Below are 55,790 nucleotides of genomic sequence, written 5' to 3' on the forward strand. Positions count from 1 at the left end.
GGCGGCACCGCACGGTCCGCGAGGCGGTCGGTGAGGTTGCCGGGTGCCCGAGAGCCGGGCGGCACCGCACGGTCCTCGAGGCTGCCGGGGGCCCAAGGGCCGACCGGCGCGACGCGGTCCGCCTCGGCGAGCAGTGCCCAGTCGTCCCGCAGCCGTGACTTCTCCGCGCCGCCGCAGATGGCCGTATCCGCGCCCTCAGCCGCGTCGAGCACGGCACGCAGCAGGAGCAGCCGCCGGGTGTCCTGGTCCCGGACGAGGAGCGCGAGCGTGTCGGCACCCCCCTCGGACCGCCCGAGTTCGGCGAGGACCCGCTCCCAGACCGCCGGAAGAATCACGGGGCGCCCCCTCGGGGTGAGGCCGGGACGGTGGCGGCGTTGGTGGCGGCGGGTACGGCACCGGATCCAGCTTCCGCGAGTCGGGTCGCCGCGTGGCGGATGAAGCGTTGTAGGTCGGCGCAGTACACGGAGGGGTTGCGGAAGCCGTGGCCGGTCCGGTAGCGGTGGGCGTAGTGGCCGGCGCCGCAGACCTGGAGGAGCGGGCAGGACCGGCACCGGTCGGCGAGGGACGCTGTGCCTGCCTGTCGGGCGGCCACCCCGGGATGCCGTAGCGCCTCGTCGAAGTCGTGTCGGAAGACGTCCAGGCCGGTGTGGGCCGCGCCCTGGTAGGCCGATTTCAGGGCGTCCACCTGTTCGATCGACCCGTCCGTCTCGACGACCACGGCGTCGAAGGGCGCCGGTCCCAGCGTCTCCGAGTTCGCCGGCAGCCCGAGCAGCAGCGCGACGCACTCCTCGAAGAGCCGTACCCGTGTCTCCCGCCGCCCGGCCTGCCACCAGCGGTCGAAGACGGCGCACAGCCAGTCGCCGTACACCGACGCCGTACGGTCCCAATGGGGCGGTGGGGCCGACCAGTTGCCGTGCGGCAGCAGCAGGTCCAGGGCCGGTGGGCGCAGGGCGAGCAGCGACTCGTACGTCCGTACCGGGTCCTGCGTGACGTCGACGACCGCCAGGATTCCGGCGTACGTCTGCGGGAAGCGGTCGGCGAGCATGCGTGCCCCGCGTGCGGCGGCCGGCCAGGACGGGCGTCCCGCGTGGTCGACGCGGCGCGCGTTGTGGGCGGGGAGACCGCCGTCGAGGCTGATGCCGACGCCGACCCGGTGCCGAGCCAGGGTCGCGAGGCGCTTCTCGGTGAGCAGGGTCGCGTTGGTCTGGACGACGGCGCGGACCGTGCAGCCGCCCGGGACCCGGTCGCGGACCAGCGTGGTGAACCGGCCGAGCGTGTCCGCCCCGGCCAGCAACGGTTCGCCGCCGTGCAGGATCAGCGAGAGCGCGGTCAGGCCATGGGCTCGGGCGTGCTCGGCGATGCGGTCGGCGGTGCGGTCCAGGACCTCGGGGGACGCGGCTGCGGGACGCCCTCGCCAGGTGTCGTCGGGACCCTCGTAGAGGTAGCAGTACGAGCAGGCGAGGTTGCAGCGGCCGTGCACCTTGACGATGAACTGCCGGAAGGGCACGTGCTGTTCGGACACATCAGCACCCCCCTGTCGGATCCCCGCGGCACGACCCCGCTCCCACGGGAACCGCTTGCCCGCCCCGGGGGACACCCCAAACCCGGACTGTTCGAGGCTGTCCGATTCGGTGGACGATACGACCGAAACCGATGTCAGAAGGAACTCCGGAAACGGCTTCAGAAGGAGCTGCTGAAGCCCCAGAGCACCTCGCTCGGGCGCTTGGCCCGCTCCCGCAGGTCCGCCAACACCTCCTGGAGCAGCGGGTGCCGGATCGACCCCAACTCGGCCAGCCCCAACGCCGTCAGGTCAAGCAGTTCTGATAGATCCGGCAGATCTCCCGTCACTTCTGTGTCCGCCGTCGGCTCCACGTGTGCGTCCATCCCGTTCGCCATCCCGTTCCCCTTCCCCTTCGCTCTCTCACCCCAGCTCGGCCAGCCGCTGCGCCGTCTGCTGTGCCGTCGGCTCGCCCGTGCTCAAGTAGTCGTCCGGCAGCCGTGACCACTCCGTGCGGGCCAGGCGGTACGCCTCCCGGGCGGCGCGCGGCCGGGCCGCCGCTTCATAGGACATACCCCGCCAGTGGTGCGCCTGCGCGCACAGTTCGACGGCCTCATGGCGCCGGTGTTCGGTCTCGGCCACCCCCTCCGCCTCCCGGGCGGCCTCCGTCGCGTCGCGGAACGCGTCGACGGCGAGGTCGAGGCGGGCCGGCCGGCGCAGGCTGCGGTAGGCCTCGAACTGGACCTGGCCGAGGTCCAGACGGCAGCGGGCGGCCAGCAGCGGATCGTCCTCCGCCTCGGCCGCCGCGAGGCCGAAGAGGTGCTCGGCCTCGCGCAGGTCGACGCGGTCCCCGCGGGCCCGGTAGCGCAGCATGAGCGCGCGGCCGAGCAGCAGCAGCCGGTGGGCGACCTGGCGGCTGCCCGCCGGGGTCTCCATCCGGCAGTCCCGCAGGACGCGGATCGCCCGGGACAGCGTGTCCCGCGCGCGCGGCCCGGACTGCAGCCCGGCCAGCCGCAGCAGCGCCTCGCCCCACTCGGCGAGGACGTCGGCGTGCGAGGGCGCGTCCCGGGACATGCGCTGGGCGGCCTGCGCGAAGCGGTCCGCGGCCGCCTCCAGTTCCGCCGGGTCGCCCGACTCGGCGTGGCGGGCGACGGCGATCCGGCCGGCCCGCGCCAGCAGCGCCGCCCGCCGGCCCTGTTCGCGCACCAGGGCGAGGGCCTCGTCGACCCGGGCCTGCGCGTCGTCCAGCGGGCCGCCCGCCTGGAGCAGCGCGTCGACCAGGTCGCCGAGGACGCGCACACGCGCGCGTGCCGACTCGGCGGTGTACGGCGGCTCGGCGGCGGTGTCCAGGGCGTTGCGCAGCGACTGCGCGCCCTGCTCGGCGTAGAGGCGGGCCTGTACGGGGTCGGCGGTGGCGCCGGAGAGGCGCAGCAGGATCCGGCCGTGTTCCAGGGGGAGTTCGGGCGGGCGCAGCCGCCGGTCGGGCCAGACGTCGGCGAAGGCCTCCAGCATGCCGACGGCGCCCTGGAGCAGCGCGCTGTCCCCGCCGAGCCGCCACTGCGCGTCCAGGGCGCGCACCCGTTCCAGGGTGAGTTTCAGCGCCTGGTTCTCGTCGAGGTCGGGGGCCGCGCAGGCGACGGCGTACTCGCGGTCGGCGCGGCGCAGCAGGTCCAGGGCGCCGGTCCGGTCGCCGCGCCGCCTGCGGTCGGTGGCCGCCGCGTGCAACACCCTGGCCAGGACGGCCCGTTCGCGCAGTCGGCGCGGGTGCGCGGTGGCACGTTCGGCGGCTGCCTCGGCCTCCTGGAGGAGGTCGTCGCCGCCCTGGACCTCCCACAGGCGCAGGGTGCAGTGCGCGTACTCGGCCCACAGTTCGGGGTCCGCACCGGCCGGGCGTTCGTGTGCGGTGGCGCCGCGCAGCAACTGCACGGCGTCGATGGCGTCCTGGATCATGCCCTCGCCGTCGAAGCGTTCGATCAGGGCGCGGGCCCGGCGGACCGCCTGGTGTGTCGGCCGGTCGGCGGTCTGCCCGGGGCCGGTGCGGCCGCCGGGGGTCTCGAACTGCTCGGGCAGCGGCATGAACCGGCGCAGCACCCGGGCGGCGACCTCGGCGAACGGCTGCGGAACGGGGGCTTCCCCGCCGCCCGCGCCGTTACCGCCGTGGTCCCCGTTGTAGCCGCTATCGCCGTTGTAGCCGTTGTCGCTGCTGTCGCCGTTGTCCGGGGTGGGGGTGGCGGGTGCGTAGGGGCGGCCCGCGCCGCCGTCGCCGAGCTGGGCCAGGGCGAGGGCCGGGAAGTTGGGGCCGCCCTTGCCGAAGCGCAGCTCGATGTACTCGGAGCAGTGCTTGAGCACGAGCATGGCCTCGTCGCGGCCGAGCCGGGACAACAGGGCGTCGCGGACGTCCGGTTCGATGCGGTACCACTGGGCGCCGTCGCCCGAGTACTCCTCCGAGGCGCGCGTGACGAGGCCGCCGACCAGCACCTCGGCGAGTTCGGCGGGCCCCGAGTCGGGCAGCATCGTGCGCTGCACGAGCTGCATCACGGGCAGGCACAGGGGGGCGGCGGCCAGATAGACGGCGAGGCGGCCGGCGGCCGACGAGGCGCTGGAGCTGAACCTGCTGACCCGCTCGAACGGCGTGCGCCGCCGGTCCGCGCGCGCGGCGGGCGCGGGCGGCTGGTCGGCGCGCACCCAGCCCACGGCGCCCGGTACGGGCCCGGCGCCGGCCCCGGACAGCAGCCTGGCCCAAGCGCCGAGGGCCACCGGCTCGGGCGGCAGCACCGGCACGGGCAGCGCGCCCCGGCGGGCCTCGGCGGGGGTGCCGGCCGGGGTGCGGACGCGCAGCGCGGCCGCTCCGCCGAGGGTCTCGCCGCGACTCAACTCGCAGAAGATCACGGGGAGTCGGGTGCGGTTCCACAGGCGTTGCGGGAGCGGCTGGAGCACGGCGACCGGGCCCTGCCGGGACAGGTGGTGCAGCAGGCGGTGCGCGTGGCCGCTGTGCCACAGGGGGCCCGCGCAGTCGCTGACGACCAGGACGATGCGGCGGCCGGTGGGGTCGCTGAGCCGGTCCGCGGAGTGCAGCGGCGCGGCGTACACGTCCGGGCTGCGGCTGACGGCCGGATCGCCGTCCGGGCCCTGGTGCAGATGGCTGACCTGGATGTCGGAGAACGCGCCCAACTGGCCGAAGACCTGCTGGAGTTCGACGAAGAGCCGGTCCCACACGCGCATCGACGACGAGGCGTCCAGGACCAGTTGCAGCCGGGCGTCGGCCCGGGTGACGGCCCGGTGGACGGGCAGGATCAGGCCGCCGGCCTGCGCGCTGCGCTCCGCCGTCGCCGTCTCGTCCAACTCGGTGCGCAGCGGCGGCGCGGGGCTGCGGTAGCGCTGCAACCGCCGTAATGCGCGCTGGAGTTCGAGCGGCGAGGGCAGTGCCGGGGCGGCGGGCACGCCCACCGGCAGCGCGGTCGCCCGGCCCGCGCCACGGGTTCGGGGCGTCCCGTCCTGCGGCACCGGGTACAGGCTGACCCGCCCGTCGGCCGCCACGTCCCGCGCGGGCGGCGCGGGCCGTTCGCTCTCGGGAGGCGCGACCCCGTTCTTGCCGTGCGAGCCGTCGAGCCGGGGCAGGGGGCGGTCGCCGGTTCCGGGTCCGGCGGGCGGGTCCTCGGGCACCGGGTCGTCCACCACCGGCCGGGTCCACCGCGCCAGCCACAACGCGTCGCACAACTGCGGTACGTCGGGGTCGAGTCCGACGTCACGCAACCGCGCGACGAGCTCGGCGAGCGGATCGCCGCCCCGCGCGCCGGAGTTCGGTGTCTCGGGACGGTGCCCGCCGGGCGGGACGGGACCGTGGCGGGCCGCTGCGTCGGGCATCAGGCCCTCACCTCGGGCGGTCGAGTCGCTGGATGAGCAGGTCGGCCAGCCGGTCGCGACTGGGCGGCGCGGCCGCGTCGGTGAGGTAGATCGCGTTCAACAACTGGTCCGCCGCGAGGAGTTCACTGCGCGACCGCTCCAGGAACCGGGTGATCAGATCGTCCCCGGCACGCGCCGCCTCGGCACCGAGATGCGCGCGGACGAAGGTGGCGAGCCGGTTGTGGTCGGGGCGCCCCAGCTCCAGGTGGATGCAGCGGCGCATCAGCGGGGCGGGGAAGTCGCGCTCCCCGTTGCTGGTGAGCACCACGAACGGGAAGGCGCGGCAGCGCACCCGGCCGTCGCGCACCCGGACCTTCACCCCGTCGGCGGTCAGCACCTCCGCCTCGCCGTCCGGCAGCCGGTCGGCGATCCGCTCCAGCTCGGGGATCGCGAACTCGCCCTCCTCCAGGACGTTCAGCAGGTCGTTGGGCAGGTCGATGTCGCTCTTGTCCAGCTCGTCGATGAGCAGCACGCGCGGGGTGTCGGAGGGCAGCAGCGCGGTGCCGAGCGGGCCCAGCCGGATGTAGCTGCCGATGCCCTCGACCGCGCCCGGCAGCCCCGCCGCCGCCCCGAACCCGCCCTGCGCGGCGATCTGCACGTCCTGAAGCCGGGCGATCGCGTCGTAGTGGTAGAGCCCGTCCTGAAGCGCGGAACGGCTCACGATCGACCAGCGCAGCACGCTGCCGAGGCCGAGTTCGTACGCCACCGAGTGCGCGAGCGTGCTCTTGCCCGCGCCGGGGCTGCCCGTGACGAGCAGGGGGCGGCGCAGATAGAGCGCCGCGTTGATCATCTCCAGTTCCTCGGCGCCCGGCCGGTGCAGTTCCGCAAGGTGCCGGTGCGCGCCGAGCCTGCGGTCCTGGGAGCCGTCGCCGGACCCGGCCGCGTCCCGGCTGGTGAAGTCCCGCCAGGGGGGCGGGGCGGGCAGCCGCTCCAGACCGTCGTGGGGTTCGCCGGCGCCTCGGTAGATGAGCCACTCACTGGATTCGGTCATGATCCGGTCCTCGTCACTCGTCCACCGCCGCGGCCGTCCGAACGTGCATCACGTTATCCATCCTGGGGTGCCTGGGTAAGGGGCCGAAAGCGCCGACAAGCCCTGCGCGCGGGTGAGTTCAAGGGGCCTCCAGGAGGTCCCCGGTACCGGGGAGGGGCTGGTGCGGATCGTCGTAGAGCAGGGCGACGCCGTCCGCCCAGAAGGACTCGGTGCGGCCCGCGCGCAGCCGCATCCGCAGATCGTGCACGGCCTCGGGGAGGTGGTGGGCGCTGGCCGGTTCGGCGATCTCGTCGATCGTGCCGCGGTGGAACTCCCCGCACACGACGTCGGGCCGGCCGCGCCGCCTGCGCCACAGCGCCACGCCGTAGCCGCCGAGCACGATCCGGGCGAGCGCCTCCGCGTCGTCCTCGTACCGCAGATCGCCGTACCGGCAGAGCACCGGGACGGTGCCGTGCGACAGCGCGCGCAACTGCTCCACGGTCGGCACGGGTTTACGCAACCCGTCGTCGCAGTCCAGGACTTCGGCTTTCGCACGGTGCGCATGCAGCCACCGCCAGCGAGCGCGCCGCTCGACGTCCAGATCGTCCAGATCGTCCAGATCACCATCACTGGCGTCGACGTCTTCGTCCTCTTCGCCCTCCTCGTCCTCGCTCTCGAACAGGCCGAATCGTGCCGTCGGGTCGTACGACGCGTCGAACGCCTCGTCGGACAGCCGGTCGCGGTCGGCGCAGCGCACGACGACCGGCCGCAGGGCGCCCAACTGCTCGGCGTCGGTGGGGAGTTGCCAGGTGTCCACCGCCAGGCCGAGGAGCGCGTGGGGCAGCGCCACCTGGAGGAGCGCGGGCCGGCCTGGCTCGTCGCACTGCCGGAAGGCCTCCGCGAGCGGGCCGGCGACGTGGGCGGACAGGTCGGCCAGGGGCGTGCGTTCGGCCTCGTGCAGCCGGACCGCCTCGCCGCCGGGCGCGGCCACGGAGACGGACCAGTCGCAACGGTCCGGCTCCCAGCCGCGCCGCACCAGTTCGAGCAGGGCGGACGGCCGGCCCGCACTGCCGACGGCACGGGCACGCGCACGTGCGTCGACCGCGGTACGGCGCTGCTGCCGCCGGTGCTGCTTGCGTCCGCCGGGTTTACCGGACGGCCCGAGGACGAGGTCGGGGACGTCGGCCTCGTCCCGCTGGCGCAGCCGTTCGACGCGCTGTTCGGCGAGGCCGGACCGGTAGCGGGCGCTGAGCCGCTGCGCGGCCTGCCACACCCACACCCACAGGGCCTTCTCCGCGTCCGGGGTGCTGGGCACGACGAACGGGCGCGGAGCCGACATCGCCAGCATCGCGTAGTCGAGTACGAGTTCCAGCGCGCCGTCGTCACTCGCGCTCTCGTACAGCGCCCCGAGGCCGTCGCGCCAGCCGCGTGGTGCGGGCAGCGGGGTGGGGGCCTGGAGGTCGGGGAGCGCGTCGAGGATGTCGAGCAGGCCGCGGGTGCTCTCGGGCGGCGGGAGTTCGGCGAGCCGGCCCAGCAGTTGGATCCGCTCGTCAGGGGTGAGGGTGCGGCCCGGGCGGGCGCCGAGCCTGGCCTGCACGTCGGTCCAGGTCTGACGCCGGGAGGCGGGGTGGCGCTGCCGGTCGCGGTGGTAGCGGTCGTGCGCGTGGAACACCGCCTGGTAGAGGTCGCTGTGCTCGGCCGGCACCGCCGCCGCGGGCACCCGCAGGGTGCGCAACTGCTCGATCCCGGTGGACGTGCCGCCGGGCCGGTGGTCCGAGCGGGCCTTCAGGACGCCGATCACCTCACCGCGCACGGGGTCGATCACGGGGCCGCCCGAGACGCCGTACGGCAGGTCGTTGTCGCCGAGCCGCATCTGCACGTCCGAGGACCAGCCACCGATGGTGCCCTGCACGGTGAGCGTCCCGTCGATGACCTGTAAACGCCCCTCGTTCTCGGTCCACCCGGCGTACAGCACCCGCCCCTCGCCGTAATAGGCGGCCGGCCGCTCGGAGACGTACACACACTCGTGGTCGTCGACGGGTTCGGTGAGCTGAACGAGCGCAAGATCCGGAGTAGGCCAGTTACCGGACGACACCGCCGCGGTCCGTCGCTCGGCCCACTCGGTGCGGTCGATCATCCCTGTGTGGTCGGTCATCCCTGTGTGGTCGGTCATCCCTGTGTGGTCGGGGAGTGTCGCCACCACCCTGCCGGGCGCGGTCGACGTGCCGCGCCCCGGCGCTGTCTCGTACACCACCGCGACCTCGCCCCCTTCCCCGCCGCAGGCCACATGTGCGCAGGTCAGAACCCAGTTCGGGGCGATGAAGAAGCCGCTCCCGAGGAACGTGCCGGGCTCCTCCAGGGCATACCCGACCACCGGGCGATGAATGCGTACGGTCGCCGCCACGACGAGTCCACGCAGCGCACGGCGGGCCGCATCGAACGCATTCGATGCGCCCGGGGCGTGCCCGCCCGTCACGCCCCACCCCCACCAACACGGCCCCCAACGCCCCCATGCACCGACGCGCCGGGAGACGCGCCCGCGCACCAACCGCGCCGCGCGGCGGACGTGTCGGACGTGGCGGACGTGGCGGACGTGGCGGACGGTGCTGCGCTGGGGGGTGGGGGGGTGTGGGGGATTGGGGGTGCGGTGGGGGCCGGTTGGGTACCGGGGGGTGGGGGTGCGGAGGGGGCTGGGGGTGTGTGGAGGGCGAGGGGTGCGGTGGAGGCCGGTTGGGCACCGGAGGCAGGGGGTGCGGAGAGGGCTGGGGGTGCGTGGAGGGTTACAGGCGCGGTGGGGGTTGGTGGTGGGGTGGGGTTCGGGGGTGCGTGGGGGGACAGGCGGGCGGTGGGGGCTGGGGGTGCGTCGGGGTTTAGGGATGTGTGCGGGGCCGGTGACGCTTCGGGGTTGAGGCGGGCGTGGGGTGCCCGTGGCGCTTCGGGAGCCAGGGGTGCGTGCGGGGCCAACCGTACGGGCGGGGCCGGTGACGCTTCGGGGGCCAGGCCTGCGGGCGGGGCCGGTAGCGCTTCGGGGGCCAGGTGGGCATGCCGGGCCAGTGGCGCATCGAGGTTCAGGGGTGCGTGCGGGGACAGGCCTGCTGCGTGCGGGGCCGGTGACGCATCGAGGTTCAGGCGGGCGTGGGGTGCCCGTGGCTCGGTGGGGTTCAGGGGCGCGTGCGGGGCCCGTGGCGCGGTGGGATCCAGCGGTGCGGGCGGGGCCAGGCGCGCATGCGGTGCCAGTGACGCGTCGGGTCCCGAAGGCAGGCCAAGATCCGGAGGCGCTTCGGGAGCCAGCGGCGCGAACGGGGCCAAGCACGCATGCAGAGCCGGTGGCACGTCGGGGGCCAGGCGGGCGTGTGTGGCTGATCGGGCGTTGGGGGCCGATGGTGCGCCAAGGTTCAGGCGGGCGCGGGAGGCCGGGCGCGCGTCAGGTGCCGAGGGCAGGCTGAGGTTCGAAAGCCCTTCGGGATCCGGTGGCGCACCGAGGGCCGGTGCCGCGCCGGGAGCTGGCGGTGCGAGCGGAGCCAAGCACGCAGGCGGCGCCGGTGGCACGTCGGGCGCCAGGCGCGCGAGCGGGGCTAAGCAGGCGTTGGGGGCCGATGCCGCGCTGGGGTTCAAGCATGCGCGGGAGGCCGGTAACGCGTCGGGCACCGAGGGCAGGCTGAGGTCCCGAGGCTCTCCGGGATCCGGTGGCGCACCGAGGTCCGGTGACGCGCCCGGAGCTGGCGGCGCAACGGGAGCCGGTGGCACGTCGGGAACTGGCGGCGCGTCGCGAGTCGGTGGCGTGGCTGGAGCCGGTGGCGTGGCTGGAGCCGGTGGCGTCTCTGGAGTTGGTGGCGTCTCTGGAGTTGGTGGTGTGGTGAGGTCTGGGGGGCCGCTGGTCCAGGTGAGGGTTACCGTGATGCCGGCCTTGGCCTCGCCGTCGGCCAGTAGGCCCACTACCTTTCCGGCCTTTGCGGTCAGCTCGATGCCGAACTCGACGCTCACCTCGTCGGGCCGCACCGCGCGCAGCGGTTCCGCCAGGGACCGCGCGACCCCGGTGACGAGCGCGTGCAGGCTCTCCACGCTCGCCTCCACCCGCTCGGCGAACCCGGTGTCGCTGTACGACAGCCGCCCCGACGGCGCGGCCAGCTCCCCGGCCCCCGAGATCCGCGCCCACACGGGCGTCCCGTCCGGCAGCGCGATGCGCGCCACGCGCGTCACGTCCTCACCACTCATGACACTCCCCCGTCGTCCCAGTCCCCCAGGCCCCAGTCCCTGAGCCCCGGTCTCCTCGGCCCTCTCGATCCCCTCGGTCCCGGCGGCCCACAGGGCGCCGTCCCCGTGCACCTATCCTTTTCCTGTCCCCTCCCTCACCGGAGAGCGGACCTCTCCCTCCCCTCGCAGGAACAAGGGTCCTTCCCCCGAGGCGGGATGCCTATCCCTGCGACCGACCCACGGAGCACGATCCATGTACTTCACCGATCGCGGAATCGAGGAACTCGAGAAGCGGCGCGGCGAGGAGGAGGTCACCTTCGAGTGGCTCGCCGAGCAGCTACGGACGTTCGTCGACCTCAACCCGGACTTCGAGGTGCCGGTGGAGCGCCTGGCGACCTGGCTCGCACGGCTGGACGACGACGAGGACGACGAGTAGGTCAGCCGGGGCGGATGCAGCAACGGCAGCAGCGACAGCGGCAACGGCAGCCACGGATCTGCGGCATCTGCGGCATCTGCGGATCCTGAAGGGGGCGTCCCTAGTGTGATGCGCCAGAAATCCTGAGGGTTATTTCTGCTCTGTTCTCGAACCGGTGGTTCCGACCTTGGTGAGGTAGTCGGCGAGGGAGTTGAGGATCTCGTCGGCCGTCTTGGTCCAGGTGAAGGGCCGCGGGTTCTCGTTCCACGTGTCGATCCACGCAGTGATGTCGTCCTCCAGTGCCTTCACGGAGGTGTGGACGCCACGGCGGATGAGCTTGTCGGTCAGCAGGCCGAACCACCGCTCCACCTGGTTCATCCAGGAGGAGCCAGTGGGGGTGAAATGGACGTGGAAGCGGGGGTGTTTGCCGAGCCACGTCCTGATCTCGGCGGTGTTGTGGGTGGCGTAGATGCCCCTATGTTTCGTCAAGTGGCGGGAGAGGGAGTTGGGGTGACTGTCTTCGGCTGGATGTGGCGGTAGATCTCGCGGGCGACGTAGCGTTTGAGGCAGCGGATGATCTCACGCTTCGACAGGCCCTGTTCGGTGCGTCGCTCCAGGTAGGAGCGGGTGCGCTCGTCCCAGCGGATGCGGGTCATGACGATGCGGTAGAGGGCTGCGTTGGCCTGCCGGTTGCCCCCGCGGTTGAGCCGTCGGCGCTGGGTCTTGCCGGAGGACTGTTCGACCGGGCTGACGCCGCACAGAGCGGCGAATGACGCCTCGGTGGCGATCCTGTCGGGGTTGTCGCCGGCTGCGATGAGGAGGGCTGCGGCGCTGTCGGGCCCGATGCCGACGATCTCCAGCAGCTGTGGGCGGTGTGCGCGGACGGCCTGGGTGACTCGGCGGGCGAGATCCTTAACCTCGCAGGTCAAGTGTTGGATGCGGCGGGCCAGGAGCCGGAGGGTGAATGCGGCCGCGTCGTCGCTGTCGGCGAGGCCGTCCGCGCACCGCGCGATCAGCGCCGGGTTCCTGAGTCCGGACAAGGACTCGCGCAGGACGGGGTCGATGCCCAGGAGTACGGCTTTGAGCTGGTTCATCGCCTGGGTGCGGGCCTTGACGGCCGATTCCTTGGCCAGTCTGAGGACGCGCAGGTCCGCGGCCGGGCCTTCACCCGTCTTCGGCGTGGTGGTGGCGCGTCCGGACAGAACGGCGCGGGCGGCGGCGTCCGCGTCGACGGCGTCGGTCTTGCCCCGCTTGCGCCGGGTGGCGCGGTCGGGTTGGTTGACCTCGATGACGTGGATGTTCTCCTGCCGCAGGAAGCGCGCCAGGGCGGCTCCGTAGGATCCGGTGCACTCCACTCCGGCACGGTGCAGGATGCCGAAGGAGCGGGCCCAGGCGAGGAGTTGGCGGTATCCGGCAGCGGTGGTCGGGAACTCCTGGTGAGCCAGCAGTGCACCGAGCACGGTGATCACTGCGGCGACGTGTACGTCCTTGTGGGTGTCAACCCCGAGGATCACGTCCTCTGCGGGCTGTGCTGCCCGCTGTGCGGGCAGGGTCGGCTGGGGCATGCTGGTGACGGTCACGCGGCTCCTTCATCGGCTGGGGCTGATGGCCGACGCCGGGCCGGGTGGGCGGTCAGAACTGTGATGGTGCCTTGTAGGGCAAGGCCCCTATCGGGACACGCCCGCCGGTCCGGCGGCAGCAAGCACCGCCCGGGGCCGGAGCCGACAGATCTACTCCAAGGCATCTGCGGCCAGTTGTCGCACGGGTCAGGCTCCGGCCCCCGGCGGCACCCCAGGAGTCTCACAGTTGTCGCAGACGAGGTGCACGTCGAGTCCGGCGGGCACGGCCTTGTCGATCCGGACCAGGAACTTCTTGAACTCGATCGCCCGGTGACGGCGGTGCAGTGCCGATATGACGGTGCCGTCGGCGATGTTGAAGGCGGCGAACAGGCTGGTGATGCCGTGCCGACAGTAGTCGTGGGTGCGGCGTTCGAGCATGCCCGGCATCATCGGGAGCACCGGCTGGGACCGGTCCAGTGCCTGGATCTGGCTCTTCTCGTCCACGCAGAGCACTACCGCCTTCTCGGGCGGGTGGTGGTAGAGGCCGACGACGTCGACGACCTTGGCGACGAACTGCGGGTCAGTGGACAGCTTGAAGGAGTCCTGCAGGTGGGGCTTGAGGTCGAACCGCTTCCAGATGCGCCCGATCGTCGACTTCGACAGGCCGGTGCGCTGGGCCATCGAGGCCCGTGACCAGTGCGTGTCCTGGCCCGGGAGCGACTCCAGGGTGGCCACGACGACCTCCTCGACCTGGTCGAGGAGGATCGAAGGCGGCCGGCCCGAGCGCGGCTCGTCCTGCAGACCATCGAGGCGTTTCGCGATGAACCGGGCCCGCCAGCGGTCCACGGTCGACCTGTCGATGCCGAGGTCGGCGGCGGCCAGCTGGTTCGTCCCGCCCTCCGCGCAGCGCAGCACGATCTTGGCTCGCAACGCGAGGAACTGGGCGGTCTTGGCCTGCCGCGCCCACTGCTGCAGCTGCCTGCGCTCAGCATCGTCGAGGATCAGGTCGGCCTTCGGCCGGCCGATCCAGCCGGCGTCCTCAAGCCCGGCCATCCGCTCTGCCGCGAAAGCCCGACGCCACTTGCCGACCGTCTTGGCCTGGACACCGACGAGCCGTGCGACAGCCGCGTTTGACATGCCATCAGCACACGTCAGGATGATGCGGGCCTTCTCGGCCGAGCGCCGGTGCGGCATTTCCGTCCGGCGCACCAACTCGGCACGCTCGGCCTCGGACAACGTGATCGCCACAGCAGCAGGCCCCGAATGCGACATGACAACAGGGTACTTACTAACCCTCAGGATTTCTGGCGCATCACACTAGGGGGACGCCCCCTTTCGTGTGTCTTGACTTTCCCCGACCGCGATATATCGTGTTTCAGGAAGACGCGATATGGCGTGTCGTGTCGTTGCCGTGGAGGAGGTCCGCACCATGTCCGAATGGTCCGTCGCCGAGCCGAGGAAGCTTTCCTTCGACGAGCCCGTGAGCGAACTGCACGTACGCATCGTCAACGGCACTGTGAACGTGGTGGGCACCGAGGAAGGTCCCGCCCGCCTGGAGGTCTCCCGCATCGAGGGCCCCCCTCTGGTGGTGAGCCATCTCGACGGAAGCCTGACGGTGGCGTACGAGGACCTGCCCTGGAAGGGCTTCCTCAAGTGGCTCGACCGCAAGGGCTGGCGCCGCAGCGCCGTCGTCTCGCTCGCCGTCCCCGCCGGCACCCGCGTGGAGGTGGGCGTGGTGAGCGCTGGCGCGGTCATCTCCGGCATCGACGGCCGCACCGAGGTGAAGGGGGTCAACGGCGACACGACCCTCGTGGGCCTCGCCGGCCCGGTCCGCGCGGACACCGTCTCCGGGAATCTGGAGGCCCAGGCCCTCACCGGCGACCTGCGCTTCAACTCCGTCTCCGGCGACCTGACCGTGGTCGAGGCGGGCTCCTGCGTGAAGGCCGACTCGGTGAGCGGGTCGATGATCGTCGACCTCGACCCGGCGAGCCGCCCCACGACCATCGACCTGACCAGCGTCTCGGGCGAGATCGCCATCCGCCTGCCCCACCCGGCGGACGCGCAGGTGGAGGCCAACACCGCCAGCGGCTCGGTCTCCAACGCGTTCGAGGATCTCCGGGTCAGCGGCCAGTGGGGCGCCAAGCGCATCACCGGCCGCCTGGGCGCGGGCAACGGCAAACTGAAGGCGACGACGATCTCCGGCTCGATAGCCCTCCTCCGCCGCCCCCCGGTGGACGACGAGGCGGGGGAGGATGCAGGTGAGGCAGGTCAGCCATGGGAGGCGCGTTCCGGGCAGCCCTCCGACTCGGGGGACAATGCCGTTTCCGGCCAGAGCGGCGAGAGGTCCTCCGCCGACCCTGCCGACAGCACGACGACGACCGACAAGAAGGTGCTCTGACATGCCTCCCGTCTTCGCCCACGGCCGTCTCCGCCTCTACCTGCTGAAGCTCCTGGACGAAGCGCCGCGCCACGGCTACGAGGTGATCCGCCTCCTCGAAGAACGCTTCCAGGGTCTCTACGCCCCGTCGGCGGGCACGGTGTACCCCCGGCTGGCCAAGCTGGAGGCGGAGGGCCTGGTCACCCACACCACCGAGGGCGGCCGCAAGGTCTACGCCATCACCGACGCCGGCCGGGCCGAACTGGCCGACCGCAGCGGCGAGCTGGTCGACCTGGAGCTGGAGATCCGCGAGTCGGTCGCCGAACTGGCCGCGGAGATCCGGGCCGACGTGCGCGGGGCGGCGGGCGATCTACGGCGCGAGATGCGGGCGGCGGCCTCACAGGCCCGCCAGGGCGGTCGGCCGGGCACCGCAGAACACGCCACGGACGGCCAGTCCGGCGAAGCCGAATACGGGGAGTACGGCGACAAGGAGGCGTGGCGCGCCGCCAAGGAGGAGATGCGTCGCGTCAGGCAGGAGTGGAAGGAGCAGGCGCGCCGCGCCAAGGACGAGAGCCGTCGCGCCCGCGAGGAGGCCCAGCGCGCCCGCCGCCAGGCCAGCGAGGCGCAGGAGCAGGCCCGGAGCCAGGCCCAGGAAGAGGTGCAGCGCATCGCGCGCCGGGTCCAGGAACAGGTCCAGGACCACTTCACGCGCGGCGACTGGCCGACCGGCGTCCGCGAGGGCCTGACGGAACTCGCCAAGGAATTCGGCGAGTTCGGCAAGGACTTCGGCAAGGAGCACGGCCGCGACTTCGGCTTCGGCCGCCCCCGCACGACGACCAACACGACAGCCGACACGACGGCCGACACAACAACCGACACGAGAACCGGCACCACGGCCACCCCGAAGTCCGCCCCCGCCTCCGCCTCTACCCCCACCCCCACCCCTGCCCCCGCCCCTGCCCCTGCCGCCGCCTCGCCCTCGGAGCCGGAGTACTCCCGCACCCCGGAGGACTTCCCCGCCGAGTACGAGCCGAGCTGGGCCCACGAGAAGTCCAGCGGCGACCCGACCCGCGACCTGGACCGCCTCCTCGACCGCTTCCGGGACGACATCCGCGACGCGGCCCGCGACAACGGCGTCACCGGCGACCAACTCCGGGAAGTCCGCAGCCACTTGTCGACGGCGGCGGCCCACATCGGGGTGATACTCCGAGCCCCGAAACCCTGACCCGGCAGGGGGTTGGGAAAGGGGGGACACGACCTCAGCCGGCCGTGCCCAGCACCCGGGTAACAGAGGTGTACGTAACCCCGTGGTCGGCGAGGATCTCCGAAGGGGCGCCGCGGCGGGCGGTCAGGGCGAGCAGGAGATGCTCGTCGCCGATGGACCGTTCATGGCGGCCCAGGGCGATGCGCAGGGTGTCGGTGAGCAGGTCCCTGGCCCCGCGATCGAAGGGCCTCCGCCCAAGAAAGCGCGAGCCGAACCTACCGCCACCCTCACCCTTCCCCCGCCCCTCGCCCTCACCCTCGCAGTCGCTACGGCCCCCACCCTCGGCCGCCAACGCGCCCTCCCCATGCGCCTCTTCGACCCGCGAGACGATCTCCGAGACGTCGATGCCCAGCCCCGAGAGGGCGTCCATGTCGGCGCGGGAGAGACCGCCCCGGCGGCGGACCTCGACCAGATCCCGGACGACCCCGTCACGCCCGCCCGACGGCAGCCCGAGCGAGGCGAGCGCGAACGAGCCGCGGCTGCCCTCACGGTCGAGCAGGGCGAGCAGCACATGCGTCTCCTCGACCCGCTCCGCCCCCGCCCGCTCGGCATGCGCCACCGCCGCCCGCACCACGGCCCGGGCGTCCTGGGTGAACCGCTCGAACATCACTGCCTCCCGTACTTCTTGTGCACGGCCTGCCTGCTGACGCCGAGTTCCGCGGCGATCTCCTGCCACGACCAGCCCTGATTGCGCGCACTGCGCACCTGCACCGCCTCCAACTGCTCCAGCAGCCGGCGCAGCGCGGCGACGGCGCGCAGGCCGACCCGTGGATCGCGGTCGCCGGCCCGCGCGGCGAGATCCGTTGCTTCGGTCATGATGTCAACGTACGTTGACACGCCGGACAACGTCAACCCTAGTTGACGACCACGTCACGGGTGACGTCAGCCGTTGGTGAGCACGATCTTGCCGAACTGGTCGCCGGACGCGAGCCGTTCGAAGCCCTCGCGGGCGCGGTCGAGCGGCAGCACCTCGTCGATGACGGGGCGGACACCGGTGGCGGCGCAGAAGGAGAGCAGGCCCGCCAACTCCTCCTTGGTGCCCATGGTGGAGCCGACGACCTTCAGCTCCAGGAAGAAGATCCGGGTGAGTTCGGCGTGCGAGGGCCGGTCACCGCTCGTGGCGCCGGAGATGACGAGCGTGCCGCCGGGCCGCAGCGACTTCACCGAGTGGGACCAGGTGGCCGCGCCGACGGTCTCGATGACGGCGTCCACCCGCTGCGACAGCCGCGCACCGGGCTCCACGGCCTCGACGGCGCCGAGTTCCAGGGCCCGCTGCCGCTTGGCCTCGTCCCGGCTGGTGGCGAAGACGCGCAGCCCGGCCGCCCGGCCCAGCACGATGGCCGCCGTGGCGACACCGCCGCCCGCGCCCTGGACGAGGACGGAGTCACCGGGCCGCACCCCCGCGTTGGTGAACAGCATCCGGTACGCCGTCAGCCACGCCGTGGGCAGACAGGCGGCCTCCTCGAAGGAGAGCTCCCTGGGCTTGGGCAGGATGTTCCAGGTCGGCACGGCGACCTGCTCGGCGAAGGTGCCCTGGTAGCGCTCGGTGAGGATGGAACGGGGTTCCCCGGGCCCGACCCCGTGCCCGGTCTGCCCGATCACGGAGTGCAGGACGACCTCGTTGCCGTCCGCGTCGATCCCGGCGGCGTCACAGCCGAGGATCATCGGCAGCCGGCCCTCCGGGAGCCCGACGCCGCGCAGCGACCAGAGGTCGTGATGGTTGAGGGAAGCGGCCCTGACCTGGACGGTGCTCCAGCCCGACCGGGCCTCAGGGGCCGGACGCTCCCCCAACTCCAGCCCGGAAAGCGGCTGGTCGGGAGAGATACGGGCGGCGTAGGCGGCGAACATAGACGCAACGATAGACGCCCACCCCGAGAGCCCGTCCGACGTTTGAGGACAAGACCGACGCCACCCCGAACCCCCCCACCCACCCGCAGGAGGCACCGGCCGGTGCAATTCAGCCCGTTGGGGGTGCCCCTCCGGGGGAGCTTGAGGACAAGGCCCATGCCATCCCAAACCCCCACCCACCCGCAGGGGCCACCGGTCGGTGCACTCCCCCACCCACCCGCAGGGAGCGCCGCCCCCAGCGCCGGCCGGTGTATTTCAGCCCGTCCGGCGTTTGAGGACGAGGCCCCTTCAGGGCCGACAGCGGGGGTCCGGGGGCGGCAGCCCCCGGGGAGGGCGCCCGGTCATCACCCGAACGGGCGGGTGGGTGGGCAAAGAAAGGGGAAGTGGCCCCGCCCCCGAGGGACAGGGCCACCACAAACACACCTCAGCGGCGGGCGACGCCCTCCGCGCGGGCAGCGGCAGCAACCGCCGCAGTCACCGCGGGAGCAACCCGCTCGTCGAACGGCGAGGGAATGACATAGTCGGCGGCAAGATCCTCACCGACGACCCCGGCCAGCGCCTCGGCCGCCGCCAGCTTCATCCCCTCGGTGATCCGAGAAGCCCGCACCTGAAGCGCACCGGCGAAGATGCCCGGGAACGCCAGCACGTTGTTGATCTGGTTCGGGAAGTCGGAGCGCCCGGTGGCGACGACCGCCGCGTACTTGTGGGCGACGTCCGGGTGCACCTCGGGGTTCGGGTTGGCCATCGCGAAGACGAACGCCCCCTTCGCCATCGAAGCGACCGCCGCCTCCGGGACCGTACCGCCGGAGACGCCGATGAAGACGTCGGCGCCGTCCAGCGCGTCCTCCAGCGACCCGCTCAGCCCGGCCTTGTTGGTGAGGGAGGCCAGCTCGCGCTTGACGTCGGTGAGATCCCCCCGGTCCGCCGAGACGACGCCCTTGCGGTCGGCGACCGCGACGTCCCCGATGCCGGCCTCGACCAGCATCTTGGCGATGGCGACCCCGGCCGCACCGGCGCCGGAGATGACGGCCCGCAGCTCACCGATGTCCCGCCCACTGAGCCGCGCCGCGTTGCGCAGCGCCGCCAGCGTCACGATCGCGGTGCCGTGCTGGTCGTCGTGGAAGACCGGGATGTCGAGCGCGTCCTGCAACCGGCGCTCGATCTCGAAGCACCGCGGCGCCGAGATGTCCTCCAGGTTCACTCCGCCGAACGAGGGCGCGAGCCGCACCACCGTCTCGACGATCTCGTCCACGCCGGTGCAGGCGAGCGCGATCGGCACCGCGTCCACCCCGCCGAACTGCTTGAACAGAATCGCCTTGCCTTCCATGACCGGAAGGGAGGCCTCGGGCCCGATGTCCCCGAGCCCGAGGACGGCCGTCCCGTCGGTCACGACGGCGACGACGGACGACTTCCAGGTGTAGTCGTTCACCAGCTCCGGCTGCTCCGCGATCGCGGTGCACACGCGCGCGACGCCGGGCGTGTAAGCGAGGGACAGGTCGTCCTTGTCGCGGACCGGGACGGTGGCCTGCACGGCCATCTTGCCGCCACGGTGCAGCGCGAACACCGGATCGAACGGATCGAGGGGTTCCGCACCACCCTCCGGGCCCGTTCGGTCGGCGCTCTCGCTGCGAGGATTGACGATCTCCGCTGCCACTGTGTCTTACCCCTTAGGTGTTCATGGTTTCGAGGGTGGCCACTCCTGATTGAGAAGTGGGCGGGCATCGCACAGGGCCCAGAGGTGATGCGTACGGGCCTGCGCGTCGGGCGCGCCGCACACGCGCCCTGAGCCCCGGATGAGGGGTGTTGAACAACCTTCTTACCGGACGGACACCACAGCCGACGAGTCCGATCCGTGCAAGGTCACATCCCTCGGCCTGTTGACCTCCGACAGAGATGATCACGAGTGACATGACTCATGCGCGAAGACGCGCCAAGCTGCCGGAGCCCCTTGACACGGACTTCCGACGCGGACTCGGGACGACGGCCGGGACGGAACCCAAACGATCACATGCCGAGATGAACCGAAGATCTTTCGGCCGGAACGGGAGAATCCCGCACATGGTCCGGCTCCGCCCGGTCGTGATGTACCGGACTGATGCGGTTCGGGGGTGGCCCGTTATCCGATTTTGACATGGCCGCGCCCCTGGTTGCAGTAGTCCGAATGGCAAGATGCCGTCATCACACGAGGTCGCGACACCCGAAGGTGTGTGTTCTCGTCGACCTCATCGGCATGTGCCGACCCATCGGCAACTCCATCCATCCGCCGGAGGAACCCACCATGACCGCAAGCTCCACCCGACGCCCGACCGCCGCCGCGCGCACCCGCCTGGCAGCGGTCGGATCCCTCGCGGTCGCGGGCGCCCTGCTGCTCACCGCCTGCGGAGACCAGACCAACGGCGGCGGCGGCACCTCCGAGTCGTCCGGCAGCGCGAACGCGGCGCCGCTCTTCTCCAAGCTCCCGGCGAACATCCAGAAGGCGGGGGTCATCAAGGTCGGCACGAACGCCGAGTACGCCCCGATGGAGTCCGTCGAGGGCGGCAAGATCGTGGGTGTCGACCCGGACATCGCGGCGGCGCTCGGCAAGCAGCTCGGCGTCGACTTCACGTTCACCTCCGGCTCCTTCGACGGCCTGATCACGGCGGTCAACACCGGCCGCTACGACATCGCCATGTCGTCGATCACGGACAACAAGCAGCGCCAGGAAGGCCTGGACGACAGCGGCAAGAAGCTGGGCACGGGCGTCGACTTCGTCGACTACTTCACCGCCGGCACCGCCATCTACGTCAAGAAGGGCAACCCGAAGGGCATCAAGTCCATCGAGGACCTGTGCGGCCAGACGGTGGCCGTGCAGCGCGGCACGACGTACGAAGAGGCCCTTCAGGCGCAGTCGAAGACCTGCACCGGCGGCGGCAAGAAGGCCCTCAAGATCGAGTCGTTCGACAACGACACCGAGGCCCAGACCCGCGTGAAGTCCGGCGGCGCCGTGGCCGGCGTCAACGACTACCCGGTCGCGGTGGACCTGGCCCGCAAGGCCGACGGCGGCAAGACCTTCGAGGTCGTCGGCGAGCAGTACGAGGCCGCCCCGTTCGGCATCGTCGTCGACAAGAAGAACACCCAACTGCGCGACGTCCTCAAGGAGGCCGTCGACGCGATCATCAAGGACGGCTCGTACCAGAAGGTGCTGGAGAAGTGGGGCGCCGAGAGCGGCGCGATCAAGGCTGCCGCGATCAACGGCGGCAAGTGATCCACCCGCACCTTTTGAAGCCTTTTGAAGGGCAGTCCCCATGACTGACAAGCTCGAGAAGTCCTCCGAGGGCCCCGGGGGCGCCGGGGGCGCACCACCCGAGGACACCCCGCCCGTCGCCAAGGAGGACGCGTTCTCCGGCCCGCCGGAGGCCATCAAGGCCATCCCGGTGCGCCACTGGGGCCGTTGGGTCAGCGCCGTGGTCGTCATCGCGCTCCTCGCGCTGCTCGTCAACGCGTTCGCGCACGGCGACATCCAGTGGCACGCGGTGTCCGACTCGCTGTTCGACTCGACGGTCGTCGCGGGCGCCGGCCGCACCCTGCTGATCAGCATCCTGGCGATGCTGCTCGGCGTGGTCCTGGGCGTCGTACTCGCCGTGATGCGGCTGTCGAAGAACCCGGTGACCAGCACGATCGCGTGGCTGTACATCTGGTTCTTCCGCGGCACCCCGGTCTACGTGCAGTTGCTGATGTGGTTCAACCTGGCGCTGATCTTCCCCGTCCTGAATCTCGGTCCGATCTACAAGGACGAGATGGTGGACGTCATGACGCCGTTCATGGCCGCCCTCCTGGGTCTCGGTCTGAACGAGGCCGCGTACATGGCCGAAATCTGCCGGGCCGGCCTGCTGGCCGTGGACGAGGGCCAGACGGAGGCGTCGCACGCGCTGGGCATGAGCCACGCCAAGACGCTGCGCCGGATCGTCATCCCGCAGGCGATGCGGGTGATCGTGCCGCCGACCGGCAACGAGTTCATCAACATGCTGAAGACGTCGTCGCTGGTGTACGTGGTGACGTACAACGAACTGCTGCGCTCCACCTCGGTGATCGGCTCCTCGTCGTACGCCGTGATGGAGCTGCTCTTCGTCGCGTCCATCTGGTACCTGGTCATGACGAGCGTCTTCAGCGTCTTCCAGTACTACCTGGAGCGTTACTACGCCCGCGGCAGCAGCCGCAGCCTCCCGCCCACGGTCTTCCAGAAGATCAGGGCGAACCTGTTCGGATCCTCGAGGAGCACGGCATGACCGCGATGGTGAAGGCCGAGGGCGTCCACAAGTCCTTCGGCCTGGTCCAGGTGCTCAAGGGCATCGACCTGGAGGTCAAGAACGGCGAGGTGTTCTGCCTCATCGGCCCGTCCGGCTCCGGCAAGTCGACCTTCCTCAGGTGCATCAACCACCTGGAGAAGATCAACGCCGGCCGCCTGTACGTCGACGGGGAGCTGGTCGGCTACCGCCAGAAGGGCGACAAGCTGTACGAGCTGAAGGACAGCGAGGTCGCGCTGAAGCGCCGGGACATCGGCATGGTGTTCCAGCGGTTCAACCTGTTCCCGCACATGACGGCGCTGGACAACGTCATGGAGGCCCCGGTCCAGGTCAAGGGCGTCAGCAGGACGGACGCCAGGGAGCGGGCCAACGAGCTGTTGGACCGCGTGGGCCTGGCCGACAAGGCCGGCAGCTACCCCTCGCAGCTCTCCGGCGGCCAGCAGCAGCGGGTGGCGATCGCCCGGGCGCTGGCCATGGACCCGAAGCTGATGCTCTTCGACGAGCCGACCTCGGCCCTCGACCCGGAGCTGGTCGGCGACGTCCTCGACGTCATGCGCGACCTCGCCGAGTCCGGCATGACGATGGTCGTCGTCACCCACGAGATGGGCTTCGCCCGCGAGGTCGGCGACAGCCTGGTCTTCATGGACGGCGGCGTGGTCGTCGAATCCGGCAACCCCCGCGACGTCCTGACCAACCCTCAGCACGAGCGGACCCAGGCCTTCCTGTCCAAGGTCCTGTAACACCACGGCAAGTGGAAAGGGGCGGTACGGAGTCTCCGTACCGCCCCTTTCCCAACCCAGCCCGTCCGAGGGGGAACCCTCTTACTTCAACGCCAGCAGCATCGTGTCCGACGGTGACGCCCACACCGCCCGAGCCTCGCCGAACCCCTTCTCCTTCAGCACGCGCGCGTGCCACGCCGGGGAGGGCATGTCGCCGTCGGCGTGTTCGCCGTAGATCTCGTAGCGGCGGGCGGTCGGCCCGGCCAGGACCGGGTCCTGGGCGGCGGCCTGCCACCACTCGGCCCAGTCCAGGACCCGTTCCGTGACCAGGTCCGAGTCCCCGCCCGCTTTGGCCTGATCCATACGGGTGTGGCGCTGCGCGCGCTCCGCCGCGTTGATCCGGGGCGTCGTCTCGTCGATCATGTGGTCCGCGTTCATGAAGACACCGCCGTCGCGGACGAGTTCCGCGACCTGACCGTAGAGGGCCGCGAGGGGTTCGCTGTGCAGCCAGTGCAGGGCCGTGGCGGTCAGGACGGCGTCGTAGGAGCCGTACGGCAGCCGGGCGGGCCACTGCGGGTCCTTGAGGTCGGCCGCTACGAAGGTGACGCGGTCGTCGCCCGCGAAGGTGCCCTCGGCGATGGCGAGGAGCGCCGGATCGAGGTCGAGGCCGGTACTGGTGGCCCCGGGGAGGCGGGCGAGCAGCCGGGCGGTGATGGTGCCGGTGCCGCAGGCGAGGTCGAGGACGCGCGGGGCGGGTCCGACGAGCGCCTCGACCATGTCCAGCATGATCCGGAAGCGTTCCTCGCGGTCGGGCATGTACCACTCCTGCTGGCGGTCCCAGCTCCGCTGCCAGCCGCTCCAGTCGGCACCGCCGGCCGTCGTGGTCGTCGTCCCCACGTCAGTCATCGCAACCCTCCACCACGTATGTCACGCATGTCACGTAATACCCTGGAAGCACGAACGGCCGTTACCCCGCCTGCACCCCGACCCTAGAGCAGCCCCCGTAAGGACTACAAGTGGAACTGGCCTATTACTCCGACTACGCCGTGCGCCTCGTCAACAGCGAGGAGCCGGCCCGGGGCAAGGACTCCCTGACCTCGGTCGAGGCCGTCCGCGCCCTCTTCGGCGGCAACCAGTCGGCGGGCCGCCGGGCCACCGACGCCGACGTCACCCGCTTCCGCTCGGTCCGGGGCCGGCTGCGCGCGGTCTTCGAGGCGGCCGACGGCGGCGACGAGACCCTCGCGGTGGACCTGCTGAACTCGCTCCTCCTGGAGTTCCCGGTGAGCCCGCAGATCTCCGGCCACGACGTCCGCGACGACGACGGCCGCCCGCTGTGGCACATGCACCTGGCCGACCACCCGTCGAACGCGACGGCGGGCTACGCGGCCATCGCCGCGATGGGCCTGGCCTTCCACCTCACCGAGTACGGCGTCGACCGCCTGGGCCTGTGCGAGGCGAGCCCCTGCCGCAACGCCTACCTCGACACGTCCACGAACCGCTCCCGGCGCTACTGCTCCGACCGCTGCGCGACCCGCGCCAACGTGGCCGCCTACCGCGCCCGCAAGCGCCTGGAGGCGGACCGCACGGAGCGCCTGGCCGCGGACCGCACGGCCGGCACGGGCCGCGCCGCCGACAGCGCCCAGCGCACCAGCGCCAGCGGCGAGCGCTGATCCGGCTTCAGCGGGCGGTAGCGCAGCCGCACCTTGCCGAGGACCAGTTCGTCGGGCACGGCCCCGTAGTCGGTGCTGTCCCCGCCGGCGTACGTGTTGTCCCCGCGCACCCACCACCCCCCGTCCCGCCGCTCGACGGCCCGTTTCACGACCAGCAGGTCCTGCTGGAAGGGATGCCGCAGCACGACGACGTCACCGGGTCGCACCCTGGCCCCGTACTGCACCACCAACTGGTCCCCGTGGCGGAGCGTGGGCACCATGGACGGCCCGGTCACCTCGGCCAGCCCGAAGGGCGCGACCGCCCTCCCCCGCTCGGTCTCCTGCGACAGCTCCGGCATGGCCGGCACCTCCCCGGTCCGTTCGTCCACCCGTCTCGGCAGTCTCAGTCTGACCCCGGACTTTTGTCCTAAGCCCATGGGGGCACCCGTCGAAAGCCGTCCCTCAGGGAGTAATGTCCCACCTGAGAAGACGATCACGAGGAAGGAATGCTCCATGCTTTCCCGCCTGTTTGCCCCCAAGGTCAAGGTCAGCGCACACTGCGACCTGCCCTGCGGTGTGTACGACCCGGCCCAGGCCCGCATCGAGGCGGAGTCGGTGAAGGCCGTCCAGGAAAAGATGGCCGCCAACGACGACCCGCACTTCCAGGCGCGCGCCACCGTCATCAAGGAGCAGCGCGCCGAGCTGGCGAAGCACCACGTCTCCGTGCTGTGGAGCGACTACTTCAAGCCCCCGCACTTCGAGAAGTACCCGGAGCTCCACGTCCTGGTCAACGACACCCTGAAGGCCCTCTCGGCCGCCAAGGCGTCGACGGACCCGAAGACCGGCGAGAAGGCCCTCGAGCTCATCGCCGAGATCGACAGGATCTTCTGGGAGACGAAGAAGGCCTGACACAAGCCTTCACCCGATCCGCGGTCAGCACACGACCGCGGCCCGGAGAGCCACGAGGGGCCGGTCCAGTACAGGGCCGGCCCCTTTCGGCGTCCGGTGTCGGAAACCTCACCCTCCGCCCGCCCCCTCGCACCCCCACCACGCCAACTCGCTCCCCGTCCAGCCGAGTTGGAGTGGTCGCTCGCTGCCGCCCTCTCCGGCGGCGGCAATATTTGGCCTGAGCATGACTGACGGTGTCTACACTCCGAATCATGGACGACCACTCTCCCTCCCCCGTGGCCCGTACCGCCGTCGACGCCATCGAGCGCGTCAGCGGCACGTACCCCGGGCACCGGCGCGTGCACGCCCGGGGTCTGTGTTTCGACGCCACCTTCACCCCTTCCGGCGAGGCCGCCGCCCTCACCACGGCGGCCCATCTGCAGTCGGAGCCGACGCCCGTCGTCGTGCGCTTCTCGAACTCCAACACCAACCCGACCGTGCCCGACGGGGTCCGGGCCGGCCGTGGTCTCGCGGCGCGCTTCCTGCTGTCGGACGGCACCGCCACCGACCTCGTCTCCGTGAACATCCCGGTGTTCTTCGCGGCCACCCCCGAGCAGTTCCTGGAACTCCTCGACGCCCTTAAGAAGGACCCCGGCACCGGAGCCCCCGACCCGGCCAAGGTCCAGGCGTACGTCGCCGCGCACCCCACGGCAGCCCTCGGCCTGCACGAGGCGGGCCGGATGCCGATCCCGGTCAGCTACGGCACCGCCCGCTACTGGGCCGTCCACGCCTTCGTCTGGGTCGACGCCCAGGGCGAGCGGCACCCGGTGCGCTACCGCTGGGAGCCCGACACCGGGCTGCGGGAACTGTCCGTGGAGCAGGCGGCGGACGAAGACCCCGAGTACCTCGCCGAGGAGCTGGTGCAGCGCCTCGCCGACGGCCCCGTCGGCTTCACGCTCCGCGTCCAGCTCGGCCAGGACGGCGACCCCACCGACGACCCGACCACCCCGTGGCCGGCCGACCGTCCCGAGATCGTCGCGGGCCACCTGCGCGTCACCGCCCCGGTCGCGGATCAGGAGCACTGGGCGGCCCAGGTCTACGACCCCACCCGGCTCACCCCCGGCATCGAACTCTCCGACGACCCGGTCCTCGCCTTCCGCAGCCAGGCCTACGCCGCCTCCTACGAACGCCGGGCAGCAGGCCGCTGACCCGTCCCCGTCTCCCACCTCCCTCTCGCCTCGGCCCCAGGAGACCCATGACCGCCGTACGGCTGCACGCGCCCGCCACACCTTCGGCTCCCGCGCTCCTGCTGCGCCCCTGGGACCCGGCGGACGCCGACGAGCTGGTGGAGCTGTACCAGGACGACGCCATGCGGCGCTGGACCGATGCGGACGTGGCGGACGTGGCGGGGGCGGCGCGTTGGGTGCGGGAGCGGCAGCGGGGGTGGGAGAGCGGGGACCGTCTCGGGTTCGCCGTCGTGGAGAGCGGGGCGGATGGTGGGCACGGTGAGCGGTTGGCGGGGCATGTCCTGCTCAAGCGTGCCGTGCCCGGCGGCCCGTCCGCCGAGGTCGGCTACTGGACCGCGGCACGCTCCCGTGGCCGGGCGGTCGCGCCCAGGGCGCTGGAGACGCTGACGGACTGGGCCTTCGCCGCCTTCGGCGACGACGGGCTGGAACGCCTTGAGCTCGTGCACCAGTTGGACAACACGGCATCCTGCCGCGTGGCACAGAAATGCCGGTACGAGCTCACCGGACGGCTGCCCGCGGCACCCCCCGCCTACCCGCTCGACGCGCACGTCCACACCCGGATGCGCGAGCCCGCCGTATGAGCACGGGAGGACCTGGGGGCGGCCTCCCCGGGATGCGCCGTCAGGTGCCGTCGGCCGTGTCGTCCTCCCCCGCCTCCAGCAGCCCCGCCGCCTCGCCCACGACGCGCGGGTCGGCGGCGGCGACGACCTCCTCGTCCTTGTCGGCGTAGTCGAAACGGGCGAGGACGCTGCGCATGGCCTCGACCCGGGCCCGCTTCTTGTCGTTGCTCTTGACCACCGTCCAGGGCGCGAACGCCGTGTCCGTCTCGCGGAACATGGCGACCTTGGCGGCGGTGTAGTCGTCCCAGCGGTCCAGCGAGGCGAGGTCCATCGGGCTGAGCTTCCACTGCCGTACGGGGTCGATCTGCCGGATCGTGAAACGGGTGCGCTGCTCGCCCTGCGACACCGAGAACCAGAACTTGATCAGGTCCACACCGTCGTCCACGAGCATCCGCTCGAACAGCGGCGCCTGGCGCACGAAGCGCTGGTACTCGTCGTCGGTGCAGAAGCCCATCACCCGCTCGACGCCCGCCCGGTTGTACCAGGACCGGTCGAAGAGGACTATCTCGCCCGCGGTCGGCAACTGCTCGACGTACCGCTGGAAGTACCACTGCCCGCGCTCGCGCTCGGTCGGCTTCTCCAGGGCCACCACCCGCGCGCCGCGCGGGTTGAGGTGCTCCGTGAACCGCTTGATGGTGCCGCCCTTGCCGGCCGCGTCACGGCCCTCGAAGACGATGACCAGCCGGCGTCCCGTCTCCTTGATCCAGCTCTGCAGCTTCAGCAGCTCGATCTGCTGGAGCCGCTTGTGCCAGTCGTACTCCTTGCGCTCCATGCGCTGCCCGTACGGGTAGTTCTCCCGCCAGGTGTCGACCAGGCTCCCGTCCGGCCGGACGAGCACGGGGTCGTCGTGGTCGCTGTAGTCGACCCGCAGGTCGGCCAGCTCGGACAGCAGCGGCGGCGTCGCCATCGTGTACTCCCCTTCCGATTCGGTTCAAGCCGGTTGAAAGCTGCTTCATCAGGTTCAAAGCGGCTTCATCAGGTTCAGTGGAACTGCGGCACGATCAGGTAGATCCCGTACGCCACCACGGCCGCGCACGTGAGGAAGCACAGCCCGGCCTGCGCCAGGCCGAGCGACGACGCCGCGCTGCTCCCCGTGTCGCGGGCCCCCTCCAGACGGGCGAGGCCGAGCACGCCGAAGGCGAAGACGACGACCACGGCGACCGTGACGCCGATGCTCACCGCTGTGACCTGGCCGAGTGCGGTCCAGTCCAGTTGCATCGAAACTCTCCCTGCCTCAGGCGGCCGTGCCGACGGCGGCCGGCGGCGCGGTGCGGACGGCGACCTCGTGGGTGTCGTTGACGTTGTCGGAGTGCACGGGGTTGCGGCGCGAGAGGACGACGATGCCCGCGGCGACGGCCGCGCCCACCAGGGCGACGACGACCGTGCCGAGGTTGCCGCCGTGTTTGACCACGCTCGCAGAAACACCGCCGACCAGCGCGGCGGCGGGCAGCGTGATCAGCCAGGCGGCGACCATCCGGCCCGCGACGCCCCAGCGGACCTCCGCCAGCCGCCGCCCGAGGCCCGCGCCGAGGATGCTGCCGGAGGCGACCTGGGTGGTGGACAGCGCGAAGCCGAGGTGGGCGGAGGTGAGGATGACGGTCGTGGAGGCCGTCTCGGCGGCGAAGCCCTGCGGCGACTGGATCTCCGTCAGGCCCTTGCCCATGGTGCGGATGATTCGCCAGCCGCCCAGGTAGGTGCCGAGGCCGATGGCGAGACCGGCCGAGGCGATCACCCACACCGGCGGTCCGGCGTCATGGCCGAGCGCGCCCGCCGAGATCAGGGTCAGGGTGATGACGCCCATGGTCTTCTGCGCGTCGTTCGTGCCGTGCGCGAGCGAGACCAGCGAGGCCGAGGCGATCTGGCCGAGCCGGAAGCCCTTGGTGACGGACTCCTTGCGGGCGCGGGCGGTGAGCTTGTACGCGAGGTAGGTCGCGAGCAGCGCGGCGACACCGGCCACCAGCGGCGAGGCCACGGCCGGGATCAGCACCTTCTGGGCCACCTTGTCGAAGTGCACGCCGTGCGAGCCCGCGCCGACCCACACCGCGCCGATCAGCCCGCCGAACAGCGCGTGCGACGAGCTGGACGGCAGCCCGACCAGCCAGGTCAGCAGGTTCCAGAGGATCGCCCCCACCAGCCCCGCGAAGATCATCCCCGGGCTGACCAGGGTGTCGTCGACGATGCCGCCGGAGATCGTCTTCGCGACCTCGGTGGACAGGAACGCCCCGACGATGTTCAGGGCCCCGCTGATCAGCACCGCGGTTCTCGGCTTGAGCGCGCCGGTCGCGATGGAGGTGGCCATCGCGTTCGCCGTGTCGTGGAATCCGTTGGTGAAGTCGAAGGCCAGGGCCGTGACGTGACGACCGCCACGAGGAACGTGATGTGGTCCATTTCCTCATGGGAACAAGCGCTTGCGTACGGGAGGCGAACTGGAGGCAAAGCCTGTTCCACGTCCCCGCGCCCGGCGGGTGCGGGCCGTGCGACGATGCTGGCGTGATGACCCTCGAGGATCTGGTACGGCTGCGGCGGGCACGCGACCGGATGGACCGCGAGTACGCCGAACCGCTCGACGTCCCCGCGCTCGCGCGCACCGCGCTGATGTCCCCGGGCCACTTCCAGCGCAGCTTCCGCGAGGCGTACGGCGAGACGCCGTACGGCTATCTCATGACCCGCCGGGTCGAGCGCGCCAAGACCCTGCTGCGCCGCGGCGACCTGTCCGTGACGGAGGTGTGCATGGCGGTCGGCTGCACCTCGCTCGGCTCGTTCAGCTCCCGCTTCACCGAGCTGGTCGGCGAGACCCCGAGCACGTACCGGGCGCGGTCGCACGAGCCGAGCGCGGTGATCGCGCCGTGCGTGGCCCGCACGTACACCCGCCGCAAGCACGGCCGACGTGCCTAGGCTGGACGGCATGGACCTCAAACTGCACCAGTGTTTCGTCGCCGTCGACGACCATGACAAGGCGCTGCACTTCTATGTCGAGGTGCTGGGCCTGGAAGTCCGCAACGACGTCTCGTTCGAGGGGATGCGATGGGTGACCGTCGGGTCGCCGTTGCAGCCGGACGTGAACATCGTGCTGGAGCCGCCGGGCGCGAACCCGGACTTCTCCCCCGCCGACCGGGAGGCGATGGCCCGGCTGCTCGCGAAGGGCGTGCTGCGCGGGGTCATCTTCACCACCGCCGACTGCGACGCGCTGCACGCGCGCGTGCTGGAGGCCGGCGTCGAGGTGCTCCAGGAGCCGACGGACCAGCCGTACGGCGTGCGCGACTGCGCCTTCCGGGACCCGGCGGGCAACATGCTGCGCTTCATGGAACGGACCGCATGAACCGCATGAACCGCACGGATCACCCGATTCATCCTGTTCAACCTGTTCATCCGGTCCGCTGGGCCTATGCCTTCGTCGACCGGCCCGCCGCGCTCTTCGAGCGGGCCTGTGCCTTCTGGACCGCGGTCACGGACACCGCGCTGTCCGAACTCCGGGGCGGGGACGGCGAGTTCGCGACCCTGCTGGCGGCGGGCGCCGACCCCTGCGTGAAGATCCAGGCGGTCGCCGGCGGCACCGGCGGCGCGCATCTCGACCTCGCCGTCGAGGACGTGCCGGGCTTCGTCGAGGAGGCGCTGAAGCTGGGCGCTGAGACGGTCGCCGTCCACGAGGGGTGGGCCGTACTGCGCTCCCCCGCCGGGCAGTTGTTCTGCGCGGTGCCGTGGCACGGGGAGTCCGTACGACCGCCCGTGGTGTCCGGCAGCCGCCTCGACCAGGTGTGCGTCGACATCCCGCCGACGGCCTACGAGGCCGAAGTCGCCTTCTGGAGCGGCCTGTTGCCCGACTGGTCGGCCCGGCCGGGATCCCGGCCCGAGTTCCACGTGGTCGAGCCGCCGCCCACCCTGCCGCTCCGCATCCTGCTCCAGCGGCTCGACGAAGAGCCCGCTTCGGCCGCCGCACATCTGGACCTGGCCTGCGGCCCGGACGTCGACGCCGTACGCGTACGGCACGAGCGGCTCGGCGCGACCCTGGTCGCCCGCCACCCCCACTGGACGGTCCTGCGCGACCCGGCAGGCGGCCTGTACTGCCTCACCACCCGCGACGCGGAGACGGGCGGCCGTCGGCTGTCATGAGCTGACGTCACGAGCGCCGGCCGCCGGCCGCTCCAGGCCCCTGCCCGGACTCGGCGACATCGGCGGGCTCGGGGCCGTCGGGCTCGGGCGCGTCGGGTCGGGGGCCCGGCTCCACGTATGCGGTGCACTCGGGGTTGTGGCACGGGCCCGGCACCCAGCGCGGCACCCACGCGCCGAGCGTCTTGTGGCGCCGGACGACGGACTGTACGGGCTGCCCGCAGTCGGGGCAGACACGTTGTTCCCTGTCCATGTCCTCAGCGTAGGGCGACCCGCACGCGAACGCCCCCCGCCGTACGCCACCGTTCTCTTCCGTACGCCACCGTTCTCCGCCGTACGTCCGGCTGCGCGGCCTGATGGCCCGCGCGACCCGCCGAACCGAACCCCCCAGTACCCCCGGTACCCCGGCCCCCCGGCACCCGTGCGGAGTCAGGAGCCGCAGGGTGCCGGGGGTACCAGGGGTGCCGGGGCATCCGGTCACCGTTAGTTGCTGCGCCGTGTCACGAACTCCGCCAGGGAGAGGAGGGCGCCCGCCGATTCCGGGTCCGGGATGGCCCGGGCCAGTTCGTGCATCGCGCGGGACATCCGGTCGGCCGCCTGGTCCTGCGCCCACTCCCGGCCGCCCGCCCGCTCGACAGCCAGCGTCGTACGGTCCAGGTCGGCCGGTTCGTAGGGCGCCGCGTACAGCTCGGCCAGTTCACCGGCCGCCGGGGTGCCGGAGGTCAGCGCGGCGACCACCGGCAGCGACTTCTTGCGGACGGCGAGATCCGCGCCGGCCGGCTTGCCGGTGTGCCGCGGATCGCCCCATATACCGATGACGTCGTCGATGAGCTGGAAGGCGAGCCCGGCCTCCCGGCCGAACGCGTCCAGCGCCTCGACGTCCTCCTCGGCCGCCCCCGCGTACAGCGCGCCCACGGCGCAGGCGCAGCCGAGCAGCGCGCCCGTCTTGGCCTCGGCCATGACGAGCACCTCGTCGAGGGTGATGTCGGCGGGGCCGCGTTTCTCCATGGCCGTGTCCGCCTGCTGGCCGGCGCACAGTTCGACCACACAGGCCGCGACCCGGACGGCCGCCGCCGCGGACGCGGGATGCGGATCCCCGGCGAGCATCCCGAGGGCGAGGGCCTGCAGAGCGTCCCCGGCGAGGATCGCGTCGGCGTCGCCGAACACGGTCCAGGCGGTGGGACGGTGCCGGCGAGTGGCGTCCCGGTCCATCACGTCGTCGTGCAACAACGTGAAGTTGTGGACCAGTTCGACCGCCGCGGCCGCCCGGACGGCCGCCGCGCGGGCCGCCGGGCCGCCGAGCGCGGCGGCCGCGGCGAGCACCAGGGCCGGGCGGATCGCCTTGCCCGCGTTGCCCGCCGCCGGTGTGCCGTCCGCGTGCTCCCAGCCGAAGTGGTAGAGCGCGATCCGGCGCATCGAGCCGGGCAACGAGTCGATCGCCGCCCGCAGTTCGGGGTCGACCGACGCCCGCGACCGCTCCAGGATCGCCGCCGCCTCGTGCCCGTCGGCCGCCCCCGGACCACCGTTGCCCGGACTGCCGTTGCCCTGACTTCCGATGGGACTCCGCCTTTCGCGCGCCTCGCCCCGGTACCGCCTGATGGCGGAGGTCACCGCCAGCGGCCGATCTCGACGTTCTCCAGAACGCCCAGTGCGTCCGGCACCAGGACCGCGGCCGAGTAGTAGGCCGTGACCAGGTAGTTGATGATCGCCTGCTCGTTGATGCCCATGAACCGCACGGACAGGCTGGGCTCGATCTCGTCCGGGATGCCGGGCTGGCGCAGGCCGATGACGCCCTGGTCCTGCTCGCCCAGACGCATCGCGATGATCGAGCTGGTCCGGGCCTCGGTGACCGGGATCTTGTTGCACGGGTAGATCGGCACCCCGCGCCAGGTGGGGATCCGGTTGCCGCCGACGTCGATCGTCTCGGGGACGAGCCCGCGCTTGTTGAGCTCACGGCCGATCGCGGAGATCGCGCGCGGGTGGGCGAGCAGCATCTTGGTGCCGCGCCGCCTGCTGAGCAGTTCGTCCAGGTCGTCCGGGCTGGGCACGCCGTCGTGCGGCTGGAGCCGCTGGTCGTACTCGCAGTTGTGCAGCAGCCCGAACTCGCGGTTGTTGACGAGCTCGTGCTCCTGACGCTCCTTGAGCGCCTCGACCGTCAGCCGCAACTGCTGCTCGGTCTGGTTCATGGGCTGGTTGTACAGGTCGGCCACGCGCGAGTGGATGCGCAGGACGGTCTGGGCGATGCTCAGCTCGTACTCGCGCGGCCGGGCGTCGTAGTCCACGAACGTGTGCGGGATGTCCGGCTCGCCGGCGTGGCCCGCGGCCAGGTCGACTTCCTTCTCGCCGTACTTGTTGGTGCGCTGCTCGGGGATCGCGCGCAGTTCCTGGAGATGCGTGCGCAGGGAGTCGGCGCGCTCCGCGACCTGCTCGACATCCTGCCGGGCCAGGATCAGCACCGTGCAGGCGGTGTGGGCGCGGGCGGTGTACTCCCAGATGGCGTCCGCGTCGAGCAGCGCCTGATCGCCGAAGTACGCCCCGTCGGCGAGGACTCCGAGCACCTGGTCGTCGCCGTAGGGGCCGGTGCCGACCTTCTCGACGCGGCCGTGCGCCAGCAGGTAGACCTCGTCGGTCTGGCTGCCGAAGGAGGCGATCAGCTCACCGGGGCCGAACTCCCGCTGCCGGCAGCGCTGAGCCAGCTCCCCGAGCACCTCCTCGTCCTCGTAGGAGCGCAGAGCGGGCAGTTCGCCCAGCTCCGCCGGGATGACCTCGACTCGGTCGCCGGTCTTGACGAATGTGATGCGGCCGTCGCCCACCGCGTACGTCAGGCGCCTGTTGACCCGGTAAGTACCACCCTGTACGTCCACCCAGGGCAGATTGCGCAGCAGCCAGCGCGAGCTGATCTCCTGCATCTGCGGTGCGGACTTGGTCGTGGTGGCCAGGTTCCGCGCGGCCGCAGTGCCGAGACTCTGCTGCGGCTTGCCCGACTCCGTGCGGACCTCTTCGCCTACCGACATGAGAAATGCCCTCCCGATTCATGCAACGGACGCCGAACTGCGCCGGTGCACTGTTCACACGGGTAAGCCTTCCATCACCGAATGTGGTCTTGCTATTACCCGAAAGAGCGGGAATGGATCATCGCGGGCCGGGGAAGAGGCACGTTTCACCGAACGGTGTTCGACAATGGGCGGGTGACCGATCTGCGCCCCCGCCTCCCCTCGCCGCTCCAGGAAGTGACCGACGACCGGTTCGGGCGGCACGGCGTGCGGCTGCTGCTGAAGCGGGACGATCTGATCCATCCGGAGCTGATCGGCAACAAGTGGCGCAAGCTGGCGCCCAACCTGGAGCGCGCGACCGGGCGCACGCTCCTCACCTTCGGCGGCGCCTACTCCAACCACCTGCGGGCCACGGCCGCCGCCGGCCGGCTCCTGGGGCTGCCCACGGTGGGCGTGGTGCGCGGCGACGAACTGGCCGGCCGGCCGCTGAACCCGTCCCTGGCCCGCTGCGCGGCCGACGGCATGCGTCTGCACTTCGTGGACCGCGCGACCTACCGCCGCAAGACCGAGCCGGAGATCCTGAAGCGGCTGCTGAACAGGCTGCTGGGCGCGGCCGGCGCGGAGGGCGTGTACGTCGTCCCCGAGGGCGGCAGCAACGCGGCCGCGGTGCGCGGCTGCCGGGCGCTCGGCGAGGAGCTGCGCGGCCACGCCGACGTCGTCGCCCTCGCCTGCGGCACCGGCGGCACCCTCGCGGGCCTGGCCGCCGGTCTCGCCCCCGGCCAACGGGCGCTGGGCGTCCCGGTCCTCAGGGGCGGCTTCCTGGGCGAGGAGATACGGGCACTCCAGGAGGAGGCCTTCGGGGGCCGGCGGGGCGAGTGGCGGCTCGACGAGCGCTTCCACTTCGGCGGGTACGCGCGCGTGCCCCCGGAACTCGACGCGTTCGCCGAGGACTTCGAGCGGCGGCACGGCGTGCCCGTGGAGCGTCTCTATGTCGCCAAGTCGCTGTACGGCCTTGTCGCCCTGGCCGAGGAGGGCGCGTTCGCGCGCGGGACCCGGCTCGCGGCGGTCGTCACGGGCGCGCCGTTCCCCGCGTGAGACCCCCGCCGCGCCGCGTGGGACCCCCGTGCGGCCCGTTCACGTCGCCTCCCGGAACGCCGCCGCCTCCTCCAGGTCCAGCCGGCGCAGCAGCGTGCGCAGCATCTCGTCGTCGATGTAGCGGCCGTCGCGCAGCCGGACGAACATCTCGCGCTCGGCGCTGATCATCTCGCGCGACAGCCGCCGGTAGGTGTCGTCGACGGTCTCGCCGGTGACCGGGTTGACCTGGCCGAGGCGCTCCCAGACGGCGTTGCGGCGGCGCTCCAGGACATCGCGCAGGCGGTCGGCGAGAGGCGGGGGCAGGGCGTTGCGCTCGTCGGTCAGGAGGGCGTCGAGGCGCTCTTCGGCGACCCGGGAGGCCTGTGCCTGGGCGTTGGCCTCGGCGAGCGTCGCGGCCTGCGGGTCGGGCTCGGGGAACTTCAGCAGGCGGATCAGCGGCGGCAGCGTCAGGCCCTGCACCACCAGGGTGCCGATGACCGTCGTGAAGGTCAGGAACAGGATGAGGTTGCGGTGCGGGAAGGGCGCGTCGCCGTGGTCCGCGGTGAGCGGGATGGAGAAGGCGATGGCGAGCGACACCACGCCCCGCATGCCGGCCCAGCCGACGACGACCGGCCCCCGCCAGGTCGGATTCTCCTCCCGCGCGCGGATGCGCGGCGACAGCAGCCGGGGCAGGAAGGTCGCCGGGTACACCCACAGGAAGCGGGCCGCGACGACCACGAGGAAGAGGGCGATCGCGTACCAGGCGGCTTCCAGGCCGGCGTACGCGCCGAGGCCCCTCAGGACGACCGGCAGTTGCAGGCCGATCAGCGCGAAGACGGCCGACTCCAGGACGAAGGCGACCATCTTCCACACCGCCTCCTCCTGGAGCCGGGTGGCGAAGTCGACCTCCCACGCGCGGTGGCCGAGATAGAGCGCGACGACGACCACGGCGATGACGCCGGAGGCGTGGAACTGCTCGGCGGCCGCGTAGGCGACGAAGGGGATCAGCAGGGACAGCGTGTTCTGGAGCAGGGGCTCCTTCAGGTGCGTGCGCAGCCAGTGCAGCGGGGCCATCAGGATCAGGCCGACGGCGGTGCCGCCGACGGACGCGATCAGGAACTCCTCGATGCCGCCGGCCCAGGACGCGCCCTCGCCGACGACGATCGCGAGGGCCACCTTGTAGGCGGTGATCGCGGTGGCGTCGTTCAGCAGGGACTCGCCCTGGAGGATCGTGGTGATCTTCGAGGGGAGGCCGACCCGGCGGGCCACCGCCGTCGCCGCGACCGCGTCCGGCGGCGCCACCACCGCGCCCAGCACCAGCGCCGCCGTCAGCGGCAGCCCGGGGACCAGCAGGTAGGCGGCCCAGCCGACGGCGAAGGTCGCGAAGAGCACGTACCCGACCGACAGCAGGGCGACGGGCCGCATCTGGGCGCGCAGGTCGAGGTAGGAGCTGTCGGAGGCCGAGGTGTACAGCAGCGGGGGCAGCAGGAGCGGCAGGACGATGTCGGGGTCCAGGGTGTAGTCCGGGACCCCCGGCAGGTAGGACACGACCAGGCCGACCGCGACCAGCAGCAGCGGCGCGGACACCGGGGTGCGCCGGGCCGCGGCCGCGATCGCCGCGCTCCCCGCCACCAGCAGCAGGAGTGGCATCACGTCCATGTCTGACCCGCCCTCGTTTTTCCGCGCGGTCGTCCGCACAGCCGTCGTAATCTGGCAATCATGAAACAGTGCACGCACTCCGACGCGCTGCCCCACCCCGAACCCGTCCCGCTCGGCGAGACGTGTCCGGAGTGCCTGCGGGACGGAACCCACCCGGTGCAACTGCGGCTGTGCCTCACCTGCGGCCATGTCGGCTGCTGCGACTCCTCGCCGAGCCGGCACGCCACGGCGCACCACAAGGACTCCGGTCATCCGGTGATGCGGACCTTCGAACCCGGCGAGAGCTGGCGGTGGTGCTTCGTGGATCACGTCCTGGTGTGAACTTCCGCGGGGGTTCGGCCGTTGAACTCATGAGACGCCCCGGCCGTCCGGCGGGTACGGTTCGACCGTCTGACGTCTGGGTACGTCAACCCGGCGCGCCTTCTTCCCATTTGGGCCGACAGACCTCTAGACACGGAGCGTGTTCACAGCTTTACTGTGAGTGACGCAGGGGGTTGGGGTACCGGGGACAGGAAACCTGAGAGCGCGATAGCGTCACCGCTGCACCACACACGCGTTACCCCGGGGGGCGACCCTCGGCCCCGAAAAGCTTGTACCACCTTGGAGGTGAGGGTGTCCCAGATCGCAGGCGAGCCCGCGACCCAGGACTTCGTGGAAGTCCGGCTGCCGGCTGCGGGTGCCTACCTGTCGGTGCTGCGGACGGCCACGGCCGGCCTCGCAGCCCGTTTGGACTTCACCCTGGACGAGATCGAGGACCTGCGCATCGCGGTGGACGAGGCTTGCGCGATCCTGCTCCAGCAGGCCGTGCCCGGCTCGGTGCTGAGTTGCGTGTTCCGACTCGTCGACGACTCGCTCGAAGTCACTGTCTCGGCGCCGACCACCGATGGCCACGCCCCCGCGCGTGACACCTTCGCCTGGACCGTCCTGTCCGCCCTCGCGGGCAAGGTGTCCTCCGCCGTCGACGAGGACAAGACCGTGTCGATCAGCCTCTACAAACAGCGCGGCGCGGGACCCGGGCCGGCGTGAGGAACGGGGACGGGCCGGTGCGGGACGAAGAGCGCGGCACACGGGAGCTGCCGGCCGGCAGCGCCGGGATGTCCGTCTCTCCGGACGGTTCCCGGAGCATGGCGGACGGCATCGACGGCATCCCCGAGCAGGCCCGGCCGCATCCGGAGGACCACTCGGCCTCCGCGCAGCCGGGGCCGGCGGAAGGTGCCGTGCAGGGCCCACCTCGGGAGAGGCGGCCCGGGGGCGCGCCTCCGGGGCGAGCAGAGGAGAGGGCTCGACAGAGCGCGACGGGCGGGACAATGAGCGAGCACGAGCGAGACGGCGTACAGAGCGTGCCGGGCACGCAGCACGAACCGGCACCGGCCCAGGCAACAGGACCGGCACCGGTGCCGGCACCGGCCCACGCGCCGGTGGACCGCAGCGGGGCACGGGCGATGTTCGTCGAACTGCGCGCACTGCAGGACGGCAGCACCGAGTACGCGGAGATGCGCAACCAACTGGTCCGCATGCACCTGCCGCTCGTCGAGCACCTGGCGCGGCGGTTCCGCAACCGCGGCGAGCCGCTGGACGACCTGACCCAGGTCGCCACCATCGGCCTGATCAAGTCGGTCGACCGCTTCGACCCGGAGCGCGGCGTGGAGTTCTCCACGTACGCGACCCCGACGGTCGTCGGTGAGATCAAGCGGCACTTCCGCGACAAGGGCTGGGCGGTGCGGGTGCCGCGCAGGCTCCAGGAGCTGCGGCTGGCGCTGACGACGGCGACGGCCGAGCTGTCGCAGCAGCACGGCCGCTCCCCCACGGTCCACGAGCTCGCCGAGAAGCTGGCGATCTCGGAGGAGGAGGTCCTGGAGGGCCTGGAGTCCGCGAACGCGTATTCCACCCTGTCCCTGGACGTCCCGGACACCGACGACGAGTCCCCGGCGGTCGCCGACACCCTCGGCGCGGAGGACGAGGCGCTGGAGGGCGTCGAGTACCGGGAGTCGCTCAAGCCGCTCCTGGAGGACCTCCCGCCGCGCGAGAAGCGGATCCTGCTGCTGCGGTTCTTCGGCAACATGACCCAGTCGCAGATCGCGCAGGAGGTCGGCATCTCCCAGATGCACGTCTCCCGCCTGCTGGCCCGCACCCTGGCCCAGCTCCGGGAGAAGCTCCTCGTGGAGGAGTAGTGGCGGCAGGAGTAGCCGAGTAGCGGCTACTCCGATGTGCGGCCGGGCCCCCGGATGCCGAGGGCCCGGGTCGTCTCGCCGTTGACGAGCAGGACGAGCGACGCGATGGCGACGGCCGCGAGCGCGATGCCCGCCGGGATCGCCATGCTGTCGGCCTGGAGCAGGCTGTAGGCCACCGGCAGCGCCATGATCTGCGTGATGACGGCGGGCCCCCGGCTCCAACTGCGCAGGCCCAGCAGCCCGCGGGCGGCGAGCAGCGGCAGCAGCGCCAGCACGATCAGCGTGACTCCCCCGGTGACGGCCTGCTGACGGTCGTCCGGGTCGCCGCCGATGCCGAGGACGAGCATCCACACCCCGCCGACGACCAGCGTCAGCCCCTCCAGGGCGGCGAGCCCGGCGGCGTACGTCAGCCGGCGCGGGCGGGTCGGGGCGGTCTGCGGGGCGGCGGGGGTCTGCTCACTGCTCACCCCCGAAGGGTAGCCCGCGCCGCCTGCCGGGCCCCGATCCCCACCCTCGGCCTGTGACCGGTTCGGCCCAGTAGGTACGCTGCAACTCATGCGTGCACTTCTCGTGGTCAATCCGGCGGCTACCACCACCAGTGCACGGACGCGCGATGTCCTCATCCACGCCCTCGCGAGCGAGATGAAGCTCGAGGCGGTCACCACCGAGTACCGCGGCCACGCGCGCGACCTGGGCCGGCAGGCAGCGGAGAGCGGAAACGTCGACCTGGTGGTCGCCCTCGGCGGGGACGGCACGGTCAACGAGGTCGTCAACGGCCTGCTGCACTCCGGCCCCGATCCGGACCGCCTGCCCGGTCTCGCGGTGGTCCCCGGCGGCTCCACCAACGTCTTCGCCCGTGCCCTGGGGCTGCCCAACGATCCCGTGGAGGCCACCGGCGCGGTGCTGGACGCCCTGCGCGACAAGACCGAGCGGACGGTCGGGCTCGGCCTGGCCGCGGGCACGCCCGGCACGGAGGACGAGGCGGTGCCGTCGCGCTGGTTCACCTTCAACGCCGGGCTCGGCTTCGACGCCGGAGTGGTGGGCCGGGTGGAACAGCAGCGCGAGCGCGGCAGAAGATCCACACACGCTCTCTACATTCGCCAGGCAGTGCGCCAGTTGTTGGGTGAGTCACAGCGCCGGCACGGGTCGATCACCCTGGAACGGCCGGGCGCGGAACCGGTGACCGATTTGGTGCTGTCCATAATCTGCAACACGGCTCCGTGGACCTATCTGGGCAATCGCCCGGTGTACGCGTCGCCTAAGGCCTCGTTCGATAGGGGGCTCGACGTACTCGGTCTCAGCCGTCTGTCGACGGCTTCGGTTGCCCGATATGGCACACAGTTGCTCACTTCGTCCCCCGAACGGGGACCGCACGGCAAGCATGCCGTCGCGCTGCACGACCTGGACCAGTTCACCTTGCATTCGAAGGTGCCATTGCCCCTCCAGATGGACGGTGACCACCTGGGGCTGCGGACGAGCGTGACGTTCACAGGCGTACGCCGTGCACTGCGTGTGATTGTGTGAGCAGAAAGGGCTGAAGTCCTTTCACTCGAACGTTTAGGCCAGAGTCCACCCCATGGAAGTACGGCTGTGACCCAGTAGACACCGAGGAATCAAAAAAAACTTTCCGGTAGGGGTTGTATCCGCCGCTGAGGTTTGCGAGTCTCTACGTGGCGATCGGGACGGCCCGCAACACCAGCCTCCACTGATCACCGGAACCCCTCTTCAATCAACAGGAGCCCGTCGGCGAACCTGACGGGCGGCCCTTCACTTGTTGAGGGATTCGTGAAAGCGTTCACATTCACAAGCAACCTGCACGTAATACCAAGGAGAGGTAGCAGCCATGGACTGGCGTCACAACGCCGTTTGCCGCGAGGAAGACCCCGAGCTCTTCTTCCCCATCGGCAACACCGGTCCTGCGCTGCTGCAGATCGAGGAAGCCAAGGCCGTCTGCCGTCGCTGCCCGGTTATGGAGCAGTGTCTGCAGTGGGCGCTCGAGTCCGGCCAGGACTCCGGCGTCTGGGGTGGTCTCAGCGAGGACGAGCGTCGCGCCATGAAGCGCCGCGCCGCCCGCAACCGTGCCCGTCAGGCGACTGCCTGACAACACCCGCCCCACAGGCCTGAGCTTGGCGGCGCGTACAGCGAGTACGCATCTCCCGCCCCCGAGCCGCAGCGCGCAGTACCCCCGATGCGCAGCACCCGCTGGCAACGAGCATTCGAGCCCCGGACACCTGAACGGTCCGGGGCTTCTTGCTGCGCCCGCACACTCCCACGCGGGTCCGGCTCATGTGCTCCTACTTCTGTACGCGCACCGGGATGTCGAGGAGCACCCGGGTGCCGCGCTCCGGTGCCGGGACCATGTCGAAGGTGCCGCCCAACTCGCCCTCCACCAGCGTCCGTACGATCTGCAGGCCGAGGTTGCCCGAGGTGTGCGGGTCGAAGCCCTCGGGCAGGCCGACGCCGTCGTCCTGGACGGTGACCAGGAGGCGGGCCTCCTTGGTGGTGCCGCCGCGGACCGCGGAGACCTCGACCGTGCCGGTGTCGCCCTCGCGGAAGCCGTGCTCCAGGGCATTCTGGAGGATCTCGGTGAGGACCATGGACAGCGGGGTGGCGACCTCGGCGTCCAGGATGCCGAAGCGTCCGCTGCGCCGGCCGGCGACCTTGCCCGGCGAGATCTCGGCGACCATCGCCAGCACGCGGTCGGCGATCTCGTCGAACTCCACGCGCTCGTCCAGGTTCTGGGAGAGCGTCTCGTGCACGATGGCGATCGAGCCGACCCGGCGCACGGCCTCTTCGAGGGCCTCCCGGCCGCGCTCGGACTCGATGCGGCGGGCCTGGAGGCGCAGCAGGGCGGCCACCGTCTGGAGGTTGTTCTTCACCCGGTGGTGGATCTCCCGGATGGTGGCGTCCTTGGTGATCAACTCGCGCTCGCGGCGGCGCAGTTCGGTGACGTCACGGAGCAGGACGAGCGCGCCGATGCGGGTGCCCTTGGGCTTGAGCGGGATCGCCCGGAACTGGATGACGCCGTCCCTGGCCTCGATCTCGAACTCGCGGGGCGCCCAGCCGCTGGCGACCTTGGCGAGCGCCTCGTCCACCGGGCCGCGGGTCGGGGCGAGTTCGGCGGTGATCAGGCCGAGGTGCTGGCCGACCAGGTCGGAGGCGAGGCCCATCCGGTGGTAGGCGGACAGCGCGTTCGGGGAGGCGTACTGGACGATGCCGTCGCCGTCGACGCGGATCAGGCCGTCGCCGACGCGGGGGGCCGCGTCCATGTCCATCTGCTGGTTGGGGAACGGGAAGGAGCCCGCCGCGATCATCTGCGCGAGGTCGGAGGCGCTCTGCAGGTAGGTGAGCTCGAGGCGGCTGGGGGTGCGCACGGTCAGCAGGTTGGTGTTGCGGGCGATGACACCGAGGACGCGGCCCTCGCGCCGTACGGGGATCGACTCGACCCGGACGGGGACCTCCTCGCGCCACTCCGGGTCGCCCTCGCGCACGATCCGCCCCTCGTCCAGCGCCGCGTCCAGCAGCGGGCGGCGACCTCGGGGGACGAGGTGGCCGACCATGTCGTCCTGGTAGGAGGTGGGGCCGGTGTTGGGGCGCATCTGGGCGACGGAGACGTACCGCGTGCCGTCGCGGGTGGGGACCCACAGGACCAGGTCGGCGAAGGACAGGTCGGAGAGCAGTTGCCACTCCGAGACCAGCAGATGGAGCCACTCGAGGTCGGAGTCGTCGAGTGCGGTGTGCTGGCGTACGAGTTCGTTCATGGAGGGCACGTCTGTGAGCGTACCGGGGGTAGGTGCGGGGCCTGAAAACGGCGGTCCGAAAACACCCGCGGGCCGCGGCGCCTGAGAGGGACCCTCAGCCCTCCCGGCACCGCAGCCCGGAGCAGAATCGGCCGCGGGGTGTGCGGTCCCGTCGGCCGAAGGTGAGGATCCGGGGCAGTCAGGGCAGAGAGCACCGGGTCCTCGGTCCGTCTTCCTGTGCGGGGAAGACGGAAGCCATTGTGGACTAGACCATTAGGCGTGTCCATGCGTGCAGGCTTGTTCGTCGTGGTGAGTATGGGGTGAGCGTGGGGGGAGCGTGCGGACGCCTTATCACGCACAACGCAGCCTAGCCTGTGTGGGTTCCCGTGCGAGGCCAGAGGGAGAGGGCAATTTCGGCGACCGCTTCCAGTTGCTCCCGGCTCGCGCCGTCGCGCGCCTGTTGGGACATGCCCTGGAAGACCGCGCCCAGCACGCGGGCGAGTGCGCCGGGGTCCGCGCCCCGCGGCAGTTCGCCGGCGGCGGCGCCCGCCGCGATGCGGCTCTCGACGGTCGCGAGGGTGGCGTTGCGCTGTCGGCGCAGGGCGTCCTCGACGTCGGGGGTGGTGCAGTTGGTGGCCGCGTGGATCACCAGGCAGCCGTACGGGTGGGCGGGGTCGGTGAACTCGGCGGCGGCCTCGCGCAGCAGCCGCTCGACGGCGGCGCGGGCGGTCGGCTCCTCCGCCAGCGCGCGCCCCGCGAAGGAGCCGTACGTCTCGCCGTAGACGCGCACGGCCTCCTCGAACAGGGACTGCTTGTCACCGAAGGCCGCGTAGAGGCTGGGGGCGCCGATGCCCATGATGCGGGTGAGGTCGGAGACGGAGGTCGCCTCGTAGCCGTGCTCCCAGAACGCCAGCATCGCCTTCTCCAGCGCGGCCGCGCGGTCGAAGGAGCGGGGACGGCCGCGGGGCCGGGAGACGGGCTCGGCCCGGGTCTGTTCGCTACTCACCATGCGTTCATTTTATAACGGACATTAAAGAAACGTTACGACACGTTGCTCTGTTAGATTGAACCCCTAGATTGGTCTAAACCACATGGATCATACGGATCACACGGATCGCACGGCGGATACGAGAACGGCAGGCCAGCGTGGAAGTTGTCATCGTTGCGGACGCCCGGTCGGGCGGCGAACTCATCGCCGAGGCCATGGCGCAGCTCCTGCTGCGCAAGCCGGACGCCTTGCTCGGCGTGGCCACCGGCTCCACCCCGCTGCCCATCTATGAGGCGCTGGCGGCCAAGGCGCGCGCCGGTGCCGTGGACACCGCGCGGGCGCGGATCGCCCAGCTCGACGAATACGTGGGGCTGCCCGCCGAGCATCCCGAGTCCTACCGCTCGGTGCTGCTGCGGGAGGTGCTCGGGCCGCTGGGCATCGGCACGGAGGCGTTCCTCGGGCCGGACGGCACCGCGGCGGACGTACAGGCCGCCTGTGAGGCGTACGACCGCGCTCTGGCCGCGGCCGGCGGCGTGGACCTCCAACTGCTGGGGATCGGCACCGACGGACACATCGGGTTCAACGAGCCGTGCTCCTCGCTGGCCTCGCGCACCCGGATCAAGACGCTGACCGAGCAGACCCGCGTCGACAACGCGCGCTTCTTCGACGGCGACATCGAGCAGGTCCCGCACCACGTCATCACGCAGGGCATCGGGACGATCCTGGAGGCGCGGCACCTTGTGCTGCTCGCGACGGGGGAGGGCAAGGCGGACGCGGTCGCGGCGACCGTCGAAGGGCCGGTCGCCGCTGTGTGTCCGGCCTCCGCGCTCCAACTGCATCCGCATGCGACGGTTGTCGTCGACGAGGCGGCCGCCGGCAAGTTGAAGTTGGCGGACTACTTTCGGCACACGTATGTCAACAAGCCTGCCTGGCAGGGGATTTAGGTTCGGTCTCGGCTGCCTGGTTCGGTTGTTTGCGGGCTGCGGGCCGGCAGTGGCTGGCCGCGCCCACGCGGCGGAGCCGCAAATCGATACAGCCCCGCGCCCCTTACAAGCAAACGGCAGGCGCCGGGCTCCAAAAGGAGCCCGGCGCCTGTCGCGTCGTCTGGCTACTTGCCTGCGATTACCTCTGCCGCCGCTCGGCCGCAGACTCTGGCTGCGCCGTGGGTGGCTATGTGCAGGGTGCCTCGGGGTGGGGCCTGGGGGACGCCCATCTCTACGACGACGGTGTCCGGGCGGGCTGTGAGGAGGGTGTCGAGGGCCGCCGCCATCCAGGGGTGGCGGTGTTCGTCGCGGACCACGGCGACGATCCGCCGCTCCCCCGCCGCGACCAGCGCCGCGTGCCCCGCGTCCGCGCCCGTGAAGCTGCCGGTCTCCGTCCCCGGCAGCAGCCGGACCAGCTCCGCGGCCACGCCCCAGGGGGTCTCGGCGCCGACGGCGAAGTTCGCGACCGGGGTGAACGCGGCGACGTACGGCGCTTCGGTGAGGGGCGCGAAGACCTCCCCGCCGGTGAGGCGCAGGGCCCGGCGGGCGGCAGCCAGACCGACATCGGGCCCCTGTGACGCGGCGGCCGTGGTTGTCGTGGCCGTTGACGCCGTCCAGCGGGCGAGTGCCCGTACCCGGTCCGCCGCGTCCGCGAGGCGTTCCTCGGGGAGGTCGCCGGTGTGGACCGCGGTGATCAGGGCGTCGCGCAGACGGCGTACCGTCTCGTCGTCCGCGAGGCCGCCGCCCACGCAGATGGCGTCGGCGCCGGCCGCGATCGCGAGGACGCTGCCGCGTTCGATGCCGTAGGTCGCGGCGACGGCCTGCATCTCCATGCCGTCGGTGACGATCAGGCCGTCGTAGCCGAGTTCGTCGCGCAGGAGGCTGGTGAGGATGCGGGGGGACAGGGTCGCCGGGCGGGTCGGGTCCAGGGCGGGGACCAGGATGTGGGCGCTCATCACGGCGCGGGTGCCGGCGGCGATGGCCGCACGGAACGGCGTCAGTTCGCGTTCACCGAGTACGGACGCCTCGGCGTCGATGCGCGGGAGCGCGTGGTGGGAGTCGACGGAGGTGTCGCCGTGGCCCGGGAAGTGCTTCGTGCAGGCCGCCACGCCCGCCGACTGGAGGCCGGTGACGTAGGCGGCGGTGTGGCGGGCGACCAGCGCCGGGTCGGCGCCGAAGGAGCGGACGCCGATGACCGGGTTGGCGGCGTTGGAGTTGACGTCGGCGGACGGGGCCCAGTTGAGGTTGACCCCGCACTCGGCGAGGCGGCGGCCCAGTTCGGCGGCGACCTCCCGGGTGAGGGCGACGTCGTCGACCGCGCCCAGGGCGTGGTTGCCGGGGAAGCTGGAGCCGGTGCGCACCTCCAGGCGGGTGACGTCGCCGCCCTCCTCGTCGATCGCGACCAGGACGTCGTCCCGTTCCGCGCGCAACTGGGCGGTCAGGGCGGCGAGTTGCTCGGGTGAGGCGATGTTGCGGCCGAACAGTCCGACCGCGGCCAGGCCCTCGCCCAGGTGCCGCAGCAGCCAGTCGGGGGCGGTGGTGCCGGGGAAGCCGGGTTGCAGGACCGTCAGGGCGTCACGGGTGAGCCGGTCCTTGTCGAACGTGGTGGTGCCGCTGGCGAATGTCGTCATCGGGGGCGTTATCCCTTCACGGCGCCCGCGGTCAGCCCCGCGGCCATCTTGCGCTGGACGAGGAGGAAGAGGGCGACGATCGGCAGCGCCATCATCGTGGCGCCGGCCATCATCGGGGCGTACTCGGTGCCGTGCTTGGTGGTGAAGTTGCCGAGCCAGACGGTCGCCGTCTGGTTCTTCTGGCTGAGCAGCATCAGGGCGTACAGGTACTCGTTCCAGGCCTGGATGAAGCCGTAGACCGAGGTGGCGACCATGCCGGGGGCCAGCAGCGGGAAGACGACCCGGACGAACGCGCCGGTGCGGGAGCAGCCGTCGACCATCGCGGCCTCCTCCAGCTCCTTCGGGATGTTGACGATGAAGCCGCGCAGCGTCCACACCGTGAAGGGGAGGATGAAGGTCAGGTACGTGATGATCAGGCCGGACAGCTTGTCGTACTGGCCCAGGTCGTTCAGGAGCAGGAAGACCGGGATGATCATGGCGACGAGCGGGACCATCTGGACGGCGAGGATGCCGACGATCACGACCTTGCGGCCCCGGAAGGCGAACCGGGAGATGGCGAGGGCGGCGAGCATGCCGACGACGACGCCGATCGCGACGACCGCGAGGGAGACGATCAGGCTGCGGCCGACCGGGCCCCAGAAGTCGGCGATGTCCAGCGCGCGGCGGAAGTTGGCGAGGGTGAAGCCGGTCGGCAGCAGGCTCGGGTCCGGGTCGATCGCGTCCTTCGCCGGTTTGAACGCCGTGTTGAGCATCCAGTAGACGGGGAAGCCGGCGACGGCGAAGACGAGGAGGCCGACGAGGTTCCAGCCGAGTTTCGACCGCCGCGGTGCGGACAGCGTGCTGCTCATTCGACTTCCCCGATCTTCAGCATCTGGCGCATGTACACGGCGACCACCCCGAGCAGCAGCAACACGGTGATCAGGGCGATCGCCGAGCCCTGTCCGTAGTCGTTGACGACGAACGCGCGGTCGTAGGAGTACGTCGTCAGGAGCTGGAACTCGGCTTCCGGGTGGCCGTTGCGCATGACGAAGACCTGCGGGAAGACGCCCATGTCCCAGATGACCGACAGGGTCGTGAGCATCACGATGATCGGCTTGAGGATGGGCAGGGTGACGTACCGGAAGACGCCCCAGGCGCCCGCGCCGTCCAGCCGGGCGGCCTCCTCGAGTTCGGCCGGGACCTGGGTGAGGCCCGCGCCGAGGGTGATGACCACGAAGGGGACCGCGCCCCAGACGACCAGGAGCATGATCACCGCGAGCCCCTGCGGTCCGCTCGCGAACCAGTTGTGGCCGATCAGCTCGACGCCCGGCAGCTTGCTGAGGACCGCGTTGAGGATGCCGTAGTCGGCGTCGAACAGCCACTTGAAGACGGTGGTGGCGACGATGACGGGCATGCCCCAACTGGCCACCAGCGCGATGTTGACGAGGGTCTTCACCCAGCCGGAGACCCGCTGGAGCAGCAGCGCGATCAGCATGCCGGCGACCATCGTGACGATGACGCAGCCGGCCGCGAAGACGATCGTGCGGACGACGACCTGCCAGAACTCGCCGTCGCCCAGCACGCCCGCGAAGTTGTCGAACCCGACGGACTCGGCCGGCTGGAAGCCCCAGAGCTGGGACTGCCCGAACTTCTGGAAGGCGAGGGTGACCAGCCTGACCAGCGGATAGCCCATCACCAGGGCGAGCACCAGCAGGCAGGGGGCCAGGAGCAGCCAGGGGGTGGCGGCGGACGAGCGTCTTCTCGACGGCGCCGGCGCCGGTCCCGGCGGGGCGGACGGTGGCGGCGCCGGCCGCGCGGGCGGCACCTTGGCAGGGGTGGTCGTGTCTGCGGCACTCATCCGCGCGCTCCTCAGCGGTCCCTCGGGTCGTTCGAGAGGCGGCGCCCTGCCGGGGGCGGGGCGCCGCCGTCAACTCACTTGGTGTTGATGACCTTGTCGATCGCGGCGTCCGCTTCCTTGGCGGCGGCCTCGACCGTCTCCTTGCCGGTGCCGATGTTCTGCAGCATCGTCTGGAGCACCTGGGCCTTCTCGACCTGGCCCCAGCCGGGGGCCATCGGGACGAACCAGTTGGACTCGGCGGCGGTGGCCGGGACGACCGTCTTCGGGTCGTTCTTGAGGGTCGCGAGGTCGGTCTTGTTGTTGGGCAGGTTGCCCTTGGCCATCAGGCCCTTCTGGCCGGCGGGGCCGGTGAAGGCGTTGATCCACTCGGCGGCGAGGCCCTGCGCCTTCGACTTCACCGGGACGGCGAGGTCGGAGCCGCCCAGGAAGACGGGCAGGTTCTTGCCGGACGGGCCGGGCATCACGAAGTTCTCGACGTTGCCGGCGAGCTTGCCGGTCTTGTCGTTCTCCTTCGCCGCGGCGGTCGCGCCCTCCCAGGCGGGGGCGAAGATCATGCCGGACTTGCCCTGGCCGTAGACGATGTAACGGTCGGACTCGTCCTTCGTCTTGTCGCCGTGCATGTACTTGTCGACGACGTTCTTGAAGTCGGTGAGGCCCTTGAGCGACTCGGGCGAGGAGAGGTTGGCCTTCCACTGGCCGCCGTCCTCCTTGGCGATGGAGCCGCCGGCGTCGTAGACGAAGGACATGGCCGCGTACCAGTCGCGGGTGGGCTGGTACCAGGCGGAGAACGAGTCGCCCTCCTTCTTCTGGACCTTGTCCAGGGCGGCCGTCAGCTCCGCGTAGGTCTTCGGGGCGGACTTGACGCCCACGGAGGCGAAGAGGTCCTTGCGCCAGTTCGCGACGCGGCCGCCGGCGTAGTACGGGACGCCGTAGGTCTTGCCGTCGTACGTCACGGAGGCCTTGAGGCCGTCGAGCCAGGCGGCGGAGTTGTCGAACTTGGCGGTGTCCAGGGGCGCGAAGGCCCCCTTGACCATGTAGCCGAGCATCTCGGTGTTGCCCATCTCGACGACGTCGGGGGCCTTGTCGGTGGCGAGGACGGCGTCGAGCTTGGTGTTCTTGTCCGGCCAGCCGTAGTACTCGTGGGTGATCTTGACTCCGGGGTGGGCCTTCTGGACCGCCGCGTCGGCCGCCTTGACCAGTTCGGGCCAGTTGTTCTGGGCGTCGACGGTGAGCCAGACGGTCAGCTCCTTGGCGTCGGTGCCCTTCGAGTCCCCGCTACCGCTGTCGCCCCCGCACGCCGCGACGGAGACCATCATGCCCGCGATACCGATCGCGGCTATGAGATTGCGCTTCACGCCATCCTCCTCAGGGATGCCACACCCCCCGCCCATGGACCGGGACCTGAACCTGGACCTGGACCTTGAACCTGGACCAATGGTGTAGACCAGTGCGCAGAGCTTGGCTCAGACCACCAGACCTGTCAAGGGTGGCCGAACCCCCTCCCACCAGCCGTTATGGGACCTACATATGCAAGGACCTTTAAGTAAGAAGGCGTCGAAATCAGCGACCACGGAGTAACCTCTCCGGCTAGACCACTCGCCGTTATGGACTAGACCAGAAGGCGTAGCGGCGGTATACAGAAGGATCACGATGTGATCCTCGTCCGGAGCCGGGAAGGCGGGCCATGAGCACCGACGTCAGCAGTGCGGACAACGAGGGTGGGGCAGCCGTCCGTACCGCGCGTGTGCCCAAGTACTACCGCTTGAAGAAGCATCTCCTCGAGATGACGGAGACCCAGTCGCCGGGCACCCCGGTCCCGCCGGAGCGCACGCTCGCGGCCGAGTTCGACACCTCGCGCACGACCGTCCGCCAGGCCCTCCAGGAACTCGTCGTCGAGGGCCGCCTGGAGCGCATCCAGGGCAAGGGCACGTTCGTCGCCAAGCCGAAGGTGTCCCAGGCGCTCCAACTCACCTCGTACACCGAGGACATGCGCGCCCAGGGCCTGGAGCCGACCTCGCAGCTCCTGGACGTCGGCTACATCACCGCCGACGACCGGCTGGCCGGGCTGCTCGACATCACGACAGGCGGGCGCGTGCTGCGCATCGAGCGGCTGCGGATGGCCAACGGCGAGCCGATGGCGATCGAGACGACCCACCTCAGCGCGAAGCGCTTCCCGGCGCTGCGCCGCTCGCTGGTCAAGTACACGTCCCTCTACACCGCCCTCGCCGAGGTCTACGACGTCCGGCTCGCCGAGGCCGAGGAGACCATCGAGACCTCGCTCGCCACCCCGCGCGAGGCGGGCCTCCTCGGCACCGACGTGGGCCTGCCGATGCTCATGCTGTCCCGGCACTCGCTGGACAAGGACGGCGCGCCGGTGGAGTGGGTGCGGTCGGTCTACCGGGGGGACCGGTACAAGTTCACGGCCCGGCTGAAGCGGCCCGCGGAGTAGACGCGGTAGAGGGTCTGTGGAGGGTCTTCCGCTGGGCCTACCCGTCACTTACATTGCCTGCGCATTACATCTGTGATCAAGCGTCTGTGATCAAGGCGATCAGTGTGAGGGGACGGAACCGCCGATGTCCGACGGAGAAACGAGGGAACCGGTGGTGACGCCGACGCGCGTCGTCATCGCCCTCTGTCTGATCGCGCCCTTCGTGGCGCTGCTGTGGGTGGGTTCGTACGCGAAGGTGGATCCGGCGTTCATCGGGATCCCGTTCTTCTACTGGTACCAGATGCTCTGGGTGCTGGTCTCGACCGCGCTGACGATGACCGCGTACAAGCTGTGGCAGCGCGACCAGCGCGGTCAGCGTGAGCGCGCGGCCCAGGGCGGGGGTGCGGCGAAGTGAAGGACGGCGTGAACGGCGTGGCGCTCGGCGTCTTCGTCTTCTTCTTCCTGGCCGTCACGGCCATGGGCTTCCTGGCCGCGCGCTGGCGCAAGGCCGAGAACGAGAACAGCCTCGACGAATGGGGCCTGGGCGGCCGGTCGTTCGGCACCTGGGTCACCTGGTTCCTGCTCGGCGGCGACCTGTACACGGCGTACACCTTCGTCGCCGTACCGGCCGCGATCTACGCGGCGGGCGCGGCCGGTTTCTTCGCGGTGCCCTACACGATCCTCGTCTACCCGCTGATCTTCCTGTTCCTGCCCCGCCTGTGGTCGGTGTCCCACAAGCACGGCTATGTGACGACCTCGGACTTCGTGCGCGGCCGGTTCGGCTCGAAGGGCCTGTCGCTGGCGGTCGCCGTCACCGGCATCCTGGCGACGATGCCGTACATCGCGCTCCAACTGGTGGGCATCCAGGCGGTGCTGGACGTGATGGGCGTCGGCGGCGGCGAGGACACCAACTGGTTCGTGAAGGACCTGCCGCTGCTGATCGCGTTCGGCGTGCTGGCGGCGTACACCTACTCCTCGGGACTGCGGGCCCCCGCGCTGATCGCGTTCGTGAAGGACACGCTGATCTACATCGTCATCACGGTGGCGATCATCTACATCCCGATCAAGCTGGGCGGCTTCGACGACATCTTCGCCAAGGCGAGCGAGGCGTACAGCCAGACCAACCCGGCCACCGGCAAGCCGCGCGGCGCGCTGGCCCCGGCGGAGGCGGGCCAGTGGACGTACGCGACGCTCGCGCTGGGCTCCGCGCTCGCGCTGTTCATGTACCCGCACTCCATCACGGCGACCCTGTCCTCCCGCAGCCGTGAGGTGATCCGCCGCAACACCACGATCCTGCCGCTGTACTCCCTGATGCTGGGCCTGCTCGCGCTGCTCGGCTTCATGGCGATCGCGGCCGGCGTCAAGGTGAGCAACGGTCAACTGGCGATCCCGCAGCTCTTCGAGGACATGTTCCCGGACTGGTTCGCGGGCGTGGCCTTCGCGGCGATCGGGATCGGCGCGCTCGTCCCGGCGGCCATCATGTCGATCGCGGCCGCGAACCTCTTCACCCGCAACATCTACAAGGACTTCATCAAGCCGGACGCGACGCCCGCGCAGGAGACGAAGGTCTCCAAGCTGGTCTCGCTGCTGGTGAAGGTGGGAGCCCTGGTCTTCGTCCTCACCATGGACAAGACGGTCGCCATCAACTTCCAGTTGCTGGGCGGCATCTGGATCCTGCAGACCTTCCCGGCGCTGGTCGGCGGCCTCTTCACCCGCTGGTTCCACCGCTGGGCGCTGCTCGCCGGCTGGGCGGTCGGCATGATCTACGGCACGTTCGCGGCGTACGGCGTCGCCTCGCCGGCCCAGAAGCACTTCGGCGGCTCGGCGAAGGAGATCCCGGGCATCGGTGAGATCGGCTACATCGGCCTGACGGCGTTCGTCCTGAACGTCGTCGTCACCGTGGTCCTCACCTTCGTCCTGAAGGCGGCCAAGGCCCCGGAGGGCGTCGACGAGACCCGCCCGGCGGACTACACGGCGGACGCGGGCGACCGGGGCGTCCAGGTGGACCTTCCCCCGGCGACCGCCGGTTCCGCCCACTAGAGGGCCCCTGGCGAGCAGCCAGTCACCCGGCAGCGGGCCGTCGGCGGTGCGACCTCCGGCGGCCCGTCGCCGTACCCTCAGTCGTACCCATGAGTTGACGCTCCGACACGCTCTGAAGTCGGCGCGACACAACATCTGGGGGTGGCATGACGGGTGAACACAAGATGTATGCTCGTGCTCGCTGTCGCCGCAGGGGAATCCGGTGCGAATCCGGAACTGTCCCGCAACGGTGTACTCGCGTGCGTACCGCTGTATTTGCGCATGCCTGGCCAGTCCGAGGACCTGCCGACAGTGTGCCCGGTCCAGCAGGTTCCGGGTGCCCTGACGTCCGGGCCTCGTGGAGCGGGCCGGTGGACGCGACGCTCCGTGCGCTCGTGTGCTGCCCCCTGCCCTGCGCAAGGCCCACCGCCGCCGAGCGAGGGAGAGCCCCACGTGACCATCGCGCCAGCCGAACCGGCTTCAGTCACCGAGCTGAAGACCGACGGTCCCGGTACCGCGTTGCTGCGTACCCTGACCGAGCTGACCGCCGATCTGCCCGACGCCGACCCCGGCCGGGTCGCCGCCGCGGCCCTGCGCGGCCGGTCCGCCCGGGCCGACGAGGCGGAGCTGCGCGAGCTGGCCACGGAGGCGGCCGCCGGCCTGATCTCCGAGGACCCCGCCTACTCGAAGCTGGCCGCCAGGCTGCTGACGGTCGGCATCGCCGCGGAGGCCGCCTCCCAGGGCGTCACGTCGTTCACCGGTTCGGTCGCCGTCGGCCACCGCGAGGGTCTGATCGCGGACCGCACCGCCGAGTTCGTGCGCGTCCACGCGGTCCGCCTCGACGCGCTGATCGACTCACAGGCCGACGACCGCTTCGGCTACTTCGGCCTGCGCACCCTGCACAGCCGCTACCTGCTGCGGCACCCGATCACCCGCAAGGTCGTCGAGACGCCCCAGCACTTCCTGCTGCGGGTCGCCGCCGGCCTCGCCGAGGACGACAGCACCCGCGCCCTGGACGAGGTCGCCGCGCTCTACCGCCTGATGAGCCGCCTGGACTACCTCCCGTCCTCCCCCACGCTCTTCAACTCCGGTACCCGGCACCCCCAGATGTCGTCCTGCTACCTGCTGGACTCCCCGCTGGACGAGCTGGACTCCATCTACGACCGCTACCACCAGGTCGCCCGCCTCTCGAAGCACGCCGGCGGCATCGGTCTGTCGTATTCCCGCATCCGCAGCCGCGGTTCGCTGATCCGCGGGACCAACGGGCACTCCAACGGCATCGTGCCGTTCCTGAAGACGCTGGACGCCTCCGTCGCCGCCGTGAACCAGGGCGGGCGGCGCAAGGGCGCGGCGGCGGTCTACCTGGAGACCTGGCACTCCGACATCGAGGAGTTCCTGGAGCTGCGGGACAACACCGGTGAGGACGCCCGCCGTACGCACAACCTGAACCTCGCGCACTGGATCCCGGACGAGTTCATGCGGCGCGTCAACGCGGACGAGCCGTGGTCGCTGTTCTCGCCCTCCGACGTGCCCGAGCTGGTCGACCTGTGGGGCGCGGAGTTCGAGGCCGCCTACCGCAAGGCCGAGGCGGCCGGGCTCGCGAAGAAGACCATCCCGGCCCGTGACCTGTACGGCCGGATGATGCGCACCCTCGCGCAGACCGGTAACGGCTGGATGACCTTCAAGGACGCCGCCAACCGCACCGCCAACCAGACGGCCGAGCCGGGTCACGTCGTGCACTCCTCCAACCTGTGCACGGAGATCCTGGAGGTCACCGACGACGGTGAGACGGCGGTCTGCAACCTGGGTTCGGTGAACCTGGGCGCGTTCGTCGACACGGCGAGCGGCGACATCGACTGGGAGCGGCTGGACGAGACCGTCCGCACGGCCGTCACCTTCCTCGACCGGGTCGTCGACATCAACTTCTACCCGACCGAGCAGGCGGGCCGCTCCAACGCCCGCTGGCGGCCGGTGGGCCTGGGCGCGATGGGCCTCCAGGACGTCTTCTTCAAACTGCGGCTGCCCTTCGACTCCGCGGCGGCGAAGGCCCTCTCCACGCGGATCGCCGAGCGCATCATGCTCGCCGCGTACGAGGCGTCCGCCGGCCTCGCCGAGCGCCACGGCCCGCTGCCGGCCTGGGACAAGACCCGCACCGCCCGGGGTGTGCTGCACCCCGACCACTACGGCGTCGAGTTCACCTGGCCGGAGCGCTGGGCGGCGCTGCGCGAGCGGATCGCGTCGACCGGGCTGCGCAACTCGCTGCTGCTGGCCATCGCGCCGACCGCCACGATCGCGTCCATCGCGGGCGTGTACGAGTGCATCGAGCCGCAGGTGTCCAACCTGTTCAAGCGCGAGACGCTGTCCGGCGAGTTCCTCCAGGTCAACTCGTACCTGGTGAACGAGCTGAAGGAGCTCGGCGTGTGGGACGCCCGCACCCGGGAGGCGCTGCGCGACGCGAACGGCTCGGTGCAGGGCTTCGCCTGGATCCCGGCCGAGGTCCGCGACCTGTACCGCACGGCGTGGGAGATCCCGCAGCGCGGCCTGATCGACATGGCCGCCGCCCGCACCCCGTACCTGGACCAGGCGCAGTCCCTGAACCTGTTCCTGGAGACGCCGACCATCGGCAAGCTCTCCTCGATGTACTCGTACGCCTGGAAGTCGGGCCTGAAGACGACGTACTACCTGCGCTCGCGCCCGGCGACCCGCATCGCCCGCGCCGCCCAGGC

General features: G+C 71.2%; 50 protein-coding genes, 5 pseudogenes and 1 riboswitch (1 of these 56 running past the window's edge). Of the genes and pseudogenes, 25 read left to right on the top strand and 30 right to left on the bottom strand.

The window, feature by feature from the left end; genetic code table 11:
• The 7 genes and pseudogenes from BMZ82_RS42175 to BMZ82_RS42850 form a co-directional block, all read right to left on the bottom strand.
• A pseudogene (locus BMZ82_RS42175) lies at window positions 1–335 on the bottom strand (HEXXH motif domain-containing protein); the annotation flags it as partial.
• Window positions 332–1,522, bottom strand: coding sequence for an FxsB family cyclophane-forming radical SAM/SPASM peptide maturase (locus BMZ82_RS31450; protein ID WP_256252216.1), 1,191 nt, complete (start codon window positions 1,520–1,522; stop codon window positions 332–334). The gene BMZ82_RS31450 and the pseudogene BMZ82_RS42175, both read right to left, overlap by 4 nt.
• A gap of 158 nt (window positions 1,523–1,680) precedes the next feature.
• Window positions 1,681–1,896: an FxSxx-COOH cyclophane-containing RiPP peptide gene (fxsA, locus tag BMZ82_RS31455; RefSeq protein ID WP_256252217.1), complete on the bottom strand. Its 216-nt coding sequence runs from the start codon at window positions 1,894–1,896 to the stop codon at window positions 1,681–1,683.
• Between the two features lie 25 nt (window positions 1,897–1,921).
• Window positions 1,922–5,362 (bottom strand): SAV_2336 N-terminal domain-related protein, encoded by a 3,441-nt coding sequence (locus tag BMZ82_RS31460; RefSeq protein WP_177244751.1) that lies wholly within the window; start codon window positions 5,360–5,362, stop codon window positions 1,922–1,924.
• Between the two features lie 7 nt (window positions 5,363–5,369).
• On the bottom strand, window positions 5,370–6,392 hold the full coding sequence (locus BMZ82_RS31465; protein WP_093780806.1) for an AAA family ATPase: 1,023 nt from the start codon (window positions 6,390–6,392) through the stop codon (window positions 5,370–5,372).
• 118 nt (window positions 6,393–6,510) lie between these two features.
• On the bottom strand, window positions 6,511–8,775 hold the full coding sequence (locus BMZ82_RS31470) for a VMAP-C domain-containing protein (RefSeq protein ID WP_256252218.1): 2,265 nt from the start codon (window positions 8,773–8,775) through the stop codon (window positions 6,511–6,513).
• Between the two features lie 68 nt (window positions 8,776–8,843).
• Window positions 8,844–10,445, bottom strand: coding sequence for a CU044_2847 family protein (locus BMZ82_RS42850; RefSeq protein ID WP_371271335.1), 1,602 nt, complete (start codon window positions 10,443–10,445; stop codon window positions 8,844–8,846).
• Between BMZ82_RS42850 and BMZ82_RS42855 the strand changes: the two genes are divergently transcribed.
• A complete protein-coding gene (locus BMZ82_RS42855) occupies window positions 10,336–10,629 on the top strand; it encodes a hypothetical protein (RefSeq protein WP_177244753.1) in 294 nt (97 codons plus the stop codon). The genes BMZ82_RS42850 and BMZ82_RS42855 overlap by 110 nt on opposite strands.
• 189 nt (window positions 10,630–10,818) lie before the next feature.
• Window positions 10,819–11,001: a DUF6104 family protein gene (locus BMZ82_RS31485; protein ID WP_019058231.1), complete on the top strand. Its 183-nt coding sequence runs from the start codon at window positions 10,819–10,821 to the stop codon at window positions 10,999–11,001.
• 129 nt (window positions 11,002–11,130) lie between these two features.
• On the opposite strand, the pseudogene BMZ82_RS31490 reads toward BMZ82_RS31485, so the two are convergent.
• From BMZ82_RS31490 to BMZ82_RS31500, 3 genes and pseudogenes are all read right to left on the bottom strand, one after another.
• Window positions 11,131–11,490, bottom strand: a pseudogene (locus tag BMZ82_RS31490) (IS630 family transposase); the annotation flags it as partial.
• Window positions 11,466–12,560: an IS110 family RNA-guided transposase gene (locus tag BMZ82_RS31495; RefSeq protein WP_093780808.1), complete on the bottom strand. Its 1,095-nt coding sequence runs from the start codon at window positions 12,558–12,560 to the stop codon at window positions 11,466–11,468. The pseudogene BMZ82_RS31490 and the gene BMZ82_RS31495, both read right to left, overlap by 25 nt.
• 216 nt (window positions 12,561–12,776) lie before the next feature.
• A pseudogene (locus tag BMZ82_RS31500) lies at window positions 12,777–13,787 on the bottom strand (IS630 family transposase); the annotation flags it as partial.
• A gap of 181 nt (window positions 13,788–13,968) precedes the next feature.
• On the opposite strand from BMZ82_RS31500, the gene BMZ82_RS31505 reads away from it, so the two are divergent.
• On the top strand, window positions 13,969–14,937 hold the full coding sequence (locus BMZ82_RS31505; RefSeq protein ID WP_177244754.1) for a DUF4097 family beta strand repeat-containing protein: 969 nt from the start codon (window positions 13,969–13,971) through the stop codon (window positions 14,935–14,937).
• Window position 14,938: 1 nt separating this feature from the next.
• Window positions 14,939–16,141 carry a PadR family transcriptional regulator gene (locus BMZ82_RS31510; protein WP_093780810.1) on the top strand — a complete coding sequence of 401 codons (1,203 nt, stop codon included), beginning with the start codon at window positions 14,939–14,941 and terminating at the stop codon, window positions 16,139–16,141.
• 34 nt (window positions 16,142–16,175) lie between these two features.
• On the opposite strand, the gene BMZ82_RS31515 is transcribed toward BMZ82_RS31510, so the two are convergent.
• From BMZ82_RS31515 to BMZ82_RS31530, 4 genes are all read right to left on the bottom strand, one after another.
• The gene (locus tag BMZ82_RS31515) at window positions 16,176–16,787 is read right to left on the bottom strand and encodes a Clp protease N-terminal domain-containing protein (protein WP_093780811.1); all 612 of its coding nucleotides are present in this window, start codon (window positions 16,785–16,787) and stop codon (window positions 16,176–16,178) included.
• Window positions 16,787–16,996: a helix-turn-helix domain-containing protein gene (locus BMZ82_RS31520; RefSeq protein ID WP_093780812.1), complete on the bottom strand. Its 210-nt coding sequence runs from the start codon at window positions 16,994–16,996 to the stop codon at window positions 16,787–16,789. Before BMZ82_RS31520 ends, BMZ82_RS31515 begins: the two co-directional genes overlap by 1 nt.
• A gap of 66 nt (window positions 16,997–17,062) precedes the next feature.
• A complete protein-coding gene (locus BMZ82_RS31525) occupies window positions 17,063–18,028 on the bottom strand; it encodes a zinc-binding dehydrogenase (RefSeq protein ID WP_093780813.1) in 966 nt (321 codons plus the stop codon).
• Between the two features lie 424 nt (window positions 18,029–18,452).
• Window positions 18,453–19,682 (bottom strand): NAD(P)-dependent malic enzyme, encoded by a 1,230-nt coding sequence (locus tag BMZ82_RS31530; RefSeq protein ID WP_093780814.1) that lies wholly within the window; start codon window positions 19,680–19,682, stop codon window positions 18,453–18,455.
• 624 nt (window positions 19,683–20,306) lie between these two features.
• Here BMZ82_RS31530 and BMZ82_RS31540 point away from each other — a divergent pair.
• The 3 genes from BMZ82_RS31540 to BMZ82_RS31550 are packed head-to-tail and all read left to right on the top strand — an operon-like array spanning window position 20,307 to window position 23,051.
• Window positions 20,307–21,272 (top strand): ABC transporter substrate-binding protein, encoded by a 966-nt coding sequence (locus BMZ82_RS31540; RefSeq protein ID WP_093780815.1) that lies wholly within the window; start codon window positions 20,307–20,309, stop codon window positions 21,270–21,272.
• A gap of 40 nt (window positions 21,273–21,312) precedes the next feature.
• Window positions 21,313–22,293, top strand: a complete 981-nt coding sequence (locus BMZ82_RS31545; protein ID WP_093780816.1) for an amino acid ABC transporter permease — start codon at window positions 21,313–21,315, stop codon at window positions 22,291–22,293.
• Window positions 22,290–23,051: an amino acid ABC transporter ATP-binding protein gene (locus BMZ82_RS31550; RefSeq protein WP_093780817.1), complete on the top strand. Its 762-nt coding sequence runs from the start codon at window positions 22,290–22,292 to the stop codon at window positions 23,049–23,051. The genes BMZ82_RS31545 and BMZ82_RS31550 overlap by 4 nt, the downstream gene beginning before the upstream one ends.
• A gap of 81 nt (window positions 23,052–23,132) precedes the next feature.
• Here the strand turns inward: BMZ82_RS31550 and BMZ82_RS31555 are convergent, their stop codons facing one another.
• Window positions 23,133–23,936 carry a class I SAM-dependent methyltransferase gene (locus BMZ82_RS31555; RefSeq protein ID WP_093780818.1) on the bottom strand — a complete coding sequence of 268 codons (804 nt, stop codon included), beginning with the start codon at window positions 23,934–23,936 and terminating at the stop codon, window positions 23,133–23,135.
• Between the two features lie 110 nt (window positions 23,937–24,046).
• Here BMZ82_RS31555 and BMZ82_RS31560 point away from each other — a divergent pair, with 110 nt between their 5' ends.
• Window positions 24,047–24,700, top strand: a complete 654-nt coding sequence (locus BMZ82_RS31560; RefSeq protein ID WP_093780819.1) for a CGNR zinc finger domain-containing protein — start codon at window positions 24,047–24,049, stop codon at window positions 24,698–24,700.
• 38 nt (window positions 24,701–24,738) lie between these two features.
• Here BMZ82_RS31560 and sodX read toward each other — a convergent pair.
• Window positions 24,739–25,281, bottom strand: a pseudogene (gene sodX, locus BMZ82_RS42860) (nickel-type superoxide dismutase maturation protease); the annotation flags it as partial.
• Between sodX and sodN the strand changes: the two are divergent.
• From sodN to BMZ82_RS31580, 3 genes are all read left to right on the top strand, one after another.
• On the top strand, window positions 25,193–25,588 hold the full coding sequence (gene sodN / locus BMZ82_RS31570; protein ID WP_093780820.1) for a superoxide dismutase, Ni: 396 nt from the start codon (window positions 25,193–25,195) through the stop codon (window positions 25,586–25,588). The pseudogene sodX and the gene sodN overlap by 89 nt on opposite strands.
• A 251-nt stretch (window positions 25,589–25,839) precedes the next feature.
• On the top strand, window positions 25,840–26,775 hold the full coding sequence (locus BMZ82_RS31575) for a catalase family peroxidase (RefSeq protein ID WP_093780821.1): 936 nt from the start codon (window positions 25,840–25,842) through the stop codon (window positions 26,773–26,775).
• A 47-nt stretch (window positions 26,776–26,822) separates the two neighbouring features.
• A complete protein-coding gene (locus BMZ82_RS31580; RefSeq protein WP_093780822.1) occupies window positions 26,823–27,395 on the top strand; it encodes a GNAT family N-acetyltransferase in 573 nt (190 codons plus the stop codon).
• A gap of 40 nt (window positions 27,396–27,435) precedes the next feature.
• Here the strand turns inward: BMZ82_RS31580 and ppk2 are convergent, their stop codons facing one another.
• The 3 genes and pseudogenes from ppk2 to BMZ82_RS31595 form a co-directional block, all read right to left on the bottom strand.
• On the bottom strand, window positions 27,436–28,341 hold the full coding sequence (gene ppk2 / locus BMZ82_RS31585; protein WP_093780823.1) for a polyphosphate kinase 2: 906 nt from the start codon (window positions 28,339–28,341) through the stop codon (window positions 27,436–27,438).
• Between the two features lie 74 nt (window positions 28,342–28,415).
• The gene (locus BMZ82_RS31590) at window positions 28,416–28,652 is read right to left on the bottom strand and encodes a hypothetical protein (protein ID WP_093780824.1); all 237 of its coding nucleotides are present in this window, start codon (window positions 28,650–28,652) and stop codon (window positions 28,416–28,418) included.
• A gap of 16 nt (window positions 28,653–28,668) precedes the next feature.
• Window positions 28,669–29,822 (bottom strand): annotated as a pseudogene (locus tag BMZ82_RS31595) (anion permease).
• A 105-nt stretch (window positions 29,823–29,927) separates the two neighbouring features.
• Between BMZ82_RS31595 and BMZ82_RS31600 the strand changes: the two are divergent.
• Genes BMZ82_RS31600 through BMZ82_RS31610 form a run of 3 tightly spaced genes read left to right on the top strand, consistent with a single transcriptional unit; the run spans window position 29,928 to window position 31,544 of the window.
• Window positions 29,928–30,329, top strand: a complete 402-nt coding sequence (locus BMZ82_RS31600; RefSeq protein WP_093780825.1) for a helix-turn-helix domain-containing protein — start codon at window positions 29,928–29,930, stop codon at window positions 30,327–30,329.
• Between the two features lie 10 nt (window positions 30,330–30,339).
• On the top strand, window positions 30,340–30,753 hold the full coding sequence (locus BMZ82_RS31605) for a VOC family protein (RefSeq protein WP_093780826.1): 414 nt from the start codon (window positions 30,340–30,342) through the stop codon (window positions 30,751–30,753).
• A complete protein-coding gene (locus BMZ82_RS31610; RefSeq protein WP_256252220.1) occupies window positions 30,750–31,544 on the top strand; it encodes a VOC family protein in 795 nt (264 codons plus the stop codon). Before BMZ82_RS31605 ends, BMZ82_RS31610 begins: the two co-directional genes overlap by 4 nt.
• 7 nt (window positions 31,545–31,551) lie before the next feature.
• Here the strand turns inward: BMZ82_RS31610 and BMZ82_RS31615 are convergent, their stop codons facing one another.
• From BMZ82_RS31615 to BMZ82_RS31625, 3 genes are all read right to left on the bottom strand, one after another.
• Entirely contained in the window at window positions 31,552–31,794 is a 243-nt protein-coding gene (locus BMZ82_RS31615) for a hypothetical protein (RefSeq protein ID WP_093780827.1), read from the bottom strand.
• A gap of 230 nt (window positions 31,795–32,024) precedes the next feature.
• The gene (locus BMZ82_RS31620; RefSeq protein ID WP_177244757.1) at window positions 32,025–33,098 is read right to left on the bottom strand and encodes a family 2 encapsulin nanocompartment cargo protein polyprenyl transferase; all 1,074 of its coding nucleotides are present in this window, start codon (window positions 33,096–33,098) and stop codon (window positions 32,025–32,027) included.
• 50 nt (window positions 33,099–33,148) lie between these two features.
• Window positions 33,149–34,555 carry a family 2B encapsulin nanocompartment shell protein gene (locus tag BMZ82_RS31625; RefSeq protein WP_093780829.1) on the bottom strand — a complete coding sequence of 469 codons (1,407 nt, stop codon included), beginning with the start codon at window positions 34,553–34,555 and terminating at the stop codon, window positions 33,149–33,151.
• Between the two features lie 174 nt (window positions 34,556–34,729).
• Here BMZ82_RS31625 and BMZ82_RS31630 point away from each other — a divergent pair, with 174 nt between their 5' ends.
• On the top strand, window positions 34,730–35,629 hold the full coding sequence (locus BMZ82_RS31630; protein ID WP_256252221.1) for a 1-aminocyclopropane-1-carboxylate deaminase/D-cysteine desulfhydrase: 900 nt from the start codon (window positions 34,730–34,732) through the stop codon (window positions 35,627–35,629).
• 39 nt (window positions 35,630–35,668) lie between these two features.
• On the opposite strand, the gene BMZ82_RS31635 is transcribed toward BMZ82_RS31630, so the two are convergent.
• On the bottom strand, window positions 35,669–37,267 hold the full coding sequence (locus BMZ82_RS31635) for a Na+/H+ antiporter (protein WP_093780831.1): 1,599 nt from the start codon (window positions 37,265–37,267) through the stop codon (window positions 35,669–35,671).
• A 60-nt stretch (window positions 37,268–37,327) separates the two neighbouring features.
• On the opposite strand from BMZ82_RS31635, the gene BMZ82_RS31640 reads away from it, so the two are divergent.
• From BMZ82_RS31640 to BMZ82_RS31650, 3 genes are all read left to right on the top strand, one after another.
• Window positions 37,328–37,588: a UBP-type zinc finger domain-containing protein gene (locus BMZ82_RS31640; RefSeq protein ID WP_093780832.1), complete on the top strand. Its 261-nt coding sequence runs from the start codon at window positions 37,328–37,330 to the stop codon at window positions 37,586–37,588.
• A gap of 291 nt (window positions 37,589–37,879) precedes the next feature.
• Window positions 37,880–38,293 carry an ATP-binding protein gene (locus tag BMZ82_RS31645; protein ID WP_019058277.1) on the top strand — a complete coding sequence of 138 codons (414 nt, stop codon included), beginning with the start codon at window positions 37,880–37,882 and terminating at the stop codon, window positions 38,291–38,293.
• Complete coding sequence (locus BMZ82_RS31650) at window positions 38,290–39,438, top strand: RNA polymerase sigma factor SigF (RefSeq protein WP_093780833.1); 1,149 nt, start codon at window positions 38,290–38,292, stop codon at window positions 39,436–39,438. The genes BMZ82_RS31645 and BMZ82_RS31650 overlap by 4 nt, the downstream gene beginning before the upstream one ends.
• 26 nt (window positions 39,439–39,464) lie before the next feature.
• Here BMZ82_RS31650 and BMZ82_RS31655 read toward each other — a convergent pair whose 3' ends face one another.
• Window positions 39,465–39,905 (bottom strand): hypothetical protein, encoded by a 441-nt coding sequence (locus BMZ82_RS31655; protein ID WP_093780834.1) that lies wholly within the window; start codon window positions 39,903–39,905, stop codon window positions 39,465–39,467.
• An 88-nt stretch (window positions 39,906–39,993) separates the two neighbouring features.
• Here BMZ82_RS31655 and BMZ82_RS31660 point away from each other — a divergent pair, with 88 nt between their 5' ends.
• Both BMZ82_RS31660 and BMZ82_RS31665 read left to right on the top strand, forming a co-directional pair.
• On the top strand, window positions 39,994–40,962 hold the full coding sequence (locus tag BMZ82_RS31660) for a diacylglycerol/lipid kinase family protein (RefSeq protein WP_093780835.1): 969 nt from the start codon (window positions 39,994–39,996) through the stop codon (window positions 40,960–40,962).
• Window positions 40,963–41,281: 319 nt separating this feature from the next.
• Window positions 41,282–41,539: a WhiB family transcriptional regulator gene (locus tag BMZ82_RS31665; protein WP_006380970.1), complete on the top strand. Its 258-nt coding sequence runs from the start codon at window positions 41,282–41,284 to the stop codon at window positions 41,537–41,539.
• A 193-nt stretch (window positions 41,540–41,732) separates the two neighbouring features.
• On the opposite strand, the gene BMZ82_RS31670 is transcribed toward BMZ82_RS31665, so the two are convergent.
• The gene (locus tag BMZ82_RS31670) at window positions 41,733–43,208 is read right to left on the bottom strand and encodes a sensor histidine kinase (protein WP_093780836.1); all 1,476 of its coding nucleotides are present in this window, start codon (window positions 43,206–43,208) and stop codon (window positions 41,733–41,735) included.
• A 337-nt stretch (window positions 43,209–43,545) separates the two neighbouring features.
• On the bottom strand, window positions 43,546–44,187 hold the full coding sequence (locus BMZ82_RS31675; RefSeq protein ID WP_093780837.1) for a TetR/AcrR family transcriptional regulator: 642 nt from the start codon (window positions 44,185–44,187) through the stop codon (window positions 43,546–43,548).
• A 137-nt stretch (window positions 44,188–44,324) separates the two neighbouring features.
• Here BMZ82_RS31675 and nagB point away from each other — a divergent pair, with 137 nt between their 5' ends.
• Complete coding sequence (nagB, locus tag BMZ82_RS31680) at window positions 44,325–45,110, top strand: glucosamine-6-phosphate deaminase (RefSeq protein WP_093780838.1); 786 nt, start codon at window positions 44,325–44,327, stop codon at window positions 45,108–45,110.
• 164 nt (window positions 45,111–45,274) lie between these two features.
• Here nagB and BMZ82_RS31685 read toward each other — a convergent pair whose 3' ends face one another.
• From BMZ82_RS31685 to BMZ82_RS31700, 4 genes are all read right to left on the bottom strand, one after another.
• The gene (locus BMZ82_RS31685; protein ID WP_093780839.1) at window positions 45,275–46,780 is read right to left on the bottom strand and encodes a glycoside hydrolase family 3 protein; all 1,506 of its coding nucleotides are present in this window, start codon (window positions 46,778–46,780) and stop codon (window positions 45,275–45,277) included.
• Window positions 46,781–46,788: 8 nt separating this feature from the next.
• Complete coding sequence (locus tag BMZ82_RS31690) at window positions 46,789–47,628, bottom strand: carbohydrate ABC transporter permease (RefSeq protein ID WP_093780840.1); 840 nt, start codon at window positions 47,626–47,628, stop codon at window positions 46,789–46,791.
• On the bottom strand, window positions 47,625–48,617 hold the full coding sequence (locus tag BMZ82_RS31695) for a carbohydrate ABC transporter permease (protein ID WP_093780841.1): 993 nt from the start codon (window positions 48,615–48,617) through the stop codon (window positions 47,625–47,627). Before BMZ82_RS31695 ends, BMZ82_RS31690 begins: the two co-directional genes overlap by 4 nt.
• A gap of 74 nt (window positions 48,618–48,691) precedes the next feature.
• A complete protein-coding gene (locus BMZ82_RS31700) occupies window positions 48,692–49,972 on the bottom strand; it encodes an extracellular solute-binding protein (protein ID WP_093780842.1) in 1,281 nt (426 codons plus the stop codon).
• A gap of 329 nt (window positions 49,973–50,301) precedes the next feature.
• Between BMZ82_RS31700 and BMZ82_RS31705 the strand changes: the two genes are divergently transcribed.
• The 4 genes from BMZ82_RS31705 to BMZ82_RS31720 form a co-directional block, all read left to right on the top strand.
• On the top strand, window positions 50,302–51,066 hold the full coding sequence (locus tag BMZ82_RS31705) for a GntR family transcriptional regulator (protein ID WP_093780843.1): 765 nt from the start codon (window positions 50,302–50,304) through the stop codon (window positions 51,064–51,066).
• A 124-nt stretch (window positions 51,067–51,190) separates the two neighbouring features.
• Window positions 51,191–51,460: a DUF3311 domain-containing protein gene (locus BMZ82_RS31710; RefSeq protein ID WP_093780844.1), complete on the top strand. Its 270-nt coding sequence runs from the start codon at window positions 51,191–51,193 to the stop codon at window positions 51,458–51,460.
• Complete coding sequence (mctP, locus tag BMZ82_RS31715) at window positions 51,457–53,085, top strand: monocarboxylate uptake permease MctP (protein ID WP_093780845.1); 1,629 nt, start codon at window positions 51,457–51,459, stop codon at window positions 53,083–53,085. Before BMZ82_RS31710 ends, mctP begins: the two co-directional genes overlap by 4 nt.
• A 155-nt stretch (window positions 53,086–53,240) precedes the next feature.
• Window positions 53,241–53,390: riboswitch (cobalamin riboswitch) on the top strand.
• Window positions 53,391–53,517: 127 nt separating this feature from the next.
• Window positions 53,518–55,790: the 5' portion of a ribonucleoside-diphosphate reductase subunit alpha gene (locus BMZ82_RS31720; RefSeq protein WP_093780846.1), read on the top strand. 91 nt of this gene lie beyond the right edge of the window; 2,273 of the gene's 2,364 nt are visible here — the first part of the coding sequence; it begins with the start codon at window positions 53,518–53,520; its stop codon lies off the right edge, out of view.

Origin of the sequence: Streptomyces sp. yr375 (assembly GCF_900110755.1) — a bacterium.
In the GTDB taxonomy this organism is placed as follows: Bacteria; Actinomycetota; Actinomycetes; order Streptomycetales; family Streptomycetaceae; genus Streptomyces.

Bases quoted from the DNA above. Each gene is read 5' to 3' on its own strand.
- BMZ82_RS31460 (WP_177244751.1), bottom strand. From the start codon at position 5,362: ATGCCCGACGCAGCGGCCCGCCACGGTCCCGTCCCGCCCGGCGGGCAC.
- BMZ82_RS31695 (WP_093780841.1), bottom strand. From the start codon at position 48,617: ATGAGTGCCGCAGACACGACCACCCCTGCCAAGGTGCCGCCCGCGCGG.
- BMZ82_RS31540 (WP_093780815.1), top strand. From the start codon at position 20,307: ATGACCGCAAGCTCCACCCGACGCCCGACCGCCGCCGCGCGCACCCGC.
- BMZ82_RS31675 (WP_093780837.1), bottom strand. From the start codon at position 44,187: ATGGTGAGTAGCGAACAGACCCGGGCCGAGCCCGTCTCCCGGCCCCGC.
- BMZ82_RS31590 (WP_093780824.1), bottom strand. From the start codon at position 28,652: ATGCAACTGGACTGGACCGCACTCGGCCAGGTCACAGCGGTGAGCATC.
- BMZ82_RS31485 (WP_019058231.1), top strand. From the start codon at position 10,819: ATGTACTTCACCGATCGCGGAATCGAGGAACTCGAGAAGCGGCGCGGC.
- BMZ82_RS31640 (WP_093780832.1), top strand. From the start codon at position 37,328: ATGAAACAGTGCACGCACTCCGACGCGCTGCCCCACCCCGAACCCGTC.
- fxsA (WP_256252217.1), bottom strand. From the start codon at position 1,896: ATGGCGAACGGGATGGACGCACACGTGGAGCCGACGGCGGACACAGAA.
- BMZ82_RS31685 (WP_093780839.1), bottom strand. From the start codon at position 46,780: ATGACGACATTCGCCAGCGGCACCACCACGTTCGACAAGGACCGGCTC.
- BMZ82_RS31510 (WP_093780810.1), top strand. From the start codon at position 14,939: ATGCCTCCCGTCTTCGCCCACGGCCGTCTCCGCCTCTACCTGCTGAAG.
- BMZ82_RS31525 (WP_093780813.1), bottom strand. From the start codon at position 18,028: ATGTTCGCCGCCTACGCCGCCCGTATCTCTCCCGACCAGCCGCTTTCC.
- BMZ82_RS31625 (WP_093780829.1), bottom strand. From the start codon at position 34,555: ATGTCGGTAGGCGAAGAGGTCCGCACGGAGTCGGGCAAGCCGCAGCAG.
- BMZ82_RS31580 (WP_093780822.1), top strand. From the start codon at position 26,823: ATGACCGCCGTACGGCTGCACGCGCCCGCCACACCTTCGGCTCCCGCG.
- BMZ82_RS42855 (WP_177244753.1), top strand. From the start codon at position 10,336: ATGCCGAACTCGACGCTCACCTCGTCGGGCCGCACCGCGCGCAGCGGT.
- BMZ82_RS31660 (WP_093780835.1), top strand. From the start codon at position 39,994: ATGCGTGCACTTCTCGTGGTCAATCCGGCGGCTACCACCACCAGTGCA.
- BMZ82_RS31515 (WP_093780811.1), bottom strand. From the start codon at position 16,787: ATGTTCGAGCGGTTCACCCAGGACGCCCGGGCCGTGGTGCGGGCGGCG.
- BMZ82_RS31690 (WP_093780840.1), bottom strand. From the start codon at position 47,628: ATGAGCAGCACGCTGTCCGCACCGCGGCGGTCGAAACTCGGCTGGAAC.
- BMZ82_RS31610 (WP_256252220.1), top strand. From the start codon at position 30,750: ATGAACCGCATGAACCGCACGGATCACCCGATTCATCCTGTTCAACCT.
- ppk2 (WP_093780823.1), bottom strand. From the start codon at position 28,341: ATGGCGACGCCGCCGCTGCTGTCCGAGCTGGCCGACCTGCGGGTCGAC.
- BMZ82_RS31710 (WP_093780844.1), top strand. From the start codon at position 51,191: ATGTCCGACGGAGAAACGAGGGAACCGGTGGTGACGCCGACGCGCGTC.
- BMZ82_RS31615 (WP_093780827.1), bottom strand. From the start codon at position 31,794: ATGGACAGGGAACAACGTGTCTGCCCCGACTGCGGGCAGCCCGTACAG.
- BMZ82_RS31705 (WP_093780843.1), top strand. From the start codon at position 50,302: ATGAGCACCGACGTCAGCAGTGCGGACAACGAGGGTGGGGCAGCCGTC.
- BMZ82_RS31545 (WP_093780816.1), top strand. From the start codon at position 21,313: ATGACTGACAAGCTCGAGAAGTCCTCCGAGGGCCCCGGGGGCGCCGGG.
- sodN (WP_093780820.1), top strand. From the start codon at position 25,193: ATGCTTTCCCGCCTGTTTGCCCCCAAGGTCAAGGTCAGCGCACACTGC.
- BMZ82_RS31665 (WP_006380970.1), top strand. From the start codon at position 41,282: ATGGACTGGCGTCACAACGCCGTTTGCCGCGAGGAAGACCCCGAGCTC.
- BMZ82_RS31555 (WP_093780818.1), bottom strand. From the start codon at position 23,936: ATGACTGACGTGGGGACGACGACCACGACGGCCGGCGGTGCCGACTGG.
- BMZ82_RS31605 (WP_093780826.1), top strand. From the start codon at position 30,340: ATGGACCTCAAACTGCACCAGTGTTTCGTCGCCGTCGACGACCATGAC.
- BMZ82_RS31465 (WP_093780806.1), bottom strand. From the start codon at position 6,392: ATGACCGAATCCAGTGAGTGGCTCATCTACCGAGGCGCCGGCGAACCC.
- BMZ82_RS31520 (WP_093780812.1), bottom strand. From the start codon at position 16,996: ATGACCGAAGCAACGGATCTCGCCGCGCGGGCCGGCGACCGCGATCCA.
- BMZ82_RS31550 (WP_093780817.1), top strand. From the start codon at position 22,290: ATGACCGCGATGGTGAAGGCCGAGGGCGTCCACAAGTCCTTCGGCCTG.
- BMZ82_RS31575 (WP_093780821.1), top strand. From the start codon at position 25,840: ATGGACGACCACTCTCCCTCCCCCGTGGCCCGTACCGCCGTCGACGCC.
- BMZ82_RS31635 (WP_093780831.1), bottom strand. From the start codon at position 37,267: ATGGACGTGATGCCACTCCTGCTGCTGGTGGCGGGGAGCGCGGCGATC.
- BMZ82_RS31600 (WP_093780825.1), top strand. From the start codon at position 29,928: ATGACCCTCGAGGATCTGGTACGGCTGCGGCGGGCACGCGACCGGATG.
- BMZ82_RS31505 (WP_177244754.1), top strand. From the start codon at position 13,969: ATGTCCGAATGGTCCGTCGCCGAGCCGAGGAAGCTTTCCTTCGACGAG.